Consider the following 55,910-nt stretch of genomic DNA (forward strand, 5'->3'; position numbering starts at 1 on the left):
GATCGGCACTACCAAAACGCCATGATCCAGTTCAGGCAGCCGGTACAGGCTGGCAATACGCTGGGAAATGATGTCCTGGTGCGGCGAAAACAGGTCGTAAGGCAGGGTTTCCCAGTCAGGGAAATGCAGCACGGGCAGTTCGGGGGCGAAAAACCTCAGCTCCTGCTCAAGGCGCTCGGCGCTTTGGCTGTCGGCGGTCAGCAGCAGGGTGAAGCGCTTCGCGGCGCTGGCAGCCTCGGCAATGGCGAGGCTCAGGGCGGCACCGGGCAGGTTGCCCCAGTGCTGTTTACCTGCCGTAGCAGGCAGTTTGGGTAGTCGCAGGACGGGCACGGAAGGTTGAGCTCCAAGCGTTGCGGCAAAGAGGTCGATTGTAGCGGGCCAAAGGGCTGGCTGTCAGTTGCCGTCTGTTGCTGGGGCTTAATTCCAGCATTTGAAGGGCAAAACTCAGTGCCAGAACCTTCATTAAGTCGCTCAAAGGTGGGCGAATCCTCTGTGCTGAGATTTTTTTCGCCTATGAATATGGGGGCTTAATCGTTTCAGTCGGGGCTGTGTGACAGGCGCACATTGCCCATGATCTGGCGCAGCGGCATAATGTAGCCCCTTTTTTCAGCCCCTACATGTGGAAGGTTCCCGTGACTCAGAAGCCCGACCAGTGTCTTGGTGAATGGATCGACCGTGAAGCACTCGCAGAAGCGATGATTCCGCTGATTGGTCAGCTCTACCGCAATAACAACGTGGTGAGTTCGATCTATGGCCGCAGCCTGATCAACCGTTCAGTCATTGCGATTCTCAAAGCTCACCGCTTTGCGCGTCATCGCCAGAGCGATGACATTGAATTGTCCGTGCACGAAACTTTCCCACTGCTCAAAGCGATGAGCGAACTCAAGCTTGGGGCTGCTTCGGTAGACCTGGGCAAATTGGCCGTCAAGTTCAAAGCCCACGGCAATGGCCGTACGGCCGAGCAGTTTGTGCGCGAAGAGCTGGCCGAGGTGGTGGGTCAGCAAAACGCTGGCGCCCGTAAAGGTACAGACGTTGTGCTGTACGGCTTCGGTCGTATTGGCCGCCTGCTGGCGCGCATCCTGATCGAAAAAACCGGTGGCGGCGACGGTCTGCGTCTGCGTGCCATCGTGGTGCGTAAAGGCGCCGACAACGACCTGGTCAAACGCGCAAGCTTGCTGCGTCGTGACTCGGTGCACGGTCCGTTCGACGGCACCATTGTGGTTGATGAAGAAAACAACACCATCACCGCCAACGGCAACCTGATTCAGGTGATCTACGCGAAGAACCCGACTGAGGTGGATTACACCCAGTACGGCATTCAAAACGCATTGCTGGTGGACAACACCGGGGTGTGGCGTGACGCTGAAGGCCTGGGCCAGCACTTGCAGTGCCCTGGGATTGACCGCGTGGTATTGACCGCGCCGGGTAAAGGCAAGCTGAAGAACATCGTTCATGGCATCAACCACGGCGAAATCACCGCGGATGACAAGATCGTTTCGGCGGCATCCTGCACCACCAACGCCATCGTGCCGGTGCTCAAGGCAGTCAACGACAAGTTCGGCATCGTCAACGGTCACGTAGAAACGGTTCACTCGTACACCAACGACCAGAACCTGATCGACAACTTCCACAAGGGCGATCGCCGTGGCCGTTCGGCTGCGCTGAACATGGTCATCACCGAGACCGGTGCTGCTACCGCTGCGGCCAAGGCACTGCCTGAGCTGGCGGGCAAGCTGACCGGTAACGCGATCCGTGTACCTACGCCGAACGTGTCAATGGCCATCCTCAACCTGAACCTTGAGAAGCCAGCGACTCGTGAAGAAATGAACGAGTACCTGCGCCACATGGCGCTGCACTCCGATCTGCACAAGCAAATCGACTTCGTGAGCTCGCAGGAAGTGGTGTCCACTGACTTCGTAGGTTCGCGTCACGCCGGTGTGGTCGATGCTGAAGCCACCATCTGCAATGACAACCGCGTTGTGCTGTACGTGTGGTACGACAACGAGTTCGGTTATAGCTGCCAGGTTGTGCGCGTCATGGAAGACATGGCCGGGGTCAACCCGCCTGCGTTCCCGCGCTAAGCAACGCTTGCCACTGAAAACGCCCCGACTGGTTCGGGGCGTTTTTGTGTGTGCGTCGAACGTCAGGCGTTGCTCGCCACCGCCGACCGCGCGGTGCGCAACTGGTGGCTGTTGCCGCGAAACAATACTACCGTCGCAATCAGGCCCAATACCGCTGCACCGGTCAGCCACAGGCCAGGCGCTGCCTTGTTGTCCAGTGCGTGGATCAAGTAGGTGCACGCCGCCGGGGTAAAGCCGCCGAACGTCGCTGTAGCAAGGCTGTAAGCCAGCGAAAAGCCAGTGGTGCGGACTTCAATCGGCATGATTTCAGTCAGCGCAACAACCATCGCGCCGTTGTACGAGCCGTACAGGAACGACAGCCACAACTCGACAATCAGCAAATGGCTGAAGCTGGGGTTGGCCACCAGCCATGACAGTGCAGGATAGGCAGTCAGAATCGCCAGAATGGTTGCGCCCAACAGCAGGGGTTTGCGACCGATCTTGTCAGACAGGGCGCCCATGACCGGCAGCCAGAAAAAGTTCGACAGCCCGATGCACACGGTGACGAGCAGTGCTTGCAAGTCGGTGAGGTTCAGCTCTGCTTTACCGAAGGTCGGGGTGTAGGCCGTGATCAGGTAAAACGACACCGTGGTCATGACCACCAGTGCCATGCCGCCCACTACCAAGCCAAAGTTCTGGCTGATGGAGCGCACAATTTCACGCAGGGTAGGGTGATGTTTGCGCGCTTCAAACTCGGGGGTTTCTTCCATCGATTTACGAATGACGAAGATCACCGGCACGATCATGCAGCCAATCAGAAACGGAATTCGCCAGCCCCAATCGCCCATGTCTTGCGGGCTGAGCCAATGGTTAAGGCCCACACCCAACAGCCCGGCAAATACCACCGCTGCTTGCTGGCTCGCAGACTGCCAACTGACGAAAAAGCCCTTGCGGCCGGGTGTGGCAATTTCTGCCAAATACACCGATACGCCGCCTAGCTCCACACCCGCGGAAAAACCTTGCAGCAAGCGGCCCAGCAAAACCAGCAGCGGCGCCGCTACGCCCAAGGTGGCGTAGCCGGGTACGCAGGCAATCAGCACGGTGCCCATCGCCATCAGGGCCAGGGTGATGATCAACCCTTTACGGCGGCCGTGACGGTCAATATAAGCGCCGAGAAAGATCGCACCCAGTGGGCGCATTAGAAAGCCGGCACCAAAGGTGGCCAGCGCGAGCATCAAGGAGGCGAAAGCGCTATCGCTTGGGAAGAAGGTTTTGGCAATGGCCGTGGCGTAAAAACCAAAGACCATGAAGTCGAACATCTCTAAGAAGTTACCGCTGACAACGCGAAAAATCGCTTTGCCGTTACCTGCACTCGAGGCCATCAGAAATCACCCGCTGTTATCTATTCTTATGCGTAATCCATGTTTTTACTCGTCCGCACTGCCAGCTAGAGACCTTCGGGCCTACTGCAAACAGTTTTGTAACCATATGTGTAACTGAAAATGTAGGCAACAATTGTTGTAACTACCCAATGCTCAGGGCGTTTGTGCCATCAGCGTCTGGCGCAGCTTTTCTGGTAAGCCGTCGGGCGCGAGCCAAATACCGAGATAGACCTTTGCCAGTTCGGGGTCGGGGCTGTTGAAGATGACCTTGCCGTTGCGTTCCAGATTCAGACCGCGCGTCGGGTCGTAGTCCAGTGCATAACGATCACCGCGCTTGATGTCTGAAAAGCTCGCTTGCAGCTTTTTCAGCGGGCCGTCGATGGCGCTCAGGGTGGCCGCTGATTGTTGGCGTTTGAGGATGGCGGCTGATGCCTGGGTGATGTCGCTGTGAGCCAGGTCGCGCAAATAAAACAGCTCAAGACGCAGGTCGCGCTGCTGATCAAACGCCTGCTGCGCGCTGATATGGGGTGGCGTGAACAGGGCGGCGGCGTAAATGTCGGCCCATAGGTAGGTCAGCACGATCTGGCCTTTGCGCTGTAGCGTTTGAGCTCCGTCTTGCCATTGCACGGGGAAACTGGCGGCCTTGATCGGCAAGTTTTCATCGGCGAGGCTGGCGGTGCTGTACATCAACAACAGGGCAATCACTGTTCGGCGCATGAGGATGAACTCTGATCGATGCGTGCTGGGGGCGTGATCTCGTGGTTACTTGGCGCAGGTCACGCGTAGCGGTCGTTGAATCATTCGCTCGGATGCTTGTGGCATAGCACTTTGAGCGCGGGTGTGATGCAGCAGATACAAAAATAGCTTACGTCGAGACCAAGGGTTAATGTTCGCAGCGTTCAGGCTTCTATAGACTGTGCCCCACGTTTTGATCCTTCATGGCGCTGGCCGCGTCATGATTTAGCCGCAGGCGCCTAAAAATGCGCCGCGGCCCGTTCTGAGGAGTACGCATGGCTGTCTACAACTACGACGTAGTGGTACTGGGTTCTGGCCCGGCAGGAGAAGGTGCGGCAATGAACGCCGCAAAAGCAGGGCGCAAGGTGGCAATGGTTGACAGCCGGCGCCAGGTTGGCGGCAACTGCACGCACTTGGGCACTATCCCGTCCAAAGCCTTGCGTCACTCGGTTCGGCAGATCATGCAGTTCAACACCAACCCGATGTTTCGGGCCATTGGTGAGCCGCGCTGGTTTTCGTTCCCGGACGTGCTGAAAAGCGCTGAAAAAGTGATCTCCAAACAGGTGACGTCACGCACTGGCTACTATGCCCGCAACCGCGTTGATCTGTTCTTTGGCACCGGCAGCTTCACCGATGAGCAAACCATTGAAGTGGTGTGTGCCAACGGTGTGGTCGAAACGCTGATGGCCAAGCAGGTCATCATCGCCACCGGCTCGCGCCCTTATCGCCCGGCCGATATCGATTTCACCCACTCGCGTATCTACGATAGCGACACCATCCTTAGTCTGGGTCACACCCCGCGCAAGCTGATCGTTTATGGTGCTGGCGTGATTGGTTGTGAGTACGCCTCGATCTTCAGCGGTCTGGGGGTGCTGGTTGAGCTGGTGGATAACCGTGAGCAACTGCTCAGCTTCCTTGACTCCGAGATCTCGCAGGCGCTGAGCTATCACTTCAGCAACAACAACATCACCGTGCGTCACAACGAAGAGTACGAGCGCGTTGAAGGGGTTGAAAACGGTGTGATCCTGCACCTTAAGTCGGGCAAGAAGATCAAGGCCGATGCCTTGCTCTGGTGCAACGGCCGTACCGGCAACACCGATCAGTTGGGCTTGGAAAACATCGGCATCAAGGCCAATGGCCGTGGCCAGATCAGTGTCGATGAAAACTACCGCACCACGGTGCCGAACATCTTCGCCGCAGGTGATGTGATTGGCTGGCCAAGCCTGGCCAGTGCCGCGCACGACCAAGGTCGCTCGGCAGCGGGCAGCATCGTCGACAACGGCAGTTGGCGCTTCGTGAATGATGTGCCAACCGGCATTTACACCATTCCCGAGATCAGCTCGATCGGCAAGAACGAGCAAGAGCTGACTCAGGCCAAAGTGCCGTACGAAGTGGGCAAGGCGTTTTTCAAAGGCATGGCGCGTGCGCAGATTGCCGGTGAACCGCAAGGCATGCTGAAAATCCTGTTCCACCGCGAAACCCTGCAAGTGCTTGGCGTGCATTGCTTCGGCTATCAGGCATCGGAGATCGTGCACATCGGTCAGGCGATCATGAATCAGCCGGGTGAGCTCAATACCCTCAAGTATTTCGTCAACACCACGTTCAACTACCCGACCATGGCCGAAGCCTATCGGGTAGCCGCTTACGACGGCCTTAACCGGCTTTTTTGAGCGGCTCCGGCCGGTGGCCTGAGCCGGCCGGGGAGACCGATTTCAGCCATTCCCAAGGGTGGCAGTGGCCAAACCGGGAAAGTCTGTAATCAGGCTGTCTACGCCGAAATCAGCGAGTCTGCGCATCAGCGCAGGCTCGTTGACTGTCCATACCGACACATGCAAGCCCTGGCGCTGGGCTTTTTCCAGGCGCTCGGGGGTGCACAGCGTCCAGTTCAACGCGAGCATGTCGCAGCCATAGCTTTGTGCGACCTTCAGCGGATCAAGCCAAGCGTATTCGGCAACCAGCCCGCGGGATAAATCCGGCGTCAACTCGATGGCCGCCTTGAGCACTTCGCGCGAGCTTGAGGTGACGGTGACTTTGTCCATCAGGCCATGGCGCTGGGCCATTTCGCGAATCGCCAGCACCGTAGTGGCTGCGCGGGTACGCGAGGCGCTTTTAACTTCAAGCTGCCAATGCTCGAAGTTGCATTTTTCGAACAGCTCTTCAAGCCGTGGAATCGGGCATGGATGCACCCAGCCCGGGCCGCCTTTGCGTGCGTCGTAGGTCGCGAGATCGGCGGCCGTATGCTCGATCACCTTGCCGCGTCGGTCGGTGGTGCGCTTGAGGGTTGGGTCGTGGATGACCATCAACTCGCCATCTTTGGACAAGTGCAGGTCGAGTTCGCAGCGACGAACGCCGTGCTTGAGGCATTGCTCAAAGCTGGCAAGGGTGTTTTCGGGTGCTTCGCCTTTGGCGCCGCGATGGCCATAAATCAGGGTCACAATTGCTCCTTCCTACAAGTCGCAGCGTTGAGAGGTGTTTACTCTTCTTCGCCGGTTTCGTTTTGTTCGAGGGCCAGGCGGCGTGCCTGCGCTTGTTTTTGCAAAATGTAGCGCGCCAATAGCTGGCGTTGCGCATCGGTGATGGCTTCGAATTCCGTGCCGATTTCGTAATGGCCGTCGCGCGCGTCGCAGTGAGTGACTTTAGCCCGTAGCAGCAACCCTAGCGCTTGAGGCATGAGCACCATCTTGATCGAAAGATGGCTGCCCACCGGGCAGGCTTTGGCGTGGCGCAATTCGATGCCGCCTTCGGACAGCTTGACCGGTTGCAGTTCTCCGATTTTGCCCAGCACGGTTTGCGCAACGACCTGGCTGAGCAGGTCGATGCGTTTGTTCAGGGTTTTGAGGTAGCTGGAGATCGTACGGTCGCGCTCGCTGATCTGGCGCAGCAGGTGCTGGGCCTCGAATTCACTCAGGTGCAACTCGCTGAGTAAATTGAATAAAGGCGAAGCATCTTGCAACACTTCATCGCTCGCGGCTTCGGGGGCCGACAGCGGGGTTATTTCCAGTGCGATCACATCATCGATACGGTAGTATTCGCGGCGATCTGCTTCATCTAATGTCGACATGGCGAACCCATGGTGGCGGCTGTGGTCTGAGTGTAAAGCTGCTTATCAGGCCCCGCCACAAGGACGTCTTCTTTTCCCTCGAACAAGCCCCGACATGTTCAGACCTCTCTTCGTATTTATCGGCACGCGTTATACCCGTGCAAAGCGTCGCAATCATTTTGTGTCGTTCATTTCTCTGACTTCAATGATCGGACTCGCCCTCGGCGTGGTCGTGATGATCGTTGTGCTCTCGGTGATGAACGGCTTCGATCATGAGATGCGCACCCGCGTGCTGGGCATGGTGCCCCACGCGACCATCGTCGGTGATCAACCGATCAGCGACTGGCAATCATTGGCCGCTAAGGTCGAGCAGAACCCGAAGGTGGCGGCGGTTGCGCCGTACACCCAGATGCAGGGCCTGCTGACCCATGACGGCAATGTGCAAAAAGTGCTGCTCAATGCCATCGATCCCGCGCAAGAGCGCAAGGTGTCGATCATTGACCAGTTCATGTTGCACGGTCAGCTCGACGCCCTGACGCCCGGCAGTTTCGGCATTGTCATTGGCGACAAGGCCGCCAAAAAGCTCGGCGTGGCCATTGGCGACAAGCTGACGTTCGTGGCGCCGGAAGTCACGGTGACCCCGGCGGGCATGTTTCCGCGCATGAAGCGCTTCACCGTGCAGGGCATTTTTCATGTCGGCGCCGGTGAGATCGACGGCTATCTGGGTATCACCAACTTGCAGGATCTGGCGCGCTTGCAGCGCTGGAAGCCCGATCAGGTCCAGGGCTTGCGCCTCAAGTTCGACGATCTGTTCCAGGCCCCGCGTGCCGCATGGGACATCGCCCAGCAGTTGGGCGAAGACCGCTACTACGCCCGCGACTGGACCCGTACCCACGGCAATCTGTATCAAGCGATCCGCATGGAAAAAGCCATGATCGGTCTGCTGTTGCTGCTGATTGTGGCCGTGGCCGCGTTCAACATCATTTCCACGCTGGTGATGGTGGTGAATGACAAAAAGGGCGATATCGCGATTTTGCGCACATTAGGCGCCACTCCCGGCACGATCATGGCGATTTTCATGGTGCAGGGCACGGTGATTGGCGTGGTCGGCACGGCCATCGGCGCGGTGCTGGGCATGCTGGCGGCGCTCAATGTGAGCGCGGCGATTTCGGGCCTTGAAGGCCTGATCGGGCACAAGTTTCTCAACGCCGACGTGTACTTCATCGACTACTTGCCGTCGCAATTGCAGGCACAAGACGTGTTGATGGTGTGCGGTGCGGCATTGGTTCTGAGTTTCCTCGCGACCTTGTACCCGGCCTGGCGTGCTGCACGCACCCAGCCTGCGCAGGCGCTTCGTTATGAGTGAGTTGGGCATGAAAGAACAAGCAGTGTTGAGTTGCCGCGACCTGAGCAAGTCTTACGACGAAGGCCCGGAGTCGGTGGTGGTGTTGTCGGGCTTGCAGCTTGAACTGCACCCCGGCGAGCGCGTGGCCATTGTCGGTACATCGGGTTCGGGCAAAAGTACGTTGCTCAATATGCTCGGTGGCCTCGACACACCTTCCAGCGGCAGTGTCTGGTTGGCGGGTGAAGAACTGTCGGCGCTGGGCGAAAAGGCCCGTGGTCAGTTACGCAATCGTTCGTTGGGCTTTGTGTATCAATTTCACCATCTGTTGCCCGAGTTCACCGCGCTGGAAAACGTGTGCATGCCGCTGTTGATCGGCAAAACATCGATTCCCGAGGCGCGTGAGCGGGCGACAGCCCTGCTGACCCGCGTGGGCCTGGGCCACCGTCTGGAGCATAAACCGGCCGAACTCTCCGGTGGTGAGCGCCAACGCGTGGCCATCGCCCGTGCGCTGGTCAACAATCCGGGGCTGGTGATGCTCGACGAGCCGACGGGCAACCTCGATTCGCACACCGCGCAGGGCATTCAGGACCTGATGCTGGAACTCAGCACCTCTATGCGCACGGCATTTTTGGTGGTGACCCATGACATGAACCTGGCCCGCCAGATGGATCGCGTGTTGCACCTTCAAGAAGGTCGCTTGACCACGATTTAATCGGCCCCCACCCTGCGCCTTGACCGGCGTCGGGTCTTTTATTTTTATACGGTGCCCGCGAATGTTCAGACCGTTATCGATTTTTATCGGCACGCGCTATACCCGCGCCAAGCGCCGCAATCGTTTTGTGTCGTTTATTTCCATGACCTCGATGATCGGTCTCGCCTTGGGCGTTTTGGCCATGATCGTGGTGTTGTCGGTGATGAACGGCTTCCAGCGTGAAATGAGTAACCGCATCCTCGGCATGGTGCCGCACGCCACCATCGTAGGCGTAAAGCCGATCGATGACTGGCGGCCGGTGGCTGAAGCGGCGATGAAAAACCCTGAAGTGACGGCGGCGGTGCCGTTCACCGAAATGGAAGGGATGCTGTCCTACAAAGGCTCGATGCAGCCGATCCAGATCAGCGGTGTCGATCCGGCGCTCGAAGGTGAGGTGTCCATCGTGACCCGGCACATCGTGCAAGGTCGCCTGGAAGACCTTAAACCCGGTGAATATGGCGTGGTGCTCGGCGACATCACTGCGCGGCGCTTTCGTCTGGGGGTGGGCGACAAAATCACCTTGATCGTGCCCGAGGCCAGCACCGCACCGGGCGGCATTACCCCACGCTTGCAGCGCTTGAACGTGGTGGGCATCTTCAAGGTCGGCGCTGAGCTGGATGGCTCCATGGGCCTGATCCATGTCGCAGACGCCGCCGCCATGCAGCGCTGGGCGCCGAACCAGGTGCAAAGCGTGCGCCTGGCAGTCAAAGATTTGTACGCTGCGCCCAAAGTCTCGGCCGATGTGGCCGCAGGTCTGGGTGAGGGCTACCGGGCTGATGACTGGACCCACACCCAGGGCAGCCTGTTCAGCGCCATGAAAATGGAAAAAACCATGATTGGTTTGCTGCTGCTGATGATCGTTGCCGTGGCTGCGTTCAACATCATCGCCACGCTGATCATGGTGGTGAACGACAAGGGTGCCGACATCGCGATCCTGCGTACCATCGGCGCTACGCCGCGCCAGATCATGGCGATTTTCATGGTTCAGGGCACGGTGATTGGCATTGTCGGTACGTTGATCGGTGGCGTGCTGGGGGTGATTGCTGCGTTGAATGTCAGCGAGCTGGTGGGCTGGATGGAGCGCGTGTCAGGGCAGCACATCTTCAGTTCTGACGTGTACTTCGTCAGTAACCTGCCGTCTGAGCTGCAAGGCGGTGACGTGGCGCTGATCTGCACGGCGGGGTTTGTGTTGAGTTTTTTGGCGACGCTGTACCCGGCGTATCGGGCCGCCAAAATCCAGCCGGCGCATGCTTTGCGTTATTCCTGATACCTGAAGCGCAAAAGCCCCTCACCCTAACCCTCTCCCAGAGGGGGAGGCGACTAAAAGCAAAGGCAGGTCTGTGTTACCACGCGATTTGAAGCCCTCTCTCGGCAGGAGAAGGGGCTAAAGCAAAAGCAGGTCTGCGTTACAGCCTAGATCAGCTCCCTCTCCCGGAGGGAGAGGGTTGGGGTGAGGGCAGCTTTGCTGGCAGCTCTACCACAAACCGCGTCAATCCTTCCTGCGAATCACAGCGAATCTGCCCACCATGGGCGCGAATGATCGATTGGGTAATTGCCAGTCCCAACCCGGCATGTTCACTGCTGCCTTCGCGCCGCGCCGGGTCTGCCCGATAAAATCGGTCGAACAAGCGTGGCACCTGCTCAGCGGGGATGCCTGGCCCTGTATTTTCAATCGTGATGCTGACACTGGACGCTGATCCGCTGATCAATACCTTGATCGCGCCGCCCGCCGGTGTGTAGCGCAAAGCGTTATCCAGCAGGTTGGACAGGGCGCGACGCAGCATGCTGCGGTCGCCTGCTATTTGACCGTTGCCTGTGTGGCTCAACTGAATGTGCGAATCCTCGGCCAACAGCGCGTAGAACTCCAACAGCGCGTCAACTTCATGGGCCACGTCCAGCGGCTCGTGTTTGGGGGTGAGTAAGCCATGGTCCGCTTTGGCCAGATACAGCATGTCGTTGACCAGTTGCGCCATCCATTGCAGCTCTTCGAGGTTGCTGTGCAGCGCTTCGCGGTAGGCATCTCTGTCGCGCGGGCGGGTGAGGGTGACTTGGGTGTGTGTCAGCAAGTTTGAGAGCGGGGTGCGCAGTTCGTGGGCAATGTCGGCTGAAAAGGCCGAGAGCCGCTGAAATGAAGCGTCCAGTCGACTGAGCATGGCGTTGAAGGCATTGGCCAGTTCGGCCAGTTCGGCGGGCATCTGTGCTTGCGGTAGGCGTGCGTTGAGTGAGTCAGCCGAGACGCTGGCGGCAATCGCGCTCATGCGGCGCAAAGGGCGCAAGCCGCTACGGGCTGCCCAGGCGCCCAGAATCGCGGTGGCGAGCGCCGAGAGGCTGACGGTCATCCAGATCAGGCGTTGCATGCGCTGCAAGAAATGCTGGTGGTGGGTGATGTCCAGCAGCAAGGTCAGACGGGGTGCGCCGGGAGAGTCAGGCGCCGGGTTAAGGACGCGGTAATCGGTGCCACTGATTTGCAGGCTGACCAGCCCCGGTGTTGTCGGCAGTTCGGCAGGCAGTTGCGTTGAGCTGTCGAACCACACGTGGCCGTCGGGGCCGCGCACCCGAACGCTCAAGTCGGGTTGATGGCTGAGATCCTGCAACAACAGGGGCAGGCGTTGGGTGAATTGTTCCAGGGTGCTGGCGCCGTGCAGGGTACTGCGCAGCCCTGCCAGGCGGCTTTCCATCAGTTGCTGGTCCAGTTCTACGAAATGCACTTCGCTGGCGCGCCCGAACAGTACGCCAGCAAACAGTGAAACCACGGCTGTGCAGCCTGCAAACAGCAAGGCCAGACGGCTGCTCAGTGACAGGCGACGCATCAATCGGGACGCTCTTCAAGTACGTAGCCCATGCCGCGCACGGTGTGGATAAGCTTCTGTTCGTGGCTGTCGTCGATTTTCAGGCGCAGACGGCGAATAGCCACTTCGATGACATTGGTATCGCTGTCGAAATTCATGTCCCACACCTGTGAGGCAATCAACGATTTGGGCAGCACCTCGCCTTGACGCCTGAGCAGCAACTCCAGCAACGAAAACTCCTTGGCGGTGAGGTCGATGCGCTGGCCATTACGTTCGACGCGGCGACGGATCAGGTCCAGCCGCAAATCTGCCAGTTGCAGGCTGGTTTCCTGCGTCGTGCTGCTGCCGCGGCGCAACAGGCTGCGCACCCGCGCTAACAGTTCAGAGAAGGCGAACGGTTTGACCAGGTAATCATCGGCGCCCAGTTCAAGGCCATGTACGCGGTCTTCAACGGCGTCGCGCGCGGTCAAAAACAGCACCGGGATGTCCAGCCCCGCGCTGCGCACCGCTTGCAGGATTTGCCAGCCATCACGTCCAGGCAACATCACATCGAGGATCAGCAGCGAATAATCACCGGTCAGGGCCAGGTGCTGGCCGGTGATGCCATCGGTGGCGAGTTCGGTGCTAAAGCCTGCTTCACTTAGGCCCTGACGCAGGTATTGGCCGGTTTTGGGCTGGTCTTCGACAATCAGCAGTTTCATGGGCGACCCATCAGCAATTAACTTCAGCCTTATACAGTGGCCCTTAGGGTGCAGGGCTAAACTGACAAAGTTGTAATCTTACGGTCAGTTGGCTGCCAGCGCCGTGCTTTAAAGTCAGGCAACGTTTGAATAGTAGCTTTCAGGAGTTCGCATGACCCTACGAAATCGTTTAGCTCTCGCGGGTGGTTTACTGGTGCTGAGTGTTTCGGCTCTTGCCTCACCCGCTGGCACTTACACGTTTGGCCAGCCTGCGTCGGCGGCAAGTGCTACGCGCACGGTAGAAGTTGACATGACGGATATCGCCTTCACGCCCAAGGCCCTGCAAGTCAAGGCCGGTGAGACGGTGCGCTTTGTGCTGGTGAATAAAGGCCAATTGCTGCACGAATTCAACCTGGGCGATGCCGCGATGCATGCCGCGCACCAGAAAGAAATGCTCAAGATGCAGCAGAGCGCAGCAATGACGCCTACTGGCATGAGCCACGATGGGATGGATCACAGCGCGATGGGCATGGCCGGTATGAAACATGACGACCCGAACAGCGTGCTGGTCGAACCGGGTAAAACCGCTGAGCTGACGTGGACGTTCAGCCGGGCAGACAACCTTGAATTTGCCTGCAATATCCCCGGCCACTATCAGGCAGGCATGGTGGGCACGCTTAAAGTTGACCCTTAAATCGGGAAGTTCGTCTACGGGCGCTGAAAGCGGGGCGTAAACCCGATAGAATTGCCGGGTTTTTCTAGCCAGGTTTTTGTCATGCATCCCGCAGCCGAACATTCGCCGCTGGGCAAGTCCAGTGAATACATCAGTACCTACACCCCGTCCTTGCTGTTCCCGATCCCGCGTGCGGCGAAATGGGCAGAGCTGGGGCTAAGCGCCGAAACGTTGCCTTATGTCGGGGTCGATTATTGGACCTGCTTTGAGCTGTCGTGGCTGCTGCCCTCGGGCAAGCCGGTGGTGGCCATTGGTGAGTTCTGCTTTGCTGCCGACTCGCCCAATATCGTTGAGTCCAAATCGTTCAAGCTGTACCTGAACTCGTTGAACCAGAGCGTGTTTGCCGACACGCCAAGCCTTGTCGCCACGTTGCAGGCCGACTTGTCAGTCGCTTCTGGCAAACCGGTCAGCGTGCGAGTGCGCAGCCTGGATGACGTGCAGGCCGATGGCGTAGGTGTTTTGCCGGGTGTGTGCATTGATGATCTGGACATCACGGTCAGCGACTATGCGCAGCCGCGTCCTGAGCTGTTGGCGTGTGACGCTTCGCGGATTGTCGAAGAAAGCGTCTACAGCCACTTGCTCAAATCCAACTGCCCGGTCACGAGCCAGCCCGATTGGGGCACCGTGGTGGTCGAGTACCGTGGCGCGGCGCTGGACCCTGCCAGTTTGTTGGCGTACCTGGTGAGCTTTCGCCAGCACTCGGACTTCCATGAGCAATGTGTGGAGCGCATCTTTCTTGACCTGCAACGCCTGCTCAAGCCCGAAAAACTGACTGTGTACGCACGTTACGTGCGTCGCGGCGGGCTGGACATCAACCCGTACCGCTCAACCGAAACCGTGGCGTTCAAAAACGTGCGACTGGTGCGTCAGTAAAGGCAAAGCCCTCACCCTAACCCTCTGCGCAGGGTTAGGGTAAAGCGCCTCAACCGTTATTCAGCGCCTTGGCCTGCTCCAGCACGGCTTCAACATGCCCTGGCACTTTCACGCCGCGCCACGCGTGACGCAATACACCGTCCTTGTCGATCAAGAACGTGCTGCGATCCACGCCCAGGTACTCTTTGCCGTACAGCTTTTTCAGCTTGATCACCTCAAAAAGCTGGCACAGGGCTTCATCCTTGTCGCTCAGCAACTCGAACGGGAAACCGTGCTTGGCCTTGAAGTTCTCATGGGACTTGAGGCTGTCACGCGACACGCCAAACACCTCAGTGTTGGCGGCCTGAAACTGCGCGTAATGGTCGCGAAAGCCTTGGCCTTCGGTGGTGCAACCCGGCGTGCTGTCTTTTGGGTAGAAGTAAATCACCACCTGCTTGCCCTTGAGGTCCGACAGCGCGACGGTTTTGTCGCTGGTGGCCGGGATCTGGAAGTCGCTTACGGGTTGGTCAATTGCAACGGCCATGAGGTGGTTTCCTTACATTGGGTTCTGCGGACGCCACGGTTCGATCAGTGCGTCCAGGTTCAGCGCATCGGCGAAATCGAGGAACTGATCGCGCAACCAGCTGATTTGCACGCCTGCCGGCAGCGTCACGGTGAACGTGGCATTGAGCATGGTGCCGCCGGTTTGTGGGGCCTGGTAGGTGTCGCAGGTCAGGTTTTCGAGCTCGACGTTGTGGTCGATGAAGAACTGGCACAGCTCATTAATGATGTCAGGGCGGTAAGCCGAGCTGACATAGGCTACGTAGGGCAGAGCTTGCGGGCGGGTTTCCAGCGCGGCGCTGCGCACCACATTGACGGTGAAAGCGTGTTTTTTAGCCAGTGCTGGCAAGCCAGCCTCAAGGCGCGCCAGCGCATCCCAGCTACCTGTGACTTCCAGGACCAGTGCACTGCACTCGCCGTGGCGAGTCAGGCGTGAGGTCACGACGGCGCAGCGATTTTCATGGCTGGCACGGCACAGGACGTTAGTCAGCTCCATGGGGTTGGCGCCAAGGGCACTGATGACAAGGAATTGTTCGCGAACTGAGGGGGTGGACATTCAGCCTTCCTAAAACGATGAGTGGTCGGTACGTGCGGTGCAGGGGTGGCCTGGCCCGGGTAGTTGTGACTCGCCCAGTGTCCACAAAAGGCCGTCACCTACGGTTTGCACTGGCTGCAAACCACGCGTGGTGGCGCTTGGGCGGGGCTTTGGGCGCGTTACAAGGATCAGGGAAACAGGCTCATGCACACATCAGTACCCATCAAAGGCTGAAGGGTAGCGAAAAGCAGCGCGAAGGGGAATGCTCATCGGGCGCGCTGTTGCTTGTGCAAGGGTCAAGGCGCCAGTACCATTACGGCTCTCTTTTTCCGGCAGGAGCGGTTGCATGATTGCGGGCAGTATGGTGGCACTGGTCACACCTATGGATGCACAAGGTCGCCTGGATTGGGACGCTCTGAGCAAACTGGTGGACTTTCACCTGCAAGAGGGCACCAACGCCATTGTTGCCGTTGGCACTACAGGTGAATCGGCAACGCTGGATGTGAACGAACACATCGAAGTGATTCGTCACGTTGTCAAACAAGTCGCAGGACGTATTCCGGTGATCGCCGGTACGGGCGCCAACTCGACGCGTGAAGCGATCGAGCTGACCACGAACGCGAAGGCGGCCGGCGCTGATGCGTGCCTGCTGGTCACGCCGTATTACAACAAGCCGACCCAGGAAGGCTTGTATCAGCACTTCAAGACCATCGCTGAAGCGGTCGACATTCCACAGATCCTGTACAACGTGCCCGGCCGTACGGCGTGCGACATGTTGCCTGCCACGGTCGTGCGCCTGTCGACCGTGCCAAACATCATCGGTATCAAGGAAGCCACCGGCGACCTGCAACGCGCCAAGGACATCCTGGCCAGTGTCAGCAGCGACTTTCTGGTGTACTCGGGCGATGATGCCACCGCGGTTGAGCTGATCCTGCTCGGCGGCAAGGGCAACATCTCGGTCACCGCCAACGTTGCGCCGCGTGCCATGAGTGACCTGTGTGCGGCGGCAATGGCCGGCGACGCAGTCAAAGCCCGTGAAATCCACGAAAAGCTGATGCCGCTCAATAAAACCCTGTTTATCGAATCCAACCCTATCCCCGTGAAGTGGGCGCTGCATGAGATGGGCTTGATGCCGGACGGTATCCGTCTGCCGCTCACCTGGCTCAGCGAAGCCTGCCACGAACCGCTGCGTCAGGCCCTGCGCCAATGCGGCGTATTGGTTTAATTGAGGAAGCACTACGCATGAAGCGATTGGCCGGACTTTCCGCACTAGCCGTGATTATTTCAAGCACCAGCGGCTGCGGTTGGCTGTGGGGTCCAGAGGGTTACTTCCGGGACCGTGGCAGTGATTACCTGGAAGCGCAACAAACAGCGCCCATGCAGTTGCCGCCGGGTGTCCAGACTGACAAGCGCCTGGTGCCACTGTTGCCGATCCCGAGCAACGTGCCCAATGACAACATCAAGGGTGAGTTTGAAGTGCCACGCCCGCAACCTTTGGTGGCGACTTCCAGTGCCAGCGATTTCAGCCTGCAAAAAAGCGGCGACAGCCGTTGGCTGATGGCGCAGCGTGCGCCGTCCGAGGTGTGGCCTCTGGCATTGCAATTCTTCCAGGACAATGGCTTTCGCATTGACGAGCAGCGCCCGCAAACCGGCGAGTTCACGACGATCTGGCAGGGCGCGAGCGAGTTGTCTGCACCGATGGCGCGCCACTTGGGCAGCAGCGGTCTGGCCGCCGACAGCGAAACCCGTCTTCGGGTGCGCATCGAGCCAGGCGTGCAGCGCAACACCAGCGAAGTGTATGTGGTCAGTGCCAACCGTCCTGCGGGCAGCACGGCCAATGTCGACTTCACCAACCGCTCGGTTAACACCGGTCTGGACGCGGCACTGGTCGACGAAATGCTGATCAGCATGAGCCGCAGCGCGGACAAGGGCGGCACTGTGTCGCTGCTGGCGGCACGAGACTTCGATACCCCGACACGCGTCACCTTGAGCGAAGACGGCAGCGGCAACCCGGTGTTGACCCTCAACGAAGACCTGGACCGTGCCTGGTCCAGTGTTGGCCGCGCGCTTGAGCAAGGCGAATGGCGCGTTGAAGACATCAACCGCACCTTGGGCCTTTACTACATCAACCTGGCCGAAAAAGCCCAGAAGAAAGACGAGAAGCCTGGCTTCTTCGCCGGACTTTTTGGCAGCAAACCGGACAAGGAAGAAGTTGAAGCCCGAGCTCAGCGTTATCAGGTTCGCCTGAGCAAGGTTGGCGATGCGGTACAGGTGACGGTCGAAGAAAACATCAACACCGTTGCCTCGCCAGAAATGGCGCGCAAAGTGTTGGGCGTGATCCAAGACAACCTGGGCTGACCTTATGCGTTTTGCCGTTCTCGGCAGTGGTAGCCAAGGGAATGGCACGCTGATAGCCAGCGACAGCACGTATGTACTGGTCGATTGCGGTTTCTCCTTGCGAGAAACCGAGCGCCGTCTGGTTCGGTTGGGGGTTAGCCCACACCAACTGAGCGCGATTCTGGTAACCCACGAACATGCCGATCACGTGCATGGCGTGGGTTTACTGTCTCGGCGTTACAATTTGCCGGTGTACATGAGCCGTGGCACCCAGCGCGGGATGCGCAAACCGCTTGAGCCTGCAGGCTTCGTGGCAGGCGGCGAGATGCTGCAGATAGGCGCGTTGAGCATCAGCGTCACCCGGGTTGCGCATGATGCCCAAGAACCCACGCAATACGTCTTCAGTGATGGTCAGCGACGCTTTGGCTTGTTGACTGATCTGGGGTCGTACTGTGACGGGGTACTGGACAGTTACCGTGGTCTGGATGCGTTGATGATCGAAGCCAACCATTGTCGCGACATGCTTGCCCGTGGTCACTACCCGTATTTTTTAAAACAGCGGGTAGGCGGCCAGGAAGGACATTTGAACAACCATCAGGCTGCAAGCCTGGTGGCCGAGCTGGGCTGGCAAGACCTGCAACACTTGGTACTGGCTCACCTCAGCAGCAAGAACAACCTGCCGCAGCTGGCCCGGCAATGTTTTGTCGACACCCTGGGGTGCGACCCGGACTGGCTGCAATTGGCCGATCAAGATTCAGGGCTCGACTGGCGCACAATCGCCTAGCCCACCTACTTAGCATGCGGAGCCCATCATGGAAAAACGTGAAGAACTCTATCGCGGTAAAGCGAAATCGGTTTACAAGACCGATGACGAAAACCGCCTGATCCTGCTGTTTCGCAACGACACCTCGGCGTTCGACGGCAAGCGTATTGAGCAGCTTGATCGCAAAGGTATGGTGAACAACAAGTTCAACGCCTTCATCATGCGCAAACTCGAAGAAGCCGGCGTACCGACTCAATTCGACAAACTGCTGGGCGACAACGAATGCCTGGTCAAAAAACTCGACATGATCCCCGTCGAGTGCGTTGTGCGTAACTACGCGGCAGGTAGCCTGGTCAAGCGCCTGGGCGTGGAAGAGGGCATGAAGCTCAACCCCTACACCTTCGAACTGTTCCTTAAAGACGACGCCAAGGGCGACCCGTTCATCAACGAATCCCACGTCGTGGCGTTTGGTTGGGGCACGGCCGAGCAACTGGTTCGCATGAAAGAACTCTCGCTCAAGGTTAACGACGTACTTAACAAGCTGTTCGATGAGGCTGGCCTGATGCTGGTCGACTTCAAACTGGAGTTTGGTGTTTTCCACGATGGTTCCATCGTGCTGGGCGACGAATTCAGCCCGGACGGCTGCCGCCTGTGGGACAAGGCCACCGGCAAGAAAATGGACAAAGACCGCTTCCGCCAGGGTCTGGGCGGCGTGATCGAAGCTTACGAAGAAGTTGCACAGCGTCTGGGTGTACCGCTTTAAACCGTAAAAAACGCGCAAGCATCTGATAGCACGCAGTTTTTTTGAAAAATAAGGTTTGCCTAAATCAAAACAACTGTTATGATGCGCGCCGTTGGAGAGATGCCAGAGTGGCCGAATGGGACGGATTCGAAATCCGTTGTACTGGCGACAGTACCTAGGGTTCGAATCCCTATCTCTCCGCCATTATTGAATACGACTAAGCCCCTGAAATGGTTAAACATTTCAGGGGCTTTTTCGTTTGGGGGCAATTTGGGGGAGTGGGGGAGCGTGATATTCCCCCAGGGATTCGATTTGATCCCCTAAATGGCCTATTACGAAAAACGCGGTGATGCTTGGCGAGCCCAGATTCGCCGCAAAGGATACCCAGCACTTTCAGCGACCTTTGATACCAAGGCAGAAGCCCAGCGGTGGGCTGCCGAAGTGGAAGGCGACATGTCGCGTGCCCGTATTGTGGATATACGAGAAGCTGAGAGCACAACGCTCAAGGACGCTTTAACGCGATATCAGAACGACAGGGACAAGGTTCTATTTCACCGTACCTGAACCCCACAATGTTTCTAAGCTCAAGGCCTCAGTCGTTTGTATCGGCTGTCGATCAGTAGGCAAATCTTCAGCGTGCTTACTGGCTCGCGCAGATTTCGCCTCAACTAATCGCAGGGTACTCCGCCACCTGGTCAGGCCACGGGCTGAGCAGTTCAAACCCGTCGTCCGTTACGGCGACCATGTGTTCCCACTGGGCTGACAGCGATTGGTCTTTGGTGACGACCGTCCAGTGATCCGTCAGGGTTTTTACGTGGCGCTTGCCAGCGTTGAGCATGGGTTCGATGGTGAAGATCATGCCGGTCTTGAGTTTCATGCCTTGGCCCGGATAACCGTAATGCAGCACTTGCGGCTCGTCGTGGTACACCTTGCCGATGCCGTGGCCGCAGTATTCACGTACCACACTGAAGCCTTCTTTTTCGGCAAGGCTTTGAATGGCGTGGCCAATGTCGCCCAACGTAGCGCCGGGACGCACCACGCGGATGCCTGCGCACATGGCATCGTAGGTGGTTTTGACCAAGTGACGCGCTTCGGGGCTTGGCTCACCCACGAAATACATGCGGCTGGTGTCGCCATACCAGCCATCTTTGACCACGGCGATGTCGATATTGATGATGTCGCCGTCTTTTAACGGGCTGGCAGAGGGAATGCCGTGGCAGACCACGTCGTTGACGGAGGTGCACACGGTTTTCGGGAAACCGTGATAGCCCACGTTGCCCGGTATGGCTTTTTGCACATTGACGATGTAGTCGTGGCAGATCTGGTCCAGTTGGTCGGTGGTAACCCCCGGCTTCACATGGTCCGCGATCATCGCTAATACTTCTGCGGCCAGTTTTCCGGCAACTTTGGATTGGGCAATTTGAGCCGGGGTATTGATTGTGACGTGGGTTTTCATTGGTCGGCCTGCGAAGCGATTTCGATAACGTTTGCGTCTTGAACCAGTCCGCTCAACTGCTTGAGATCCAGACCGCCAGCCACTTCGGCGCGGATCAGCAAACGGCAGATTTGGTTGTGGTCCAGGTTGGGGTGCAGCTCAGTCAGCATGCCGATGCGCATCCAGTGTTCGGCTTGAGCGTTGATTGAGCGGCTCAGCGCATCGCTGGCGAGTCGCAGATTTTCGTGCATGTGGTCAGAGATTTTTACGATGCCCATCGGTACGTCCAATATGAAATGCATATGAAACGTATATTAGTCGATGCTGAGGGGTAAGCGAAAGGGCGGGCCAATGACCGCATGTGACGGGCCAGCCCTTGCAGCCAATAAGTGAATGCGCTGCAAGGGAAGGTTTACCTTATGTTTTTGACAGGTGAACGCGAGTCACACGGCGTTCTTCGACCTCAGTGACGGTCAAGTCCCAGCCTTGCCACTCAACCCGATCGCCCTTCATCGGCAAACGGTCCAGCAGACTCATGACCATGCCGGCCAGCGTGTGGTAATCGTCCGTACCTTGTGCAGGAAACCCCGTACGCTCGCGCACCTGGTTCAGGTTCACGGCACCGCTGACCAGGTAGCCGTCACCGAGCACCTCAATGCCCGGGCCGTCTATTTCACTGGCGTCCGGCAGTTCACCGGCAATCGACTCCAAAATGTCGGTCATGGTCAGAATGCCGAGGAAATCCCCGAACTCGTTTACTACGAACGCAATGTGCGTCGACTCTTTGCGCATTTGCTCCAAAGCATTGAGGATCGTGAAGCTGTCTAGCAAGTTGATGGTTTTTCGTGCCATGGCCTCAAGGTTGGGTTGATTGCCCGCGAGCAGCTCCTTGAGCAGTTCTTTCTTATGAATAAATCCCAGCGGTTCATCGATACGGCCTTCGCGAATTAGCGGCAGTCGGGAGTACGACGAATGCATCAGCGTTGTACGAATAGTTTCTGCTGAATCGGCCAGGTCGATATGGTCGATGTCGCTACGCGGGGTCATGACACTGCGTATTGGGCGCTCGGCCAGTTGCAGCACACCGCTGATCATGATCCGCTCACGTCGATGAAACACGTGTTTGGTCTGGCCACCGTCGAGCATGTCCGCAATCTCGTCGTCCACCTCATCGGCTTGCAGTGTGCGGCCGCTCAACAGGCGCATCACCGCGTGCGCCGTGCGCTCACGCATGGGGCGCATGCCGTGCAGGCTTTTTTTGCGTCGGGCGCGGGCGATCTGGTTGAACAGCTCGATCACAATCGAGAAGCCAATGGCCGCATACAGATAACCCTTCGGAATGTGGAAACCCAACCCTTCGGCCGTGAGGCTGAAGCCGATCATCATCAAAAAGCCCAGGCACAGCATGATCACGGTGGGGTGGCTGTTGACGAAACGGGTGAGTGGTTTGCTGGCCAGCATCATCAAGCCGATGGAGAACACGACCGCGATCATCATCACCGACAAGTGTTCGACCATGCCTACAGCGGTGATCACCGCATCGAGCGAGAAAACCGCGTCCAATACCACGATTTGCGCCACGATCGGCCAGAACATGGCGTAGGTCGTGTTTGATGTGCGTTCGGCGACATGGCCTTCGAGACGCTCATGCAACTCCATCGTGGCCTTGAACAACAGGAACAGGCCGCCGAACAGCATGATCAGGTCACGGCCCGAGAACACCTTGTCGAACACCTCAAACAAAGGTTCGGTGAGGGTCACCATCCACGAAATACTGGCCAGCAGGCCCAGGCGCATCAACAACGCCAACGACAGACCGATGACGCGGGCCCGGTCGCGCTGCTCGGGCGGGAGCTTGTCAGCCAGAATGGCAATAAACACCAGGTTGTCGATACCGAGCACCAGCTCCAGCACGATCAGCGTCAGCAGGCCAAGCCAGGCCGTAGGATCTGCAATCCATTCCATAATGATCAGTCAACCTCGTGCGCAAAATGAGAAACGGATGACCGTGTGGCCACAGCTCTAGCGTCATGCACGCTTAAGCGCGGCATTTTTTTTGGGGGTAAGCAATGGGCTAGAGAACCTGTGATACACAAAGCCACAGCAATGCGGCGTGGGTGCGACAGATTATAGCGCAGCGTTGGAAGGAGGCGCGCAAGGGCGGGTGTTGCAAAGAAGCGACTGGGAGGCTCCAGGAGGGTGTTCATATAGACCTGTTGTGAAATAGGGGAGGCAAGACTACAGCGTTTTTTGGGTTTTTTGATGGGCGCAGTTATTACAAAATTTAACCGGTTGAGGGGCTTGGTGGGGGGGTGAAAAAGAAAATACGGTAAGCACATTAATGAGCCTGAGAGCGGAACTTATAAAGTCGTTAGTACTTTTAGTGTGCGGCTGAAAGGATTCATGTTTGAAAAAGCCCCTGAACATTTCAAAAGTAGGGGGGCTTTAAGAATCGTCTTATTACCCACTTAGTTGGCCTGGGCTACTGTCCGGCACCCGATTTAAACGGGACCTTGAACCCACTCAAGGCACATAAAACTAATCAGTAGTAAGGAAGTACCGTTTTGAAAAAGTTGATGAAGTTTGCAACATTGTCCGTGGCCATTGCACTCTCTGGCGGTTGTGTGAGCTACAACGCAAGCCAGCCATCGTCGCCTATCGACAGCGTGGTCAAAGCTGACCTGAAGGCAGATGTCGCTGTCGGTGAGACCATCACGGGCCAGTCTTCGGTGAACGTTCTGTTCGGCATTTTCAAGTTTGGTGGTGACAGCGAATTTGCCGATGGCGTTGAGTACGGTGGCAGCACGGGCGGTGGTCTGGGCGGCGCTCTCGACCCTGTGAGTGCGGTTAAATCGGCAGCAACCTATAAGGCAGTGAAAAACTCCGGCGCGGACCTGATCATTGCCCCACGCTACGAAGTCAGCGAACAAAGCTATGTCGTGTTCAAAAAAGTGTCTGTGACGGTTAAAGGCAACAAAGGCAATATTCGTAGTATTCGTTAACCTTCAATGCCTCGGTTTGCACAGTGCCGGGGCAGAGAAGTAACAACGCAATGTACGCGCTTTTGCTTCGCGCATCGGAGCAACGGCCAGCGAATAAAACAGTCCACCTGGGTGGGCTGTTTGCGTTTAAGCGCAGCGTGAAACAGTGGCGTCAAATAATAATATTTCGTATTGAGTGGCTGTGTGAAAGGTTGATAGGCGTGGGGGAGGGCAACTTTCATGAATAGGTGAGCAAAGCACTGTAGGATGTTTCATACATTTTTTGTAACAACCTGATTAGTTCAAGGTCGAGATGCCTGCCATTTGGCACGTGTGTGATGCTTGGCGGTCAAGGAGATTTATGTGATATCGCGCAGAACGTTATTGTCCACGGGCGCCACCTTAACGGGTGTCGGCCTTCTCACCTCTTCATGGATCGGTGCGGCTCTGGCACAGCAAGTCAGCCAGGCGGCCACGACGGATGCAGAGCAACTGCTCCAGCTTTCATTGTTCCTCACTGAACGCGAGTCGCTTGATGCAAGCCTTGCGCAACGTGTGCTCACCCGTTGCACCGAAGCTGACCCGGCCTTTGCCGACAAGATGAAATCGCTGTGGGGCCAGATTCAGCAACAAGGCTTGAGCCATGCGGGTCTGCTGCGCAGCAGTCCGATCTATCAAGACCCGGTTCACAAAGACACCGTGCAAAAGATCGTCCGTGCCTGGTACCTGGGTTACACCGGCACCCCTGTCAGCCTAAGAGCGGTAGACGACACCGAGCTGGTGACATTCACTGGTGCGTTGGCCTATACGCCGACGCTGGATGCCACTGTGATTCCGACCTATTCGCGGGGGCATACCAACTATTGGGTTAACCCGCCGTCTACCGTCGCCAACGATTAATACAAGGGGTACCCATGAGTCAGGTCTTTGATGCTGATGTCATTGTTGTTGGGTCCGGAGCCTTGGGCAGCAACGCGGCTTTTGAATTGGCCAAACAGGGCAAGTCGGTGATTATTCTGGAGGCGGGTGAGCACATTCCCCGCTGGAAAATCGTCGAGAACTTTCGTAACTCATCGAACAAAAGCAATTACAACTCGCCGTACCCAAACGAGCCGTGGGCGCGTCATTCCTACGACGAGCAGTACATCGAGAACATAGGTTCGTTCGAGTTTCGCCCCGGCATGTTGAAGCTGGTAGGCGGTACGACCTGGCATTGGGCTGCGGCCTGCTGGCGCTATCTACCTAACGACATGAAGCTCAACAGCCTGTATGGCGTGGGCCGTGATTGGCCAATGGAATACAGCGAGCTGGAACCTTATTACGCCCGGGCTGAAGTGGCGCTGGGTGTTTGTGGCAGTGACACGCAGGACCAGAGTGGCCACAACGGCGGCGCATTCCCGCCGCGGTCCACGCCTTATCCGATGCCGCCTGAGGGCGACACCTACCTGTTCCAGCGGCTGCGCGCACGGTTGGCGCCTGCCGGTTATGTGTTTTTGCATGAGCCCAATGGCCGTGCGACCACGCCTTATGACAGTCGCCCGGCGTGCAGCGGCAATAACAACTGCATGCCGGTGTGCCCCATTGGTGCGATGTACAGCGGCGATGTTCACGCCAAGCATGCTGTGCAAGCAGGTGCCAAGCTGCTGACTGACGCCACGGCGTATCAGTTGGAAAAAGGCGCAGACGGCAAAATTGTCGCGGTGCATTACCGCTCCTCCAATGGCGATGATGTGCGCCTGAGCGCGAAGTATTTCGTGGTGGCCGCCAATGGCCTGGAAACCCCCAAGCTGCTGCTGATTTCGGACGTGGCCAATTCGTCGGATCAAGTAGGACGCAACCTGATGGACCACACCGGCCAGGGGCTGCAATTTCTGGCCGATGAACCCGTGTGGCCGGGGCGTGGTGCCGTGCAGCAGGGCGGTATCTTTAACCGCCGTGATGGCGAGTTCCGCAAAGAGCGGGCATCGGTCAAGCATGCGTTTGCCAACAATGTGCCCAACATGGCCGTGGCCGGGCGTTTGATCGAACAAGGTATCTTCGGAAAGGAACTGGATGAACGTATTCGTCACGACGCTGCTCGCTGGGTAGATGTGTCGACCGTGTATGAAACCCTGCCGCTGGCCAGCAACACCGTGCGTGCGAGCACCACGCGCAAAGATGCACTGGGCATACCGATGTTGGTGGTCAATTACGACGTGGGTGATTACGTCAAAGCCGCCAAGCCTGGGGTCGACGCGGACTACGCCGACTTCGTGAAGCTCATGGGCGGCACGGTCGTCGAAAACAACACGGGCTGGCAGAACCGCGACCACTTGATGGGTACCGTGATCATGGGCAGTGATGCCAAAGATTCGGTGGTTAACCACGAGTGCCGCACCTTCGACCATTCCAACCTGTTTTTGGCCACCACCGGAGTGATTCCGGCCTCGGGCACCATTAACCCGACCCTGACGGGCGTTGCGCTGAGCATACGTCTGGCCGACATCATTGCGCGAGAAGTCTGAGCATGAACCTGAAGACCTTACGTCTGCTGCCGCTTGCCGCTTTTGTGGTGTCGCTGAGCGCGATGGCCAGTGAAGACAACGCCGCGCTGATCAAGCAGGGCGAATATGTGGCGCGTGCGGCTGACTGCGGCGCTTGTCACCGCACAGTGGAGCAGGGTGGTGCGCTATTTTCGGGCGGCTATGCGATTGATTCGCCTATGGGTCGCATCATCAGCAGCAACATCACGCCCTCCAAGACCCACGGCATTGGCGACTATACCGAGCAGCAATTGGCTGACGCGTTGCGCAAAGGCGTCAATGCAAAAGGCCAGCACCTTTACCCGGCCATGCCCTATACCGCGTATCAAGGCATGAGCGATGCGGACATTCACGCCTTGTATGTGTATTTGCAACATGGTGTGAAACCGGTCGACAAGGCGGTGCCCGCTACCGAACTGGCGTTCCCGTTCAATGTGCGCGCGTTAATGTTTGGCTGGAACCTGTTGTTCCTTGATGCGTCGAGTGCGACGTGGCCTGCCGATGCTGACGAGCCGCTCAAGCGCGGGCAATACCTGGTCGACACGCTGGGCCACTGCGGCGCTTGCCACACGCCGCGCAACGCGTTTATGGCAGAAGACAGCAGCCGATATTTGGCAGGTGCCGCGCTGGGCGGTTGGGTAGCGCCCAACATCACCTCCGATCAAGCCTCGGGCATTGGCAGCTGGAGCAATGATGAGCTGGCGGGCTTCCTGAAAAACGGTCATGTCACCAACAAAGCGCAAGCGGCCGGGGGCATGGCGGAAGCGGTAGAAAACAGCCTGCGCTTTTTGAGTGATGGCGATTTGCACGCGATGGCGAGCTACCTGAAAACCGTGCCGGCGATTGCCAGTACACACCCGGTGCTCAATGCTCCACGCACGGTCGTGCCTGTGGACATGACCACACTGGAAGTCGGGCAGGGTGATCAGGCTTCGTTGGCCAATGCCTCTGAAACTGACGGCGCACGCCTGTACAACGCCGCCTGCGCCAGCTGCCACGGCCGTGACGGACAAGGCACAGCGGACGCGTTTTACCCTTCGTTGAGCCAAAACACTGCCCTGACCGGCGGCCAGCCGAACAATCTGGTCATGGCCATCATTGAAGGCATTAGCCGCAAAGGGGCCGACCTTGAGGTCAACATGCCCGCGTTGGGCGGTGATTTGAATGATCAGCAGATTGCGGCGATCGCCAATTACAGCCTGCAACGTTTCGGCAATCCCGCGCTCAACGTCAGCGAACAAGAGGTTGCTCAACTGCGACGTGGCGGCGACGTGCCCTTGTTGGTCAAGGCCATGCCTTATGTGCTGTGGCTGGGCGGTGTGCTGGGCGTGGCAATGGTGTGTTGGCTGGTGCTGGCACGGGTTAAACGCAAGCGCGAGCGTAAAATCCTCGAGAAGAAAAACGCTCTGAATCGGCGCTTTCATTCACGCTAATACAGAGCGCTCAAACCAAACCCTTGGGTCATGACCCAAGGGTTTTTTTATGCGCCAGATACACTCAACGCCACAGATTGACCTTGGCCAGATCGATCAACTCGCGTGCCCGGCCGTCCATCACGGTTTTGAGCATAAACAGGCTGAATCCTTTGGCCTGCTCGAAGGTCTTGGTCGGCGGCATCACCAGTTCCTGGCGCGCACTGATCACGTCCACCAACACCGGGCCGTCGTGGCTGAAAGCTTCGCGCAAGGCGGCTTCCAGTTCAGACGGATGTTCGACGCGTATGCCCTTGACCCCCATCGCCTGAGCCATTGCTGCAAAATTGGGGTTTTTCAGGTCGCAGCCTACGTCAGGGAAACCCGCAGCTTTCATCTCCATCTCGACAAAACCCAGCGTGCCGTTGTTGAGCACAATGACTTTGACCGGCAAGCCCACCTGATTGAGTGTCAGAAAGTCGCCCATCATCATGGTGAAACCGCCATCCCCCGACATGGAAATTACTTGTCGATGAGGGAAGGCCGCTTGTGCGCCAATTGCTTGCAGCATGGCGTTGGCCATTGAGCCGTGGTTGAACGAGCCGACCAGACGGCGTTTGCCGTTCATTTTCAGGTAGCGTGCGGCCCACGCAGTCGGCGTGCCCACGTCACAGGTGAAAATCGCGTCTTCTGCGGCCAGCTCGCTGACCAGTCGATTGAGGTATTGCGGGTGAATGATGTCGCTGTTCGGGCCGCTTTCGGCCAACGCATCGAGGTCCTCGCGGGACTTTTTGTAGTCGTTGAGCGCAGCCTCCAGGTGTTTGCTGTCCGGGTTCTGGGCCACGCCGGGCAGCACCGCCTGCAAGGTCAGCTTCACGTCACCGATCAGTCCCAGTTGTAATGGGCAGCGATTGCCCAAGGCTTCGGCGCGCAAGTCGATTTGCGCAATGTTGCCGTGCTCGGGATAAAACTGGCGATAGGGAAAGTTCGTCCCCAGCATCAACAGCGTGTCGCAATTCATCATGGCTTTATAACCAGATGCAAAGCCGATCAAACCGGTCATGCCCACGTCGTATGGGTTGTCGTATTCGACATGCTCCTTGCCGCGCAGTGCGTGCACGATGGGGGCTTTCAAACGTTCGGCCAGGGCCAGGATTTCGGTGTGCGCCCCGGCGCAGCCGGCGCCGCAGAGCAGGGTGACTTTTTTGCCCGTGTTGAGAAACGCTGCCAGCTGATCGATTTCGGTATCGGCGGGGCGAATCATTGGTGCGGCGGGTTTCAGCCAGTGGGGCACTTTGGCGTCAGTGGCTTGCAGTGCCACATCCCCTGGAATCACCACCACCGCCACGCCGCGTTTGGCGATGGCCATGCGCATGGCGCGCTCAAGAATCTGCGGCAATTGCTCAGGGTGCGAGACCAGCTCAACGTAATGGCTGCACTCTTTAAACAGGCTTTCGGGGTGTGTGGCCTGGAAATAATCAATGCCGATTTCGCTGCTGGGTATATGGGCAGCCAGCGCCAGCACCGGCACGCCGCTGCGATGGGCGTCGAACAGACCGTTGATCAAATGCAGGTTGCCGGGGCCGCAACTGCCGGCGCAGACCGCCAGCTCACCCGTCAGGTGCGCTTCGGCGCCTGCCGCAAACGCCGCGGCTTCTTCGTTGCGCATATGGATCCATTCAATCTGCTCCTGACGGCGCAATGAATCAGTAAAGGCGTTCAACGAGTCCCCCACCACGCCAAACACACGTTTGACGCCAGCTTCTTGCAGGGTTTCGGTGATGAAATCAGCAACCGTTCGGGCCATGGGGAACTCCTCGAAGTAAGAAAACATGCGACTTGAGACAGGTACGTAACCTTTTCCCAAGCAGGATAGACACTGCATCCGACCTTGGCGGTGACGCATCCGTTCGATGAAAAGAGTTTCATCCATAGAGCATTACGACCGCTTCGCGCCCGATCGCAGCCTCGTGCCTCGGCAGCGACTACAAGTGATGGATGCAGGTCCTGTAGGCGTTGACGAGTAACGCGCGGCGACAGAGTCGTCGTGAGGCATTCAACCGCTGTGTGTCAGGGACTGCGCGGTGATCGGGTTTACGACCGCTTCGCGGCCGATCGCAGTCTCGCGCTTCGGCAGCGGCTACAAATCTTGGGGGGCTAATGTTTAGCCGTTGGGCATGCAAAGATTTAAAACGCTGTATTGAACTGCCGCGCCAAGCATGTGAGGCTGCTGGCTCTTTTTCGGCAGTGGTTGCAGGTATGAGGCTTGGCTTTAGCGCTATTGAATGTCAAAGCCTGTCGGGTACTTCAATGCCACTCAACCCCTGCGCATTCTCCTGTGAACGGGCCTTCTGGGCGTTGTATCACTGCCGTCACGCCCGCCCGCCGGATACTCGTCTACCCGTTAAATCGTGATCCTCCGCGCCACGGCGCGCCTGTCTGATACGCATAAACGAGTAAGCCCATGAGTGCCACACCTCTGTTTGCCCCGCTGCAAGATGCCCTGGATTTCCTGCAGTTGAACCCGGATGTCGAGATGTTCGAGCTTTTTATCCTCGACAACAACGGCGTGCCGCGCGGCAAGTTGCTGCATCGCGATGAACTGTTGGCGGTGTACGAGAGCGGGCGACCGTTGCCCAGTACGATTTTGGGTTTGAGCATCAACGGCGATGACGTAGAAAACACCGGGCTGGTCTGGGATGTAGGCGACATCGATTGCCGCGCCTATCCGCTGGCGGGCAGTTTGCAGCGCATGCCGTGGCGTCAGATTCCGATGGCTGCGGTGCAAGTGAGCATGCATCCGCAGCAGGGCATGCCCGCGACTGTCGCCGACCCGCGTCACCTGTTGGTCAAGGTCATTGAAGGGCTAAAGGCTGACGGCTATTACCCGGTGATGGCCGCGGAGCTGGAGTTTTACCTGCTCGACCAGCAGCGGGACAGCCAAGGGCGGCCGCAACCGGCACGCGATGCCGACGGCCAGCGTCCACGAGCCACGCAGGTGTATGGTTTGCGCGAGCTGGAACAAATCGAGCCGTTTTTGGCTGATTTGTACAGTGCCTGCAAATTGCAAGGTATCCCGGCCCGCACGGCTATTTCCGAATACGCGCCGGGCCAGGTGGAAATTACCCTTGAACACCGCAGTGACGCGTTGCAGGCGATGGACGAGGCGGTGCGTTACAAGCGCTTGGTCAAAGGCGTGGCGCACAAACACGGGATGGTGGCCTGCTTCATGGCCAAACCGTTTGATGACTTGGCAGGCACGGGCATGCACATGCACGTGAGCCTGGCCGATGAGCACGGCCATAATCTGTTTGCCAGCGAAGCGCCTGACGGTACGCCGCTGCTCAAGCATGCGGTGGGCGGCATGCTCAGTACCTTGCTCGATTCGCTGCTGATGTTTTGCCCGAACGCGAACTCTTACCGTCGCTTCCAGAGCAACAGTTACGCGCCGCTGGCGCCCACCTGGGGCGTGGACAATCGCACGGTGAGCTTGCGGGTGCCGGGTGGTCCGGCATTTTCACGGCATATCGAGCACCGCATTTGTGGTGCCGATGCCAATCCGTATTTGGCAGCGGCAGCCATTCTTGCCGGTATTCATCGCGGCATTCGTGAGCAGCGTGATCCGGGCGCACCGATTGAAGGCAACGGTTACGCTCAGTCAACACAGAAGCTGCCGACCGACTGGTTGACTACATTGCGTGCGCTTGAGGGCTCGTCATGGGCAAAAGAAGCGTTCGGGCCTGAATTTTTGAAGGTGTACCTGGCGGTGAAAAATGCCGAATACCGGCAGTTCATGGGTGAGGTGGGCGAGCAAGACTGGCGGTGGTATTTGAATCAAGCGTGAGTGGGAGCGGTGCTCAGCCCTGCGCTGCAACTGCATTTTAGGGGGGCACAGGGCTGTAAGCGTTTTCATCTTTTGCTGACAATTTTTTCACTGACGTCCCGTTAACCTCTGTGTCGAATACCATCAAACACAAGAGTTAGCGGGCCATGTCATCGCAACCACCGTCCACCACTGAGCTTGAGTTCGCCGAACGCTATGACCGTGAGCATGCGCAGGTGTGCCAGCAGGTGCGCCCTCAAGGCGTGGTGCGTCGGTGGGCGCAGTGGCGCGAGCGGCGCTTGGTCAGGCGTGCGCTCAAGGTGGCCGGTGAGCCGGGGCTGGTATTGGATCTGGCCTGTGGCTCCGGGCGATTTTGGCCGGTGCTGGCTGAGCGCGACAATCGGGTGATTCTGGCAGCTGACCCATCCCAAGGCATGCTTGATCACGCACAGACCCACCATTCAGCAGCTTTGCTCAAGCGTGTGAAGCGGTTTAAAAGCTCGGTGTTTTCCATCGACATGTCGGAAAACGCGGTGGATTGCATTTTTTGCATGCAACTGTTCCACCATGTGCGCAGCAATGAGCACCGTTTGGCGATTTTGCGTGAGTTGCACCGCGTTAGCCGCGACACGTTAATACTGTCGGTGTGCGTGAGCGGTGCTCAGGGCCAGCAACGCATCTGGGTGAGCCAAGAGGAGGTTGAAGCCCAGTTTTCAGACTCGGGCTTCAGTATTCTCAAGCAATACGCGGTGCTGCCGGGTTTTACGCAGAACAGCATTTATGTGCTGCGCAAAGAGGCTTAGTTCAGTGCCGCTAAAATGGCGTAAGCCAGCTCAACGCGTGCAGCGTTTGGGTAGTTCTTGTTGGCCAATATGACGATGGCCTGTTTTTTGGCCGGGATGAAGGCGATGTAACCACCAAAGCCGTTGGTTGAGCCGGTTTTGTTGATCCACACCTGTTGTTGGGGTGCCTGTGCAGGTTTGAGCGCAACCACTGCATTGGTTTCATACGCCATCGTGTTTGAGTTGCCATCGAGCAGCGCCTTGAGCTCAACGGGGTAAGGGTATTGCTCCCATACCAGATCCTGAGTCATCGGCCCCACCCGGTAATACCCCACGTGGGTATCCGCCAGCGCACGTCGCACCGTCTCGCTTGTGTGCCCCAGCCCCATGTTCAACTGCGCGAAGTGGATGAGGTCGCGGGCAGTGGTTTTTACTCCGTAGGCTTCATCCGCCAAGACACCTGCCCCCAACCTGACGGGTTCATCCTGCTTGTTATAGCCCTGGGCGTATAACGGCATTTCAGTGGCCGGGATGTTCAGGTAGCTGTGTTTGAGGCCCAGTGCCGGGAACAACTGGCCTTGCAGCGCCTGGGCATAGGGCATGTTCATGCGCTTGGCGGTGATCAGCCCCAGCATGCCGATGCTCGGGTTGGCGTAGCTTCTCTTGCTGCCCGCGACGTACTCCGGCTTCCAGGCTTTGAGATAGCCCATCAGTTGTGCATCGTTTTGCACCGCATCGGGTACTTGCAACGGGAAGCCGCCAGCGGTGTGAGTGGCCAAATGCATGAGGGGCACATGGCCGAAGGGGGTGTTTTGGAACTCAGGCAGGTAGGTGCTGACCGGTTCGTTGAGTGACAGTTGGCCGTTGGCGTGCGCGTAAGTGGCCAGGGTAGCGGTAAACACTTTGCTGATGGAGCCCACTTCAAACAGCGTATCGGAGGTGACGGGAGCTTGAGTGGCCTTTGAGGCGAGACCTAGGTTGTAGAAATGTGTTTTGCCATTAACGCTGACCGCAATGGCCAGTCCAGGCACGTTGTATTGCTGCATGACCTGCGCGGCGTTCTTATGTACGACGGCATCGATTTTTGCGGCGAAGTCTTCTGCTCTCGCCACGTTTGCACCTGTACTCAGGCCCGTTATCAGGAGCGCAACGGTAAAAAAATCAAACGGCTTACGCATACGGCGCATCCTCGTGTTCTGTGAGTGGTGGAGGGGGGTGAGTCGAAGGCGGGCAGCCTTGTCACCTCATGTTTCATTCTGGCAGGCGTGTGATGTCGCCAGCGAGCGTCTTCATGATGAGTTCGGGGGGTTCTGACGCATGTGCGCGGGCAAACTACACAATAAAAGCCAAAAAGTTATGAAAGTTATCGCTCGAAATTGCGTAGGTAATTTCGTCGACAAGTTTGTGCGCCAATCGCCGGAAATCCCCGATGCCGATATATACTGCGCGCCATTCTTCAAGGGAGAGCCGTGTGGCCATCGATATTCACTGGATTCGCGACAACGATAGCCTCGGCCAACATTGCGCCCAATGGCAACATTTGCCGTTCGTCGCCCTCGACACCGAATTTATGCGGGTCGACACTTTTTACCCCATTGCCGGCCTGATTCAGATTGGCGACGGCACGCGGGCGTACCTGATTGACCCGCTGACCATCGACAATTGGCAGCCGTTGGCCGCCTTGCTGGAAAACCCGGCCGTGGTCAAGGTGTTGCACGCATGCAGCGAAGACCTTGAGGTCTTGTTACGCCTGACCGGCAGTTTGCCCGCGCCGCTGTTTGATACCCAACTGGCCGCCGCGTACCTGAACCTGGGTTTCTCCATGGGTTACTCGCGCTTGGTCAAAGAAGTGCTCGACCTCGACCTGCCCAAGGGCGAGACCCGTTCGGACTGGCTGCAACGCCCGTTGTCCGAAACCCAGATCAGCTACGCCGCCGAAGATGCGCTGCACCTGGCTGAGGTTTACGTGCTGTTGCGCCCGCGCCTGTCGGATGAAAAATACGCCTGGGTGTTGGAAGACGGCGCTGAACTGGTGGCCAACTTGCGCCGCGAAGTGGACCCGTACGAGGTTTACCGTGACGCCAAGCTGGCGTGGAAACTGTCGCGCGATCAGTTGGCCGTGTTGCGTGAAATCTGTGCCTGGCGCGAGCGTGAAGCCCGTGCTCGCGATCTGCCGCGTAACCGCATTGTGCGTGAGCATGCGTTATGGCCATTGGCCAAAACCCAGCCCGACAATCTGGTGTCGCTGGCGCGGATTGAAGACATGCACCCGCGCACCGTGCGCCAGGATGGCGAGTTCTTGCTGGACTTGATCAAACGTGCGGGCAGCGTACCGCCCGAGCAATGGCCCGCCGCAGTCCCTGAACCGTTACCGGTGGAAGCGGCGGCATTGATCAAGCGCCTGCGTGCAATCGGTCAGGTCTACGCCGAGCAACTGAACATGGCCCCCGAGCTCATGCTGCGCAAGAAAACCCTGGAAGCGCTGGTTAAAAGCGGCTTCCCCAATGGGCCTTATCAATTACCCGACTCACTGCGCGGCTGGCGCCGTGAGCTGATGGGTCAGGCATTGCTCGATAGCCTGGCCACCGCTGGAGAACCGTCTTGAAACGTATTTGCTCTATCTATCGCAGCACCAAGCGCGACGGCATGTATTTGTACGTCCTTAAGGCCGATGCCCTTGAGCGCGTGCCTGAGCCGTTGATGGCCGCGTTTGGCAAAGCCATTCACGCGTTTGACCTGGTGCTCACCCCTGAGCGCACGTTGTCGCGCGAAGACATCGTCGTGGTACTGGAAAACCTGGATACACAGGGTTATCACCTGCAAATGCCACCCGCTGAAGACGAATACATCGAGCACTTGCCCGAAGAGTTGTTGCGCCGCAACGACCCGATGTAAGTGCGCCATCAGGTGCCCGGCATTGGGCACCTGCTCTGAATGGACTCAAATTGATTGGCGGTGGCCGAATTCGACGAGTGAAACCTCGACGGCGGACGCTGGCAGCGTTTTAAAAGGTTAAGAACATGCGCGTTCTGATTGCCGAACACGACCACCCGCTGTACACCCGACTTCTGCAACACGCAGCGCCTGATCTGGAGGTGCTCAGCAGTGGCGACTCTGCGCACTTGTCGCGTCTGGCTGCCGATTGCCCGGTGTGGCTGGGTCAACCTGATCTGTTGGCCACGCTGATGCGTCAGGGGCATCGGCCGCAGTGGTTGCAATCGACCTGGGCGGGCATTACCCCGCTGCTGGCCAACGGTTTGCAACGTGATTACCGCCTGACCCGCGCCGTGGGCATTTTCGGTCAGGTCATGGCCGAATATGTGCTCACCTACATGCTGGGCCATGAGCGCGAAGTCATGGCGCGGCTGGTCAGCCAGGTTGAGCGCAAGTGGGACAACCGCATGGGTCAGAGCCTGGTCGCACGCAAGGTGCTGATCGTCGGCGCCGGTGACATTGGCCAGACCGTGGCGCAATTTCTGCAACCGTTTGGCGTGGAGCTGTATGCCATTGCCAGTACGGCCCGTGAACAAGCGCCGTTCAAGGAAGTCGGGGTTCTGAGCGACTTGCCGCGTTTGGTCGGGGGCATGGATTACGTGGTGAACCTGCTGCCCAACACGGCGGACACCCATGACCTGTACGATGCCGAGCTGTTTGCGCAGTTCAACCCGAACGGGGTGTTTATCAACGTCGGCCGTGGCGTGGCGGTGGTGGATGCGGACTTGGTCGAGGCGTTGCGCGTGGGCCACTTGGCGGCGGCGGTGATTGACGTCTGCCGTCAGGAGCCGTTGCCGGCCAAACACCCGTTCTGGACAGCCTGGGGGTTGTTGCTGACCGGTCACAGCTCGGCGCCCACCTCGCCGCCGATGATGGTGCAACTGTTTGTCGATAATCTGCGGGCGTTTCAAACGGGGCAGCCGATGCGTGGCGAAGTGGATTTCGACCGCGGCTATTAACGGTAGTCACTGCCCAGCTACGCGAGGCTGCGATGGGCGTGATACGTCGCAAAGCTATTGACCCGGTGCGTCAGGCGCACCGAGTTCGCTTGGCGTCTTATCGCCGCCTCGCGTAGCTGGGCGGCGACGACACGCTTTGCTTGGCTTACAGGCTGAAATCGCCTTCGGCCACCAACGTGCTCAGCGGTGCACGCTGGCTCGGTACTTCTTTGGCTTGCAGGTAATCGACCAGCGTCGCTTTATCGCCCAGCTTGCCAATTGCCACCATCGCTTGCACGGCATAGCCTTCCGGGATTTTCAGTTCCTGGCGGGCGCGCTCGTAATCCAGACCGCTCATGCCGTGGGTGTGCCAGCCGCTCAAGTGAGCTTGCAACGCCAAATGGCCCCAGGCCGCGCCCGTGTCGAACGCATTGGTCGGCGAGGGTTTTTCTTCGGTGGTGCCCGGCGCGGCAAACGTTGTTTTCGACACAATCACCACCAGGGCGGCGGCATGTTTGGCCCAACCCTGGTTGAACTCGACCAGCAGGCTCAGGTAGCGGTCAAAGTCCGCGGTGCCACGCAAGGCAAACAGAAAGCGCCACGGCTGCGAGTTATAGGCCGAAGGTGCCCAGCGAGCGGCTTCAAAGAAGCTCATCAACGTGGGTTTGTCGAGGGTGGCATCGGTGAAGGCGCGGGGCGACCAACGCTGGGTAAATTGCTCATGAATGGCGTGATCGGCAATGCGGGTATTAGCAGTCATTCTCGTTACCTGAGTTGTTTTCGCGATTGAGCGTAGGCGTAAAGCTACTGTTATGCCATCTGTGTGACAAGTCTGACGACAAGCCCTTGGCCCGCGGGGCCTTGGGCACTAGACTGGCGGCCTTTTCCACTGCCCGATGTTGATGTTTGAGCCATGGCCGCAAAAGTTGAACCGTTCTGGATCCGCAAAACCCTCGATCAACTTGATCAAGAGGAATGGGAGTCGCTGTGCGACGGCTGCGGCCTGTGCTGCTTGCAAAAGCTCGAAGATGAAGACGACAACAGCGTCTACTACACGCGTATTGCCTGCAAACTGCTCGATCTGAAAACCTGCCAGTGCACCGATTACCCCAAGCGCCGTGATTCGGTCCCGGACTGCATTCAACTGTCGCCGGGCCAGGCTGAAGAGTTCAAGTGGTTGCCGCCTACCTGCGGCTACCGACTCGTTAGCGAGCGCAAGGATTTGCCGCTGTGGCACCACTTGGTCTGTGGTGACCGGGATGCGGTGCATCACGAGCGCATCTCGCAATCGGGGCGCATGCTCGCCGAGGGCAGCGTGCCGGAAGACGATTGGGAAGATCACCTGATTTTTCGCGCCGGTTAAATGCCGGAGCGGTCGCAAGGAGTGTGTATGCCGCTGCGTTACCGATTGCCCCTGGGGCTGCTGATTGCACTGCTCGGCACGCCGTCGTGGGCTGCCAAAAAAGTGGACCTGGATTATCACGTGCAATTTGAGCCTGACACCGGTCAGGCTCAGGTGCGGCTGACCCTGGCGGACGGTTCAGCCGTGCGCAGCCTGGATTTCGACCTGGGTGCGCCGGGCAGCTACAGCGATTTCAAGGCCGACGGGCAGTGGCGGCTCACCCCTGACGCGCAGCACAGTCGCGGGGTGTGGCATCCCGCGTCAGGCCCCTCCAGCTTGACCTACCGTGTGCGCCTGAGCCACCCGTTCAAGAACGGCAGTTTCGACACCGACATCACGCCCAAGTGGGCGTTGTTTCGGGGCGAGCAATTGGTGCCGCCGGCCAGTCTCGATCAACAGGACGGCACCGAGTTGGTGTCACGCCTTGAATTCGAGTTGCCCAAGGGCTGGAAAAGTGTCGAAACCGCCTGGCCGCGGATTGGCAAAAACCGCTTCCGTATTGATGATGTGTCGCGCCTGTTTGACCGCCCCACTGGCTGGATGCTGGCCGGTACGCTGGGGAGCCGTCGCACCACGCTGGGAGAAACCGAAGTCACCGTTGCCGCGCCGCAAGGGCAGGGGATGCGGCGCATGGATGTGCTCACCTTGCTGACCTTTGTCTGGCCGCAGGTGCAAGCGGTGTTCCCGCGTAATCCGCCCAAATTACTGATCGTCGGCGCAGGCAGCCCGATGTGGAAGGGCGCCAGCGCCGATCGTCATTCGATTTACCTGAGCAGTGCCGTGCCGATGGTCAGCGAGTCAGGCACCAGCCCGCTGTTACGCGAAGTGGTGCAACTGTTCAGCGGGCTCAATGCTGAGGCCGGTCATGCCTGGCTCAGTGAAGGACTGAACGAATACTACGCCATCGAACTGATGCGCCGTGCGGGTGGCATGAGTGATGAGCGCTATCAAACCTTGCAGCACAAGCTCAATGCGGCGGGTAAAAGCGTGACGCGTCTGCGCGGCCCGCAAACCAGCCCGGCCACCGTGGCGCGCGCGGTTACGCTGTTGCAGGCGCTGGACCGTGAAATCCGGGTGCACACCCACAGCAAGCGTTCGCTCGATGATGTGAGCCAGGCGTTGATGCGCATGGACACGGTCAACACGGCGTCATTTATTCAGTTGAGCGAAAGCGTACTCGGCGGTGCCAGCGACGTGCTCGATACGCCTTTGTTGCGTTGATGTAGCCCATTACCCGTAGCCGCTGGCGTAGGCGGCGTCCGATGGCGGCTACGGTCTGCAGCTGTTTCTTTACGCCTTCTTTACGCCCGCGCTTGCCCCTCGATCTCGATCCTTTACACCCTTGAACCCCACACTTTCCCCCTACGCGGCAATCGCCGTTTTGGGGAGAGTTTGCATGGGCGTTCTCGATGGGGTGTCGCTGCTGTTGGCGGTGGGGTTGTTCGTTTATCTGCTGGTTGCGCTGTTGCGCGCAGATCGGAACTAGGAGCGGGTATGCACAGTTATGACTATGGGCTGATTCTGGCTTTTTTTGCGCTGGTGTTGCTCCCGGCCCCGTGGCTGGGACGCTTTTATTACAAGGTCATGGAAGGCCAGCGTACCTGGCTTACGCCGGTGTTGGGGCCGGTAGAGAAGGTCTGTTATCGCCTCGCCGGGGTTGAGCCGGGTGTTGAGCAAAGCTGGCAGAAATACACCTTGGCCCTGTTGGCGTTCAACCTCGCAGGCTTTGTGCTGCTGTTCACCATTTTGCTGTTTCAGCAGTATTTGCCGCTCAACCCGCAGCAGTTGCCGGGTCAGGAGTGGACACAGGCATTTAACACCGCGGTGAGTTTTGTCACCAACACCAACTGGCAGAGCTACAGCGGTGAAGCGAGCCTCAGTTATTTCAGCCAGATGGCCGGGCTGACGGTGCAGAACTTCGTCAGCGCCGCCACCGGTTTGGCGGTGTTGGTCGCGTTATGCCGGGGTATCAGTCGTCGCTCGGCGCAGACGCTGGGCAACTTCTGGGTGGACATGACCCGTGCCACGCTCTACGGCCTGTTGCCACTGTGCCTGGTGCTGGCGCTGTTGCTGGTGTGGCAGGGCGTACCGCAAACCCTCGCCCATTATGTGCATGCCGTGACGATGCAGGGCGTGGACCAAGTGATCCCGCTGGGCCCGGCTGCCAGCCAGATTGCGATCAAGCAATTGGGCACCAACGGGGGGGGCTTCTTCGGGGTGAACTCGGCGCATCCGTTCGAGAACCCGACCGCCTGGAGCAACCTGTTTGAAGTGGCGTCGATCATTTTGATCCCGGTGGCGCTGGTGTTTACCTTCGGCCATTACGTCAAGGATCTGCGTCAAAGCCGCGCGATCATCGCCTGCATGCTGGCGTTGTTTTTGATCGGCGGCGGCACTGCGCTGTATGCCGAAAATCAACCCAACCCGGCGCTGAACAGTCCGCTGGTTGAGCGCACTGCGCCGCTGGAAGGCAAAGAAGTGCGTTTTGGCACCACCGCCACGGTGTTGTGGACCGAAACCACCACCGCGGCCTCCAACGGCTCGGTGAATGGCATGCATGACAGCCTCAACCCGCTGAGCGGCATGGTGGCGCTGGTCAACATGATGGTCGGCGAGGTGATCTTTGGCGGGGTGGGTGCAGGCCTCTACGGCATGTTGCTCAACGTGCTGATCGCGGTGTTTCTGGCGGGCCTGATGATTGGCCGCACGCCCGAATACCTGGGCAAAAAGTTGCAGGCCAAAGAGGTGCAATTGCTGGTGGTCACGTTGCTGGTGATGCCAGTGGGTGTGTTGGTGATGGCCGCGATTGCGACCAGTGTGCCAAGTGCGGTGGCGTCGGTGAGCAACCCCGGCCCTCATGGCTTCAGTCAGGTGCTGTACGCCTTCACCTCGGCCAGCGCCAACAACGGCTCAGCCTTCGCCGGGTTGAACGCCAACACACCGTTTTACAACCTGATGCTGGGGTTGGGCATGTTGATTGGGCGCTTCGGTTACATCCTGCCGGTGCTGGCGCTGGCGGGCAGTCTGGCGATGAAAAAAACCGCCCCCGTGGGTCAGGACAGCTTCCCCACGCACGGCCCGCTGTTTGTGGTGTTACTGACCATGACCATTTTGCTGGTGGGCGGCTTGACCTTTTTACCGACGCTGGCCCTGGGCCCTGTCGCTGAACAACTGACACTGGGCTTGTGAGGAAACGATGATGAACCTGCCTGCTCCTGTTAAACAGCTGACGCCAGCGCCTGATACCCAGGCGCCGAAATCACCTAAAACCGCGTTTGCTGACCTGTGGCGCCCTGCGTTACTGCAAGCGTTCGTCAAGCTCGACCCGCGTCAGCTCAAGCGCTCGCCGGTGATGCTGGTGGTCGAACTGACCGCCGTGTTCACCACGATTTTGTGCTTGCTGCCGGACCCGGCCGTACCCACCGGCGTGGCGTTGCAAATCGCCGTGTGGCTGTGGTTCACCGTGTTGTTCGCCAACTTCGCCGAAGCCTTGGCCGAAGGCCGGGGCAAAGCCCGCGCCGACAGTTTGAAGGCGGGCAGTGTGGGCTTGAGTGCGCGCCGTCGCACTGCCAATGGCAGCTATGAAGTGGTGCCCGCCACCCGCTTGCGCAAAGGGGACGTGGTGCGGGTCGAAGCGGGGGAGATGATCCCCGGTGACGGTGAAGTCATCGAAGGCATTGCCGCGGTCAACGAAGCGGCTATCACCGGTGAATCGGCGCCAGTGATTCGTGAATCGGGCGGTGATCGTTCGGCGGTCACGGGTAACACTCGCCTGGTCTCGGACTGGCTGCTGGTACGCATCAGTGCCAACCCCGGCGAGTCGACACTGGACCGCATGATCGCACTGGTGGAGGGCGCCAAGCGCCAGAAAACCCCTAACGAAGTGGCGCTGGATATCTTGCTGATCGGTTTGACCCTGATCTTTCTGATTGTGGTCGTGACCCTGCAGCCCTTTGCCTACTTTGCCGGTGGCAGCCTGCCGCTGGTGTTTCTGGTGGCGCTGCTGGTGACCCTGATCCCGACCACCATTGGTGGCTTGCTTTCGGCCATCGGCATCGCCGGTATGGACCGCCTGGTACGTCTGAACGTGATTGCCAAGTCCGGGCGTGCCGTTGAGGCCGCAGGTGACGTGCATGTGCTGATGCTGGACAAGACCGGCACCATCACCTTCGGCAACCGGCGCTGCACCGCGCTTTACGCCGCCCCCGGCGTGACGGCGATTGAACTGGCGCAGGGCGCACTGCTGGCCTCGCTGGCGGACGACACCGCGGAAGGTAAATCCATCGTCGAGTTTATCCGTGGTCTCCATGCGCTGCCCGAACCCGATGCCCGCGACATTACAGCGGTGCCGTTTACCGCTGAGACACGCTTGTCGGGGGTTGACTGCAACGCTCAGGTGTATCGCAAAGGTGCGGTGGATTCGGTGCTGGCATTTGTCGGCCTCAAGCGCGGCGAAGTGTTGCCCGCCCTGTCGCGGGAAATCGACAAGATCGCCCAGAGCGGCGGCACCCCGTTGCTGGTGTGCGTGCAAGGCAAACTGCTGGGCGCGATTCATCTCAAAGACGTGGTCAAACCCGGCATTCGCGAGCGTTTCGCCGAGCTGCGCAAACTGGGGATTCGCACGGTGATGGTGACCGGCGATAACCCGCTGACGGCCGCAGCGATTGCCGCTGAAGCCGGTGTGGACGACGTGTTGGCCGAAGCCACGCCCGAGAAAAAACTGGCGCGCATTCGTCAGGAGCAAAACGACGGTCGACTGGTGGCCATGTGCGGTGACGGTGCCAACGACGCCCCGGCCCTGGCGCAAGCCGACGTCGGCATGGCGATGAATGACGGCACCCAGGCCGCGCGCGAGGCGGCAAACATGGTCGACCTCGACAGCGATCCGACAAAACTGCTGGACGTGGTGCAGATCGGTAAAGAGTTGTTGGTGACACGGGGCGCGCTGACCACGTTTTCCATCGCCAACGATGTGGCCAAATACTTCGCAATACTGCCCGCGCTCTTTGCCACGATTTACCCGCAGTTGGGCGTACTCAACGTGATGCACCTCAACAGCCCGCAGAGCGCGATTCTGTCGGCGATTGTGTTCAACGCGCTGATCATCGTGGTGCTCATTCCGTTGGCCTTGCGCGGCGTACGGGTGCAGGCGGCCAGTGCAGCGCAATTGCTGCGACGCAACCTGCTGATCTATGGCCTGGGTGGTCTGGTGGTGCCGTTTGTGGGCATCAAACTGATCGACATGCTGCTCACCGCGCTGCATTTGGTTTAACCCGTGGAGGAACGTGTCATGGCTACTCTTTTACGTCCGGCCCTGAGCCTGATGGTGTTGATGATTGCAATTACGGGCGTGATCTACCCACTGACCGTGACCGGGATTGCGCAACTGACCTTTCCCGAGCAGGCCAACGGCAGCCTGGTGCGCGATGCAGAGGGTAACGTTCGCGGTTCCGGGCTGATCGCGCAGGCGTTCACCGGCGACGCATGGTTTCACTCGCGCCCTTCGGCCGGGGCATATGCCACGGTGTCGAGTGCGGCGAGTAACCTGGCACCGAGCAACCCGGCGCTGGCGACGCGGATCAAGGACAGTGCCGCCGAGTTGGCAGTGCCCGAACAAGGCCCGGTGCCATTGGCGATGCTCACCACGTCGGCCAGTGGTTTGGACCCGCACTTGCCACCCGCCGCAATACGCTATCAACTGGCTCGTGTGGCGGCGGCCCGTGGCTTGCCCGTGCAAACGGTGGAGCAACTGTTGCAGGCGCATATCGAGCAGCCGCTGGTAGGGCCGCCAGTGGTCAACGTACTGAACCTGAACCTGGCGCTGGCGCAGCTGAAACACTGAAACACCCAACCCGCAGGCTGCGAGCTTTTAAGATCGAAAGCTCGCAGCCTGCGAGGCTCTTCATTTGAATAGGTATAGACATGACAGATTCCGGTCGCGCCGATGCGTTGTTAGCTGATTTGCCACGAGCGGGACGTGGTCGGCTCAAGGTGTTTTTGGGCGCGGCCCCCGGCGTGGGTAAAACCTACGCCATGCTGCAAGCGGCGCACATGCAACTGCGCCAAGGGGTCAAAGTGCTCGCCGGGGTGGTCGAAACCCACGGCCGCGCCGAAACCCAGGCGCTGCTCAACGGCCTGCCACAACAACCGCTGGTGCGTTCCGAGTACCGTGGCGTGCAGCTCGAAGAGATGGACCTCGATGGTTTGCTGGCGGCCCAACCCTCCTTGGTGCTGGTGGACGAGCTGGCCCACAGCAATGCCCCCGGCAGCCGCCACGCCAAACGCTGGCAAGACGTACAAGAGTTATTGGCCGCCGGGATTGACGTGTACACCACGGTCAACGTCCAGCATCTGGAAAGCCTCAATGATCAGGTGCGCGGTATCACCGGGGTGCAGGTGCGCGAAACCCTGCCCGACTGGATCGTGCAGGAAGCCTACGAACTGTTGCTGATCGACCTGCCGCCCCGCGAACTGCTGGAGCGGCTGCGCGACGGCAAGGTGTACGTGCCCGAGCAAGCGCGCGCGGCCATTGACGCCTTTTTCACCCAGACCAACCTCAACGCCCTGCGCGAACTGGCGATGCAGACCGCGGCGGTGTACGTCGATGATGAGCTGGACAAAGGCTATCGCCAACTGGGCCAGGCTGCCCCGGCCTTGCGTGGGCGTTTGTTGGTGGGCATCGATGGCGATGTGCAGGCCGAACGGTTGGTGCGTCACGCCAGCCGGGTCGCGGAACGCCGTCATCTGCCGTGGAGCCTGGTGCACGTCGACAATGGCAGCGCCCGTGATGAGCAATCGCGCCTGCGTCTGCAAAGTGCGCAGCAGTTGGCCGAGCGTCTGGGCGGAGAAGTGGTGTTATTGCGCGCCGGTGAAGTGGCCAAAACCCTGATCCAGCACGCGGGCGAACGGCGTGCGAGTTTGCTGCTGGTGGGGCAGTCGCGGCCGTCCTGGCGGCGCAAGCTGTTTGGCGGCGGTTTGGCCTCACGCTTGCTGCGCGATGCCCACGGCCTTGAAATCAACGTGCTCGACAACGAGCCAACCCCGGACACCGCCTCCCGACGGCGTACCTACTCATGGGCGTGGTTTGATTATGGGCTGGCGCTGCTGGCCACGGTATTGGCCAGTGCGTTGGCCTGGGGCGTATCCAGCGTATTGGCGTTGCCGAACATCTCGATGGTGTTTTTGGCGGCTGTGCTGCTGGTGGCCGTGCGCAGTAGCCTGGGCCCGGCGCTGGCGTGTGCGGCGCTGTCTTTTCTGGCGTATGACTTCTTGTTTATCCCGCCCAACTTTTCGCTCAGCATCCAGCGCGAAGAGGATGTGCTGACGCTGGTGTTCTTCCTGTTGATGGCGGCCTTGACCGGGAACCTGGCGGCTCGCCAGCGGCGCCAGTTGCAGGCGTTGCGCGAGACGCAACAAGAGACCACAGAGTTGCTCGACCTGTCACGCAAACTGACGGCAGCCACCGACCGCAAGGCGGTGGTTAGCGCCGCGGCCCAGCACTTGAGCGGCTGGCAAGCACTCAACCTGTGCTTGCTCAATCGCGATGGCAATGGCGGCTGGACGGTCGAAACCGGCGGCCCTCTGACCTTTAATGAAGCCGAGCGCGCTGCCGCAGACTGGGCCTGGACCCACGAACAGCCAGCTGGCAACGGCACCGGCACGTTACCGATGGGCCGCTGGTGGTGGTGGCCGTTGACTGTCGATGATGGCCCGCTGGCCTTGTTGGGTGTCAGCCCCAAAGAAGGCCAGACGCTGAGTGGTCAACGTCGGCGTTTGCTGATGGCGCTCAGCCAACCGCTGGCGCAGGCACTGGCACGTGCGCAATTGGCTGAGGATCTGGAGGCGGCGCGTCTGCACGGTGAAACCGAACAGTTGCGCAGTGCGTTGCTGGCGTCGGTGTCCCATGATTTGCGCACGCCGCTGACCACCATGCGCGGCAGCATCGACACCTTGCTGGCGCTGGGCGAAGTAATTGCGCTGGCGGATCGGCGCGAGTTGCTTGAAGGCACCCGCGACGAGGCCGAGCGGCTGGACCGCTACATCCAGAACCTGCTGGACATGACCCGTCTGGGCCACGGTGCCTTGAAGCTGGCCCGCGACTGGGTGTCGCCGGCAGACATCGTTGGCAGTGCTCTGAATCGTCTGCGCGCCGTGCTGGCGCCGTTGCAGGTGCAGGTTGATGTGGCAGCGAACCTGCCGTTGCTGCATATCCACGCCGCATTGATCGAGCAGGCGCTGGTCAATGTGCTGGAAAACGCGGCACGCTTCTCGCCTCCGTACGGGGTGCTGCAATTGGTGGCCGGGGCTGATGAGCGGGAATTGTGGTTTGCGGTAAGCGATCAGGGGCCGGGCATTCCGGAAGAAGACCGGGCGAAAATTTTCGATATGTTTTACACCGCCGCCCGTGGGGATCGGGGCGGGCAGGGCACGGGGCTTGGGCTGGCGATTTGTCAGGGCATGGTGGGCGCCCACGGCGGACGCATCAGCGTGGCTGAGGGTATCGAGGGTCGCGGCACTTGCATCACGTTGCATTTGCCGCTGCCTGAACAGCCGCAGCCAGAACGCGAAGAGGCCCGCGGTGAACACTGATATTCTTCGCCTCTCTTTGCACGGTGATCAACTGCCATGAGCCAGCCCACGACTGTTTTGGTGATCGACGACGAACCGCAGATCCGCAAGTTCTTGCGCATCAGCCTGGTGTCTCAGGGGTATCAGGTGCTGGAAGCAGCCACCGGTGCCGAGGGCTTGAGCCAGGCCGCATTGCACCAGCCAGACCTGCTGGTGCTGGACCTGGGTTTGCCCGACATGGACGGCCAGCAGGTATTGCACGAGGTGCGCGAGTGGTCGGCGGTGCCGGTGTTGGTGCTGTCGGTGCGGGCCAGCGAAGCGCAAAAGGTCGAGGCGCTCGATGGCGGGGCCAATGATTACGTGACCAAGCCCTTCGGGATTCAGGAGTTCCTGGCACGGGTGCGGGCGTTGCTGCGTCAGGCGCCCAGTGGCGAGGTGCAAGAGGCTGGCGTGGTGGTCGGGCCTTTGACGGTAGACCTGGCCTTTCGCCGGGTGTTGCTGGAGGGCGTGGAAGTTGCGCTGACCCGCAAGGAATACGCGGTACTGGCGCAATTGGCGCGCCATCCTGGGCGCGTGATCACCCAACAGCAATTGCTCAAGGACATTTGGGGGCCGACCCACGTCGAAAACAGCCATTACCTGCGCATCGTCGTGGGCCATCTGCGACAAAAGCTGATGGACGATCCGACCTGCCCGCGGTTTATCGTGACCGAAGCCGGCGTGGGTTATCGCCTGCTGGACACTTAGTGTTCCTCGCTTTCGTAACGGTCCAGGGTGTCTCGGGCAATTTCACGGCCCAAAGCGATCAGCTCCGGGGCTTTGTAGAACTCGAAAAAGCGGCACACACGCTTGGGGACGTTTATCAAAATATCGGGCGGGTAACCGGCGATCTTGTACTGCGCCAGCGACGTCTGCATCACCTCGAAACTCTGGTTGATCAAGTCCAACAGTGACGCAGGCCCTACGTTGTCGATGATAAAAGAGCCGGACGCGGACTTGGGCGCACCTTCTTGAGTGGGCGCAGCCGCCGGTTGTTGCGCTCCGGGGCGGGTTGATTCAACCCACGGGTTGGGCGCGCTGTCGGGCAGCGGCTTGAGCATGACCTGCTCCAGCTCCAGCAGGTCACTGGCATGTTTGTTGCGAAACGGCATGTGCGAACCGAGTGAATTCATCAGGGTGTCAAAGCGGCTTTTGAAGGCGGGTGGGCGTTGAATCACCGGCAGTTGGTAGCTGTTTTGGTTGGTTGAGTTCAAGTTGACGGCGATGATCAGGTCGCAATGGCTGGACACCACCGGCACGATGGGCAGCGGGTTGAGCAGGCCGCCGTCGACCAGCATGCGATTGCCCTGCATGACCGGGGTAAACAGGCTCGGGATGGCGGCTGAGGCGCGCATGGCCTGATGCAGACAGCCTTCCTGAAACCAGATTTCTTGCTGGTGCGTCAGGTCGGTGGCCACAGCGGTGTAGGGAATGCGCAAATCTTCGATGTTGATTTCGCCCACGATATTGCGAATTTGCCCGAACACTTTTTCGCCGCGAATGGCACCGAGTCGAAAACTCACGTCTACCAGCCGTAACACATCGAGATAGTCCAGGCTTTGAATCCAGTCGCGGTACAGGTCAAGCTTGCCGGCCGCGTAAATGCCGCCTACCACGGCCCCCATCGAGCACCCGGCAATGCAGGCAATGTCGTAACCACGGCGTTCGAGTTCTTCAATGACGCCAATGTGCGCGTAACCCCTGGCACCGCCAGAGCCGAGCACTAATGCAATGCGTTTTTTCATGACACGATCCTTCGTCAGACAGGCGTTAACAATGCAGTGCCTTTTCCCTAATCAGCAAGCTAGTCTTGCACAGACGCGTTTGCGGACCGGGCACTTTTCCCACGCTTTTGCGTCTCAGCCTCTAATTAACATTAATTGTTTGAGGATATGTGCATGAAAGCCCTTATTTGTGTGCCGTTGATGGCCTTGGTACTCGCCGGTTGTGCCGGTAAAACAGCCTATCGCGACACCTGCGCCACCCAGTTGGACAGCGCCTGGCATGAGCTGGACCTGGCCAAGGCAGAAGGTTTCGCGGGCACCATCAGTTATTCCAAGGCCCTTTCATTGCTGACCGGGGCTAAAACACAACAACAGTTCGAAGCGTTTGAAGGCTGCTCCAAAAAAGCCGAGAAAGCGCGTTTCTATATTCGTGAGTCGCGCGCAGGGCGTTAAGCCTGCGTATGACCGGGAGGGGCAGGATGGCGCAATTGGTAGACCGGATCGTGGCGAATATTGTGCGTCTGCAGGTCAGGTTGTGGGCGTGTCAGGCGCGGTTGCAGGCGCACACCGACCCTGAGGCGCTGCACGACTTGCGCACCACGGTGCGTCGTTTGCGCAGCCTGTTACGGCCCTTGCGCGGTTTGCCGGGCGTGGTGCAGCTGGAGATGGCGGCGTCACAGGTGGGCGCCTTGACCACGCCGTTGCGTGACCTTGAAGTGCTGGCCGCGCATTTGCAGCAACACGGGCATGCCGCCTTGGCAGAAAGCAGGCTGGAGCAGCTGTCGGGCAGTTATGCGGCGGTGGCCGACAGCGCGCAGTTGGCGCAATTGCTGATGATCCTCGATGTGTTTCCGCGTTTTGTACGTGCCGCCGAGCGTGAAGGTTTGCTGCGTGGCTTACGCCAGCGCATCGAGCGTGTACTGGCAAAACAGTGGAAGACCCTTGAAACCGACCTGAATGATCCGGGGCATGACCGTCATCGTGTGCGGTTACTGATCAAGCGGGTGCGTTACGGGGCCGAGGCGTATCCCGAGCTTGAACGTCTACCGGCCCTGGTAGCGGCTCGTCTCAACGCCGCTCAAAAAGCCCTGGGCGATTGGCATGACGCGTGGCAATGGCTGTTGCAGGCCGAACAACAGACCGACTTGCAGCCGTGTGTCGCGCAATGGCGCGAAACACTGGCGCGTGGCGAGAAGCAGGCCGATCGGGCACTGATCAAATTGAGCGCGGCCTGTTTTCGCTCATGATTTGGCCGATATAAGCGCTGTGCAGCGTAAGGCGCGTGGGTAGTATTGGCGCTTATTCATCGGTTTCGAGGTGCTCATGCAGTTTTGTGAATTGGTTGCGGCCGTGCGTAACGACCCGTCTGCGGTGACGATCCCGGCGGATTGGGGTCAGGGACGCGCCACCTTTGGTGGCTTGATGGTGGCCTTGCAGTATGAGGCCATGCGCGCACAGATCAGCCCTGAGCGCGCCTTGCGTTCTTTATCGGTGAGTTTTGTCGGCCCGGCCGAGCCTGATGTGCCGATTAGTTTTGAGGTCCAGGTGCTGCGTGAAGGCAAGGCGGTCAGCCAGGTGCTGGGGCGTGCGCTGCAAAACGGTCAAGTGGTGACGCTGGTTCAGGGCAGCTTCGGCGCGCCGCGTGAGTCCGCGGTCAAGATGCACAGCGTGCCAGCACCCGATATGAAACCGGTCGACCAGTGCCCTCTGCTGCCTTACATCAAAGGTATTACCCCTGAGTTCATGCGCCATCTGGCGATGGGGTGGGCAGTGGGCGCGCTGCCATTTACCGGCAAGGGCGGGCGTGAAATGGGCGGCTGGGTGCGTTTGGCGGGAGAGGTCAAGGATGAACCGCTGACTGAAACCCATTTATTGGCGCTGGTCGATGCCTGGCCGCCGGCATTGCTGGCGCTGCTCGACAAGCCGGCCGCTGGCAGCACGTTGACCTGGACCGTCGAGTTTGTGCAGCCCTTGGCGCAGCTCAGCACCCTTGAATGGTGCAAGTACCTGGCGGTGATCGAGCATGCGCAAGACGGTTATGGTCATGTGGCGGCTAACCTGTGGTCGCCCGCAGGCGAGTTAATTGCGATCAGCCGCCAAACAGTTGCGGTGTTTGGTTAATCAAAACGCTTGGCTATGTGGCTCGTTTTGAACCTTGTGCCCTTGATGCTGCAAGCTCATTGCTGCAAACAGGGTGACCAGGGCAATCACGGCGCTTGAAGCGTTGCCACTGAAAATGCCAGAAGCCAGCAGCAAGAAAGCCACCACCATCAAGGCGACGGCGATCAGATCAATTGCCTGGCGGGACGCGCCCTGACGGCTCTGTGGGTTCGAGCGCCATTGCCAGGCTGGCAGGTTGGGATGACGTTTGCCCATGAGTGCACTCCTTTGTTCAGTTCAGAGGTTCAGCGTGTGCTGAACCGGATGAACAAAGGATAGGCCGGGGCCACCGACGAGACGAATCAAGAATGGCTATTGGCCTTATAGCTTCAACTGGCCAATGGCCCTGTTCAATTCACCGGCCAGGGTCGCCAGTTGATTGCTGGTGGTGGCCGAGTCGACGGTTTGTTGCACGGTGTTTTCGGTCACGTCGCGAATACTGACCACCGCGCGGTTCATTTCTTCAGCCACCTGGCTTTGTTGTTCGGCGGCGACCGCGATCTGCGTGTTGCTCTCGCGCATCTGCGCCACGGCACTGGTGATTTCTGCCAGGGCTGCGCCGGCCTCTTGGGCTTGCTGCACGCAATCGTCAGCTTTGAACGAGCTTTCCTGCATGAAGTCCACGGCGTCGCGGGTGCCCGCTTGCAAGGCCGAGACCATGGTGGTGATTTCGTCGGTCGAGCTTTGCACGCGCTTGGCGAGGTTGCGCACCTCATCAGCCACCACCGCAAAGCCGCGTCCCATCTCGCCTGCGCGGGCCGCTTCAATGGCGGCGTTCAAGGCCAGCAGGTTGGTTTGCTCGGCAATGCTGTGAATCACGCTGACCACGCCGTTGATTTTTTGACTGTCTTGAGCCAGTTGCTGAATCATTTCGGCGGTTTGCTGCACGCCGTTGGACAGGCTGGCGATGGAGTCCTGCACTCGAATGACCACTTGTTGCCCGCTGCCTGCGAGGATGTCGGCGGTTTGTGACAGGTCGCGGGTGGCGCCTGCATGCTGGGCAATGTGATAGACCGTGGCGGTCATTTCGTTGATGGCTGTGGCGGCCTGGTCGGTCTCACTTTGCTGGCCGAGCATGCCGTGGCGCACCTCGTCCATGCTGCTGGCCAGCCGCGCGGCGCCTTCATCCAATTGCGCGGCAGTGGCGGCGACGGTCTGCACGATACGTTGATAACCGGCCTGCATGGCGTTGAACGCGCCTGCCATTTGCCCGACTTCATCGGTGCAGGCCAACGGCACACGAGCCGACAGGTCGCCGGTTTTTTCAACGTGCAGCATTACGTCTTTTAATTTGTTGAGTTGACTGAGCAAAAACTGAATCAGCACTTGGGAGGCGCACAGCATGGCCAGCATCAGAACAAACACTGCCACGGCGTAGTTGGCCAGGCGTTCCACAAACACTTGTGCCAGGCTCGGCGCCCAAGCGAGCACGGCCACGCGCTGGCCATCGGCGCGGGTGACGACATCGGCGCCCAGCAGCGGGTCTTGGCCGAAGAACGGCATGTGATTGATCGATACCCAGCCGGTGGCTTCACTCAGCTGCGGCAGGGGTTGCTCGTTGAGGGCGGGGACGTGGCTGGCGGTGACCGGCAACAAAAAATCCGCCTGTGGCAGGGGTTGCCCCACCGGCCAGGCAGCGAGAAGCTGCGCCTGGGCGCGGGCGTTGGCCTGCGCGGCGTCGCTACGCGATTGCTGTTCGAGTTGCACGGCGTAGAGCACCAGCAACAGTGTGGTGACAAAGGCCACTGCGTTGACGGCCCAGAATTTGTATTTGAGCGAGATGTTGCTAAGCCAGGCACCCATGGAAGGTCTTCTCTGATTTGGCGGAAACAATATTGGCAAGGTGCCATCATTGTGCCGTCAGTCGATGACGTTCGTGTTGATATGGGTCAAGGGCGTGGGATGGGCTTGCCTTGTGTAACCGCGGGTGCAGCCTGCGCCAGCGGTTACCAGACACGGTTAAATCGGTGTAGGCAAACCAAAAAACGCACGGGCGCAAGCCGTGCTGTGTTCGGCCAGTTCGGCTTCACTTTCAGCGCGATGCAACGCCACTTCACGCAGCACCTCAGGCAAATAAGCGGGCTCGTTGCGGCCATTTTTGGGTTTTGGGCGCAAGGTGCGCGGGAGCAGATACGGCGCATCGCTTTCGAGCATCAGGCGACCCCGCGGGATATCGCGTACCAAGGGGTGTAAATGCGTGCCACGGCGCTCGTCACAAATCCAGCCGGTCATGCCGATGTGTAAATCGAGATCGAGGTAGCTGAACAGCGCGCGCTTCTCACCGGTGAAGCAATGCACGACAGCGGCGGGCAGGCGGTCTCGATAGTCGCGCAGTATTTCCAGCAAACGCTGATTGGCGTCGCGCTCATGTAAAAACACCGGCAGTTGCAAGTCCACGGCCAGCGCCAGATGTTCTTCCAGGACCTTTTCTTGTTGTGCGCGGGGTGAGAAGTCGCGGTTGAAGTCCAGCCCGCATTCGCCGACGGCGCGCACTCGCGGCTCTTTGAGCAATGCGTTTAAACGCGCGGCGCTGTCGGCGTTCCAGTCGCTGGCTGAATGCGGGTGAATGCCCGCCGTACAGAACAGCCGCTGAGCGCTTTCATCCAGTTCGTGGCACAACTGAAGTGCCTGTTCACTGCCCTCGACGCTGGTGCCGGTGAGCACTAATTGGCTCACGCCAGCTGCGTAGGCACGGTCCAGCACCGCCTGGTGTTTACCGTCAAAGCTTGGGTTGGTCAGGTTGACGCCGATATCGATGAGTTGCATGGTGCTACCTCAGGCCACAGGCCGCGAAGCATATCAGAGCTGTAGATTTAATAAGAAAAACCAAGAACTACAGACAGTTATGGTTGTCTTTGAATGCCGCAATTGTGCAATGCCCGGTCTTTGAACGGTGGCATTCGCGCATTTGCACACAACTGGCAGCGCTGCAAAAGCCTCATAAAGGCGACCGGTTGTCGGGTAACCCGACAGGCTGGCGGGCTGTATTGTTTGCGGAGAACGGATGACGAGAGCGACGCTATTGATTGCGCTGTGGCTGATGCTGTTGCCTTTTACGGCCACGGCACGTTTGGCAGGCCCGCTACAAGCCGGGCAGCCAAGTCAGGTGCGCGATTTGGCGCAAATTCGCAGCAGTCAGGTGCTGCGGGTGCTGGTCAATCAAAGTCGCAACAGTTCGGGGCAAGTGCAGGGCGAGTCGGTTGGTGTTGAATATCACCGGCTGCGGGCTTTTGAGCGCTACCTCAACGGGCATGCCCGCGACGGTCAGGAAATCACCCTTAAAATCATTCCCAAGGCCAAAGATCAATTGCTTGGCGCATTGTTGCGCGGGGAAGGCGATTTGATGGCGCCCGGCGAACTGCTGGACGTCAAGCCAACGCACGCAGTCACCCCCAGTGATCCGATTATCGAACGCGTGCCGCTGATGCTGGTCGGGGTCAAGGGCGAACGCCGTTATACGCGTCTGGAGCAGTTGTCGGGTCGCACGGTCGCGCTCACGACGGGCAGCGCGGCAGGGGAGGCGCTGAACGTGATCAATCAAAAGCTGGCGCTGCGCAAATTGCCGCCAGTGAACATCGAATGGGTTGACCCCACGTTGGCCGTGGAAGATGTGCTGGAGATGGTGCAGGCGGGTATTTATCACCTCACCTTGGTCGAGCAACCGATTGCCGAGCGCTGGGCGAAATTGATGCCCAAGTTGCGTTTTGATCGCAAGGTACTGGTGAGCGAGCCGGGTGCTATGCGCTGGTATGTGCGGCGTGATGCGTCAATGTTACGCGCCAGTGTTGATCGTTTTTTGACCACTTACACCGTCCCAGCAGATCAAAACGTGGCGTTTGAGCGGGTCTATCGGCGCTTGTATCGCGTGCACTATCCCCTCGCGCGCGCTGATCGGCAGAAGCTTGAAAAGCTGCGCCCGGTGTTGCAAAAACATGCGCAGCAACAGGGGATGGACTGGTTGAACCTTGCCGCCCTGGCCTTCAAGGAGTCCACGCTCAATCCCAATGCCAAAGGGTCGGGAGGCGCGACCGGGCTACTGCAAATCACGCCTTCGGCCGCACAGCGGGTGGGCGTCAATAACATTCAAAATGTTGAGGGCAATGTGCAGGCCGGGGCCAAGTACCTGGCAATGATCCGGCGCAAATTCTTTGCCAGCCCGCGATTGAACGAGCGTGAACGCATGGCGTTTGTGCTGGCGGCCTACAACATGGGGCCGGAGCGGGTGCAGGCCATGCGCGCAGAAGCCAGGCGCCGGGGGCTGAACCCCAATCAGTGGTTCTTTCAGGTCGAACGCATTGCCATGGAGCAGGTGGGAATGGGAGCGGTCAGCTATGTTAATAGTGTGAACAAATACTATTTAGCTTTTGACCGGGAGCGCGACTCGCTGGAGCCAGCTCAAGCCAAGCTGGCCTCTCGCAAATAATCGAATAAGTTGATTCTTATGTCGCGTTTATTCGGCTTTTTATATGATAAAAACCGATTAGTATGGCGTTCATTCCCAGCCTGATTAACGAAAGGACTGCACCATGAGCAAATTGACCCAATCTGTTTTAGGGACTCACGCGGGTTACGGCCTGACAGTGTTACGCATTTTTGTCGGCATCATCTTTGCGGCCCACGGCTCACAAAAACTCTTTGGCTGGTTCGGCGGCGGAGGGCTGGCGGGTACGGCGCAATGGATGGAAAGCATAGGCCTGGCGCCGGGTACGTTGATGGCACTGCTCTCGGGCGGCACTGAATTCTTTGGTGGTCTGGCGCTGATCATTGGTTTGCTGGCGCGCCCCGCTGCGTTGGGTTTGTCGTTCACGTTACTGGTTGCGATCTTCACGGTGCATATCAGCCATGGTCTGTTTATGGCCAATAACGGTTATGAATTTGCTCTGGCATTGCTGGGTGGCACCCTTGCGGTGTTGATTGAAGGCGCGGGCAAGGCCTCGCTCGACGGTGCGATTGCCCGCCGATAATGCGCAACAACCCTCAACATTGTGGGTGAGGCATTCGACGGGGCACCTCAGGTAAAGACTGCAACGGTCGGGTTTACCAGCGCTGCGCACTCGATCGCAGCCTCGTACCTCGTCAGCGACTACAAATGATGGACACACCATCCGTAGGCTCTGACGAGTAATGCGAGGCTGTGCAGCCGTCGCAAACCATTCAATTGAGTACGACCTGCGCACTCGATCGTACCTCGTCTGCTCAAAGCTCCCAGGGACTGTGGCAGGCATCAATCGGTGTCCACATTGATATTGCGCAAATACTTGGATACGTGATTCTTGACAGCTGCAAGCCGGTTTATCTAGGATGTTTTCTTGCGCCGATTTAAACAGCTACTTGCGGGGCGCCAGGTGTTCGTCAGACCACCTAAGAGGCTTGAAGCAGGCCTCGAAATACCGCTAAAGCGCTGGTTCGGTGTTGCCTCTCACCTGCCACGCAGAATCCTGAGGCGGAGAACCGATAGATGAGTCAGCCACGTCCCTTTGTACGTCTTGCGCCGATCACGGCGAATCAAACCTTTCGCAATCCAAAAATCCTTCTGGGCGGCAAGCATCAGCCAACGCTGTTGCGTTATCTGGACGGCTGGCCGCGTCGCAAGGGCCGGGCTTCTGCGTTTTTGATCCAGTTTGTCGAAGCGGGTGACACCCTCGCGCGGTTTGCCAACGACAGCTTTGATCTGGCGGTGATCCAGTCTCCCGGCGCTTTTCAGGCCGAAACGGTGATTCGCCATCTCGTACGCGTATCGCGTCAGGGATTGATTACCTTGCGCTGAAGCGCTTACGGGTAGTCAATCGCTACGATGTACACCCACTGTTCGCCGGTAGGCGTCT

54 protein-coding genes, 1 tRNA gene and 1 pseudogene (2 of these 56 only partly in view) are annotated in these 55,910 nt (G+C 58.9%); 36 read left to right on the forward strand and 20 right to left on the reverse strand.

Going from position 1 to position 55,910, the window contains the following annotated elements; all coding sequences use genetic code 11:
* On the reverse strand, positions 1–330 hold the 5' end (the start) of the coding sequence (mfd, locus tag TU86_RS15275; RefSeq protein WP_048365168.1) for a transcription-repair coupling factor. It extends 3,120 nt beyond the left edge of the window; the window shows 330 of its 3,450 coding nt (coding positions 1–330); the start codon lies at positions 328–330; its stop codon lies off the left edge, out of view.
* A 287-nt stretch (positions 331–617) separates the two neighbouring features.
* On the opposite strand from mfd, the gene TU86_RS15280 reads away from it, so the two are divergent.
* Entirely contained in the window at positions 618–2,081 is a 1,464-nt protein-coding gene (locus tag TU86_RS15280) for a glyceraldehyde-3-phosphate dehydrogenase (RefSeq protein ID WP_048365169.1), read from the forward strand.
* A gap of 62 nt (positions 2,082–2,143) precedes the next feature.
* Here the strand turns inward: TU86_RS15280 and tcuC are convergent, their stop codons facing one another.
* Both tcuC and TU86_RS15290 read right to left on the reverse strand, forming a co-directional pair.
* On the reverse strand, positions 2,144–3,442 hold the full coding sequence (gene tcuC, locus TU86_RS15285; RefSeq protein ID WP_048365170.1) for an MFS transporter: 1,299 nt from the start codon (positions 3,440–3,442) through the stop codon (positions 2,144–2,146).
* Between the two features lie 153 nt (positions 3,443–3,595).
* Positions 3,596–4,159 (reverse strand): chalcone isomerase family protein, encoded by a 564-nt coding sequence (locus TU86_RS15290; protein ID WP_048365171.1) that lies wholly within the window; start codon positions 4,157–4,159, stop codon positions 3,596–3,598.
* A gap of 293 nt (positions 4,160–4,452) precedes the next feature.
* Here TU86_RS15290 and sthA point away from each other — a divergent pair, with 293 nt between their 5' ends.
* The gene (gene sthA / locus TU86_RS15295) at positions 4,453–5,847 is read left to right on the forward strand and encodes a Si-specific NAD(P)(+) transhydrogenase (RefSeq protein ID WP_048365172.1); all 1,395 of its coding nucleotides are present in this window, start codon (positions 4,453–4,455) and stop codon (positions 5,845–5,847) included.
* Between the two features lie 42 nt (positions 5,848–5,889).
* Here sthA and TU86_RS15300 read toward each other — a convergent pair whose 3' ends face one another.
* Both TU86_RS15300 and TU86_RS15305 read right to left on the reverse strand, forming a co-directional pair.
* Positions 5,890–6,612 (reverse strand): glycerophosphodiester phosphodiesterase, encoded by a 723-nt coding sequence (locus TU86_RS15300; protein ID WP_048365173.1) that lies wholly within the window; start codon positions 6,610–6,612, stop codon positions 5,890–5,892.
* Positions 6,613–6,650: 38 nt separating this feature from the next.
* On the reverse strand, positions 6,651–7,238 hold the full coding sequence (locus TU86_RS15305) for a PilZ domain-containing protein (RefSeq protein ID WP_048365174.1): 588 nt from the start codon (positions 7,236–7,238) through the stop codon (positions 6,651–6,653).
* A gap of 94 nt (positions 7,239–7,332) precedes the next feature.
* Here TU86_RS15305 and TU86_RS15310 point away from each other — a divergent pair, with 94 nt between their 5' ends.
* From TU86_RS15310 to TU86_RS15320, 3 genes are all read left to right on the forward strand, one after another.
* Positions 7,333–8,583 carry a lipoprotein-releasing ABC transporter permease subunit gene (locus TU86_RS15310; RefSeq protein ID WP_048365175.1) on the forward strand — a complete coding sequence of 417 codons (1,251 nt, stop codon included), beginning with the start codon at positions 7,333–7,335 and terminating at the stop codon, positions 8,581–8,583.
* 7 nt (positions 8,584–8,590) lie between these two features.
* Complete coding sequence (gene lolD, locus TU86_RS15315; protein WP_162207807.1) at positions 8,591–9,274, forward strand: lipoprotein-releasing ABC transporter ATP-binding protein LolD; 684 nt, start codon at positions 8,591–8,593, stop codon at positions 9,272–9,274.
* A 61-nt stretch (positions 9,275–9,335) separates the two neighbouring features.
* Positions 9,336–10,580 (forward strand): lipoprotein-releasing ABC transporter permease subunit, encoded by a 1,245-nt coding sequence (locus TU86_RS15320; protein ID WP_048365177.1) that lies wholly within the window; start codon positions 9,336–9,338, stop codon positions 10,578–10,580.
* 151 nt (positions 10,581–10,731) lie between these two features.
* On the opposite strand, the gene TU86_RS15325 is transcribed toward TU86_RS15320, so the two are convergent.
* The gene (locus tag TU86_RS15325; RefSeq protein WP_048365178.1) at positions 10,732–12,123 is read right to left on the reverse strand and encodes a heavy metal sensor histidine kinase; all 1,392 of its coding nucleotides are present in this window, start codon (positions 12,121–12,123) and stop codon (positions 10,732–10,734) included.
* On the reverse strand, positions 12,123–12,803 hold the full coding sequence (locus TU86_RS15330) for a heavy metal response regulator transcription factor (protein ID WP_048365179.1): 681 nt from the start codon (positions 12,801–12,803) through the stop codon (positions 12,123–12,125). Before TU86_RS15330 ends, TU86_RS15325 begins: the two co-directional genes overlap by 1 nt.
* Positions 12,804–12,954: 151 nt before the next feature.
* On the opposite strand from TU86_RS15330, the gene copI reads away from it, so the two are divergent.
* Positions 12,955–13,476 (forward strand): copper-resistant cuproprotein CopI, encoded by a 522-nt coding sequence (copI, locus tag TU86_RS15335; protein ID WP_048365180.1) that lies wholly within the window; start codon positions 12,955–12,957, stop codon positions 13,474–13,476.
* A gap of 81 nt (positions 13,477–13,557) precedes the next feature.
* The gene (queF, locus tag TU86_RS15340; protein WP_048365181.1) at positions 13,558–14,388 is read left to right on the forward strand and encodes an NADPH-dependent 7-cyano-7-deazaguanine reductase QueF; all 831 of its coding nucleotides are present in this window, start codon (positions 13,558–13,560) and stop codon (positions 14,386–14,388) included.
* 49 nt (positions 14,389–14,437) lie between these two features.
* Here the strand turns inward: queF and TU86_RS15345 are convergent, their stop codons facing one another.
* Both TU86_RS15345 and TU86_RS15350 read right to left on the reverse strand, forming a co-directional pair.
* Positions 14,438–14,911: a peroxiredoxin gene (locus TU86_RS15345; RefSeq protein ID WP_048365182.1), complete on the reverse strand. Its 474-nt coding sequence runs from the start codon at positions 14,909–14,911 to the stop codon at positions 14,438–14,440.
* A gap of 12 nt (positions 14,912–14,923) precedes the next feature.
* Positions 14,924–15,484 carry a glycine cleavage system transcriptional repressor gene (locus TU86_RS15350; RefSeq protein ID WP_048365183.1) on the reverse strand — a complete coding sequence of 187 codons (561 nt, stop codon included), beginning with the start codon at positions 15,482–15,484 and terminating at the stop codon, positions 14,924–14,926.
* A gap of 325 nt (positions 15,485–15,809) precedes the next feature.
* Between TU86_RS15350 and dapA the strand changes: the two genes are divergently transcribed.
* The 6 genes and pseudogenes from dapA to TU86_RS15380 form a co-directional block, all read left to right on the forward strand.
* A complete protein-coding gene (dapA, locus tag TU86_RS15355) occupies positions 15,810–16,688 on the forward strand; it encodes a 4-hydroxy-tetrahydrodipicolinate synthase (protein ID WP_048365184.1) in 879 nt (292 codons plus the stop codon).
* 17 nt (positions 16,689–16,705) lie between these two features.
* The gene (gene bamC, locus TU86_RS15360; RefSeq protein ID WP_048365185.1) at positions 16,706–17,821 is read left to right on the forward strand and encodes an outer membrane protein assembly factor BamC; all 1,116 of its coding nucleotides are present in this window, start codon (positions 16,706–16,708) and stop codon (positions 17,819–17,821) included.
* Between the two features lie 4 nt (positions 17,822–17,825).
* Positions 17,826–18,584: an MBL fold metallo-hydrolase gene (locus TU86_RS15365; RefSeq protein WP_048365186.1), complete on the forward strand. Its 759-nt coding sequence runs from the start codon at positions 17,826–17,828 to the stop codon at positions 18,582–18,584.
* A gap of 28 nt (positions 18,585–18,612) precedes the next feature.
* Positions 18,613–19,326 (forward strand): phosphoribosylaminoimidazolesuccinocarboxamide synthase, encoded by a 714-nt coding sequence (gene purC, locus TU86_RS15370; protein WP_048365187.1) that lies wholly within the window; start codon positions 18,613–18,615, stop codon positions 19,324–19,326.
* A gap of 93 nt (positions 19,327–19,419) precedes the next feature.
* Positions 19,420–19,509 (forward strand) — tRNA-Ser (locus TU86_RS15375).
* Positions 19,510–19,629: 120 nt separating this feature from the next.
* Positions 19,630–19,839 (forward strand): annotated as a pseudogene (locus TU86_RS15380) (site-specific integrase); the annotation flags it as partial.
* 130 nt (positions 19,840–19,969) lie between these two features.
* Here TU86_RS15380 and map read toward each other — a convergent pair.
* The 3 genes from map to TU86_RS15395 form a co-directional block, all read right to left on the reverse strand.
* Positions 19,970–20,761: a type I methionyl aminopeptidase gene (map, locus tag TU86_RS15385; protein ID WP_048365189.1), complete on the reverse strand. Its 792-nt coding sequence runs from the start codon at positions 20,759–20,761 to the stop codon at positions 19,970–19,972.
* Entirely contained in the window at positions 20,758–21,018 is a 261-nt protein-coding gene (locus TU86_RS15390) for a ParD-like family protein (RefSeq protein ID WP_048365190.1), read from the reverse strand. The genes map and TU86_RS15390 overlap by 4 nt, the downstream gene beginning before the upstream one ends.
* Positions 21,019–21,157: 139 nt before the next feature.
* Positions 21,158–22,705 carry a TerC family protein gene (locus TU86_RS15395; RefSeq protein WP_048365191.1) on the reverse strand — a complete coding sequence of 516 codons (1,548 nt, stop codon included), beginning with the start codon at positions 22,703–22,705 and terminating at the stop codon, positions 21,158–21,160.
* Positions 22,706–23,304: 599 nt separating this feature from the next.
* Here TU86_RS15395 and TU86_RS15400 point away from each other — a divergent pair.
* The 4 genes from TU86_RS15400 to TU86_RS15415 all read left to right on the forward strand — a co-directional run bounded on the left by TU86_RS15400 (position 23,305) and on the right by TU86_RS15415 (position 27,676).
* On the forward strand, positions 23,305–23,742 hold the full coding sequence (locus tag TU86_RS15400; protein WP_048365192.1) for a hypothetical protein: 438 nt from the start codon (positions 23,305–23,307) through the stop codon (positions 23,740–23,742).
* Between the two features lie 342 nt (positions 23,743–24,084).
* Positions 24,085–24,621: a sugar dehydrogenase complex small subunit gene (locus TU86_RS15405; RefSeq protein WP_082149303.1), complete on the forward strand. Its 537-nt coding sequence runs from the start codon at positions 24,085–24,087 to the stop codon at positions 24,619–24,621.
* A 14-nt stretch (positions 24,622–24,635) separates the two neighbouring features.
* Positions 24,636–26,225 (forward strand): GMC family oxidoreductase, encoded by a 1,590-nt coding sequence (locus TU86_RS15410; RefSeq protein WP_048365194.1) that lies wholly within the window; start codon positions 24,636–24,638, stop codon positions 26,223–26,225.
* A gap of 2 nt (positions 26,226–26,227) precedes the next feature.
* Positions 26,228–27,676: a c-type cytochrome gene (locus tag TU86_RS15415; RefSeq protein ID WP_048365195.1), complete on the forward strand. Its 1,449-nt coding sequence runs from the start codon at positions 26,228–26,230 to the stop codon at positions 27,674–27,676.
* A gap of 64 nt (positions 27,677–27,740) precedes the next feature.
* On the opposite strand, the gene poxB is transcribed toward TU86_RS15415, so the two are convergent.
* On the reverse strand, positions 27,741–29,462 hold the full coding sequence (gene poxB, locus TU86_RS15420; RefSeq protein ID WP_048365196.1) for a ubiquinone-dependent pyruvate dehydrogenase: 1,722 nt from the start codon (positions 29,460–29,462) through the stop codon (positions 27,741–27,743).
* Positions 29,463–30,191: 729 nt separating this feature from the next.
* Between poxB and TU86_RS15425 the strand changes: the two genes are divergently transcribed.
* Both TU86_RS15425 and TU86_RS15430 read left to right on the forward strand, forming a co-directional pair.
* Positions 30,192–31,499 (forward strand): glutamine synthetase family protein, encoded by a 1,308-nt coding sequence (locus TU86_RS15425; protein WP_420876377.1) that lies wholly within the window; start codon positions 30,192–30,194, stop codon positions 31,497–31,499.
* Between the two features lie 146 nt (positions 31,500–31,645).
* Positions 31,646–32,281 carry a class I SAM-dependent methyltransferase gene (locus TU86_RS15430; protein WP_048365198.1) on the forward strand — a complete coding sequence of 212 codons (636 nt, stop codon included), beginning with the start codon at positions 31,646–31,648 and terminating at the stop codon, positions 32,279–32,281.
* On the opposite strand, the gene ampC is transcribed toward TU86_RS15430, so the two are convergent.
* Positions 32,278–33,438 carry a class C beta-lactamase gene (gene ampC, locus TU86_RS15435; RefSeq protein ID WP_048365199.1) on the reverse strand — a complete coding sequence of 387 codons (1,161 nt, stop codon included), beginning with the start codon at positions 33,436–33,438 and terminating at the stop codon, positions 32,278–32,280. The two genes, TU86_RS15430 and ampC, sit on opposite strands and share 4 nt — an antisense overlap.
* Positions 33,439–33,731: 293 nt before the next feature.
* Between ampC and rnd the strand changes: the two genes are divergently transcribed.
* From rnd to TU86_RS15450, 3 genes are all read left to right on the forward strand, one after another.
* Entirely contained in the window at positions 33,732–34,865 is a 1,134-nt protein-coding gene (rnd, locus tag TU86_RS15440; RefSeq protein ID WP_048365200.1) for a ribonuclease D, read from the forward strand.
* Positions 34,862–35,155, forward strand: coding sequence for a YcgL domain-containing protein (locus TU86_RS15445; RefSeq protein WP_048365201.1), 294 nt, complete (start codon positions 34,862–34,864; stop codon positions 35,153–35,155). Before rnd ends, TU86_RS15445 begins: the two co-directional genes overlap by 4 nt.
* A 125-nt stretch (positions 35,156–35,280) precedes the next feature.
* On the forward strand, positions 35,281–36,213 hold the full coding sequence (locus TU86_RS15450) for a D-2-hydroxyacid dehydrogenase (protein ID WP_048365202.1): 933 nt from the start codon (positions 35,281–35,283) through the stop codon (positions 36,211–36,213).
* 145 nt (positions 36,214–36,358) lie between these two features.
* Here TU86_RS15450 and TU86_RS15455 read toward each other — a convergent pair whose 3' ends face one another.
* Positions 36,359–36,952 (reverse strand): nitroreductase family protein, encoded by a 594-nt coding sequence (locus TU86_RS15455; protein ID WP_048365203.1) that lies wholly within the window; start codon positions 36,950–36,952, stop codon positions 36,359–36,361.
* Positions 36,953–37,105: 153 nt separating this feature from the next.
* Between TU86_RS15455 and TU86_RS15460 the strand changes: the two genes are divergently transcribed.
* The 8 genes from TU86_RS15460 to TU86_RS15495 all read left to right on the forward strand — a co-directional run bounded on the left by TU86_RS15460 (position 37,106) and on the right by TU86_RS15495 (position 46,909).
* Positions 37,106–37,555 (forward strand): YcgN family cysteine cluster protein, encoded by a 450-nt coding sequence (locus TU86_RS15460; protein ID WP_048365204.1) that lies wholly within the window; start codon positions 37,106–37,108, stop codon positions 37,553–37,555.
* Between the two features lie 27 nt (positions 37,556–37,582).
* Positions 37,583–38,815: a hypothetical protein gene (locus tag TU86_RS15465; protein WP_048365205.1), complete on the forward strand. Its 1,233-nt coding sequence runs from the start codon at positions 37,583–37,585 to the stop codon at positions 38,813–38,815.
* Positions 38,816–38,990: 175 nt separating this feature from the next.
* Positions 38,991–39,080, forward strand: coding sequence for a K(+)-transporting ATPase subunit F (kdpF, locus tag TU86_RS15470; RefSeq protein ID WP_003446770.1), 90 nt, complete (start codon positions 38,991–38,993; stop codon positions 39,078–39,080).
* Positions 39,081–39,088: 8 nt separating this feature from the next.
* Entirely contained in the window at positions 39,089–40,783 is a 1,695-nt protein-coding gene (kdpA, locus tag TU86_RS15475; protein ID WP_048365206.1) for a potassium-transporting ATPase subunit KdpA, read from the forward strand.
* 10 nt (positions 40,784–40,793) lie between these two features.
* On the forward strand, positions 40,794–42,866 hold the full coding sequence (kdpB, locus tag TU86_RS15480; protein ID WP_048365207.1) for a potassium-transporting ATPase subunit KdpB: 2,073 nt from the start codon (positions 40,794–40,796) through the stop codon (positions 42,864–42,866).
* 18 nt (positions 42,867–42,884) lie between these two features.
* A complete protein-coding gene (gene kdpC / locus TU86_RS15485; RefSeq protein WP_048365208.1) occupies positions 42,885–43,436 on the forward strand; it encodes a potassium-transporting ATPase subunit KdpC in 552 nt (183 codons plus the stop codon).
* A gap of 80 nt (positions 43,437–43,516) precedes the next feature.
* Complete coding sequence (locus TU86_RS15490) at positions 43,517–46,183, forward strand: sensor histidine kinase (protein ID WP_048365209.1); 2,667 nt, start codon at positions 43,517–43,519, stop codon at positions 46,181–46,183.
* A gap of 36 nt (positions 46,184–46,219) precedes the next feature.
* Positions 46,220–46,909 (forward strand): response regulator, encoded by a 690-nt coding sequence (locus tag TU86_RS15495; RefSeq protein WP_048365210.1) that lies wholly within the window; start codon positions 46,220–46,222, stop codon positions 46,907–46,909.
* On the opposite strand, the gene TU86_RS15500 is transcribed toward TU86_RS15495, so the two are convergent.
* Positions 46,906–47,946 (reverse strand): patatin-like phospholipase family protein, encoded by a 1,041-nt coding sequence (locus TU86_RS15500; protein ID WP_048365211.1) that lies wholly within the window; start codon positions 47,944–47,946, stop codon positions 46,906–46,908. The two genes, TU86_RS15495 and TU86_RS15500, sit on opposite strands and share 4 nt — an antisense overlap.
* A gap of 153 nt (positions 47,947–48,099) precedes the next feature.
* On the opposite strand from TU86_RS15500, the gene TU86_RS15505 reads away from it, so the two are divergent.
* The 3 genes from TU86_RS15505 to TU86_RS15515 all read left to right on the forward strand — a co-directional run bounded on the left by TU86_RS15505 (position 48,100) and on the right by TU86_RS15515 (position 50,046).
* Positions 48,100–48,378: a hypothetical protein gene (locus tag TU86_RS15505; RefSeq protein ID WP_048365212.1), complete on the forward strand. Its 279-nt coding sequence runs from the start codon at positions 48,100–48,102 to the stop codon at positions 48,376–48,378.
* A gap of 26 nt (positions 48,379–48,404) precedes the next feature.
* The gene (locus tag TU86_RS15510) at positions 48,405–49,172 is read left to right on the forward strand and encodes a CHAD domain-containing protein (protein WP_048365213.1); all 768 of its coding nucleotides are present in this window, start codon (positions 48,405–48,407) and stop codon (positions 49,170–49,172) included.
* A 76-nt stretch (positions 49,173–49,248) separates the two neighbouring features.
* Positions 49,249–50,046 carry an acyl-CoA thioesterase gene (locus TU86_RS15515; protein WP_048365214.1) on the forward strand — a complete coding sequence of 266 codons (798 nt, stop codon included), beginning with the start codon at positions 49,249–49,251 and terminating at the stop codon, positions 50,044–50,046.
* On the opposite strand, the gene TU86_RS15520 is transcribed toward TU86_RS15515, so the two are convergent.
* The 3 genes from TU86_RS15520 to TU86_RS15530 all read right to left on the reverse strand — a co-directional run bounded on the left by TU86_RS15520 (position 50,047) and on the right by TU86_RS15530 (position 52,851).
* Positions 50,047–50,301 (reverse strand): hypothetical protein, encoded by a 255-nt coding sequence (locus TU86_RS15520; RefSeq protein ID WP_048365341.1) that lies wholly within the window; start codon positions 50,299–50,301, stop codon positions 50,047–50,049. It abuts the gene before it with no gap.
* Between the two features lie 105 nt (positions 50,302–50,406).
* Positions 50,407–51,888, reverse strand: a complete 1,482-nt coding sequence (locus tag TU86_RS15525; RefSeq protein ID WP_048365215.1) for a methyl-accepting chemotaxis protein — start codon at positions 51,886–51,888, stop codon at positions 50,407–50,409.
* A 156-nt stretch (positions 51,889–52,044) separates the two neighbouring features.
* Positions 52,045–52,851, reverse strand: coding sequence for a TatD family hydrolase (locus tag TU86_RS15530; RefSeq protein WP_048365216.1), 807 nt, complete (start codon positions 52,849–52,851; stop codon positions 52,045–52,047).
* Between the two features lie 238 nt (positions 52,852–53,089).
* On the opposite strand from TU86_RS15530, the gene TU86_RS15535 reads away from it, so the two are divergent.
* The 3 genes from TU86_RS15535 (at position 53,090) to TU86_RS15545 (ending at position 55,852) form a co-directional block, all read left to right on the forward strand.
* Positions 53,090–54,508: an MltF family protein gene (locus TU86_RS15535; RefSeq protein WP_048365217.1), complete on the forward strand. Its 1,419-nt coding sequence runs from the start codon at positions 53,090–53,092 to the stop codon at positions 54,506–54,508.
* A gap of 103 nt (positions 54,509–54,611) precedes the next feature.
* Positions 54,612–55,049: a DoxX family protein gene (locus TU86_RS15540; protein WP_048365218.1), complete on the forward strand. Its 438-nt coding sequence runs from the start codon at positions 54,612–54,614 to the stop codon at positions 55,047–55,049.
* Between the two features lie 494 nt (positions 55,050–55,543).
* On the forward strand, positions 55,544–55,852 hold the full coding sequence (locus tag TU86_RS15545; protein ID WP_048365219.1) for a hypothetical protein: 309 nt from the start codon (positions 55,544–55,546) through the stop codon (positions 55,850–55,852).
* Positions 55,853–55,857: 5 nt separating this feature from the next.
* Here the strand turns inward: TU86_RS15545 and greB are convergent, their stop codons facing one another.
* On the reverse strand, positions 55,858–55,910 hold the end of the coding sequence (greB, locus tag TU86_RS15550) for a transcription elongation factor GreB (protein ID WP_048365220.1). 445 nt of this gene lie beyond the right edge of the window; 53 of the gene's 498 nt are visible here — the last part of the coding sequence; its start codon lies off the right edge, out of view; its stop codon occupies positions 55,858–55,860.

The sequence above is a fragment of the Pseudomonas weihenstephanensis genome (assembly GCF_001043055.1).
Taxonomy (GTDB): domain Bacteria; phylum Pseudomonadota; class Gammaproteobacteria; order Pseudomonadales; family Pseudomonadaceae; genus Aquipseudomonas; species Aquipseudomonas weihenstephanensis.

Excerpts from the sequence above, each read along its gene's own strand:
- TU86_RS15280 (WP_048365169.1), top strand. The coding sequence starts at position 618 with ATGTGGAAGGTTCCCGTGACTCAGAAGCCCGACCAGTGTCTTGGTGAA.
- tcuC (WP_048365170.1), bottom strand. The coding sequence starts at position 3,442 with ATGGCCTCGAGTGCAGGTAACGGCAAAGCGATTTTTCGCGTTGTCAGC.
- TU86_RS15290 (WP_048365171.1), bottom strand. The coding sequence starts at position 4,159 with ATGCGCCGAACAGTGATTGCCCTGTTGTTGATGTACAGCACCGCCAGC.
- sthA (WP_048365172.1), top strand. The coding sequence starts at position 4,453 with ATGGCTGTCTACAACTACGACGTAGTGGTACTGGGTTCTGGCCCGGCA.
- TU86_RS15305 (WP_048365174.1), bottom strand. The coding sequence starts at position 7,238 with ATGTCGACATTAGATGAAGCAGATCGCCGCGAATACTACCGTATCGAT.
- TU86_RS15310 (WP_048365175.1), top strand. The coding sequence starts at position 7,333 with ATGTTCAGACCTCTCTTCGTATTTATCGGCACGCGTTATACCCGTGCA.
- lolD (WP_162207807.1), top strand. The coding sequence starts at position 8,591 with ATGAAAGAACAAGCAGTGTTGAGTTGCCGCGACCTGAGCAAGTCTTAC.
- TU86_RS15320 (WP_048365177.1), top strand. The coding sequence starts at position 9,336 with ATGTTCAGACCGTTATCGATTTTTATCGGCACGCGCTATACCCGCGCC.
- TU86_RS15325 (WP_048365178.1), bottom strand. The coding sequence starts at position 12,123 with ATGCGTCGCCTGTCACTGAGCAGCCGTCTGGCCTTGCTGTTTGCAGGC.
- TU86_RS15330 (WP_048365179.1), bottom strand. The coding sequence starts at position 12,803 with ATGAAACTGCTGATTGTCGAAGACCAGCCCAAAACCGGCCAATACCTG.
- copI (WP_048365180.1), top strand. The coding sequence starts at position 12,955 with ATGACCCTACGAAATCGTTTAGCTCTCGCGGGTGGTTTACTGGTGCTG.
- queF (WP_048365181.1), top strand. The coding sequence starts at position 13,558 with ATGCATCCCGCAGCCGAACATTCGCCGCTGGGCAAGTCCAGTGAATAC.
- TU86_RS15345 (WP_048365182.1), bottom strand. The coding sequence starts at position 14,911 with ATGGCCGTTGCAATTGACCAACCCGTAAGCGACTTCCAGATCCCGGCC.
- TU86_RS15350 (WP_048365183.1), bottom strand. The coding sequence starts at position 15,484 with ATGTCCACCCCCTCAGTTCGCGAACAATTCCTTGTCATCAGTGCCCTT.
- dapA (WP_048365184.1), top strand. The coding sequence starts at position 15,810 with ATGATTGCGGGCAGTATGGTGGCACTGGTCACACCTATGGATGCACAA.
- bamC (WP_048365185.1), top strand. The coding sequence starts at position 16,706 with ATGAAGCGATTGGCCGGACTTTCCGCACTAGCCGTGATTATTTCAAGC.
- TU86_RS15365 (WP_048365186.1), top strand. The coding sequence starts at position 17,826 with ATGCGTTTTGCCGTTCTCGGCAGTGGTAGCCAAGGGAATGGCACGCTG.
- purC (WP_048365187.1), top strand. The coding sequence starts at position 18,613 with ATGGAAAAACGTGAAGAACTCTATCGCGGTAAAGCGAAATCGGTTTAC.
- map (WP_048365189.1), bottom strand. The coding sequence starts at position 20,761 with ATGAAAACCCACGTCACAATCAATACCCCGGCTCAAATTGCCCAATCC.
- TU86_RS15390 (WP_048365190.1), bottom strand. The coding sequence starts at position 21,018 with ATGGGCATCGTAAAAATCTCTGACCACATGCACGAAAATCTGCGACTC.
- TU86_RS15395 (WP_048365191.1), bottom strand. The coding sequence starts at position 22,705 with ATGGAATGGATTGCAGATCCTACGGCCTGGCTTGGCCTGCTGACGCTG.
- TU86_RS15410 (WP_048365194.1), top strand. The coding sequence starts at position 24,636 with ATGAGTCAGGTCTTTGATGCTGATGTCATTGTTGTTGGGTCCGGAGCC.
- TU86_RS15415 (WP_048365195.1), top strand. The coding sequence starts at position 26,228 with ATGAACCTGAAGACCTTACGTCTGCTGCCGCTTGCCGCTTTTGTGGTG.
- poxB (WP_048365196.1), bottom strand. The coding sequence starts at position 29,462 with ATGGCCCGAACGGTTGCTGATTTCATCACCGAAACCCTGCAAGAAGCT.
- TU86_RS15425 (WP_420876377.1), top strand. The coding sequence starts at position 30,192 with ATGTTCGAGCTTTTTATCCTCGACAACAACGGCGTGCCGCGCGGCAAG.
- TU86_RS15430 (WP_048365198.1), top strand. The coding sequence starts at position 31,646 with ATGTCATCGCAACCACCGTCCACCACTGAGCTTGAGTTCGCCGAACGC.
- ampC (WP_048365199.1), bottom strand. The coding sequence starts at position 33,438 with ATGCGTAAGCCGTTTGATTTTTTTACCGTTGCGCTCCTGATAACGGGC.
- TU86_RS15450 (WP_048365202.1), top strand. The coding sequence starts at position 35,281 with ATGCGCGTTCTGATTGCCGAACACGACCACCCGCTGTACACCCGACTT.
- TU86_RS15455 (WP_048365203.1), bottom strand. The coding sequence starts at position 36,952 with ATGACTGCTAATACCCGCATTGCCGATCACGCCATTCATGAGCAATTT.
- TU86_RS15460 (WP_048365204.1), top strand. The coding sequence starts at position 37,106 with ATGGCCGCAAAAGTTGAACCGTTCTGGATCCGCAAAACCCTCGATCAA.
- TU86_RS15465 (WP_048365205.1), top strand. The coding sequence starts at position 37,583 with ATGCCGCTGCGTTACCGATTGCCCCTGGGGCTGCTGATTGCACTGCTC.
- kdpF (WP_003446770.1), top strand. The coding sequence starts at position 38,991 with ATGGGCGTTCTCGATGGGGTGTCGCTGCTGTTGGCGGTGGGGTTGTTC.
- kdpA (WP_048365206.1), top strand. The coding sequence starts at position 39,089 with ATGCACAGTTATGACTATGGGCTGATTCTGGCTTTTTTTGCGCTGGTG.
- kdpB (WP_048365207.1), top strand. The coding sequence starts at position 40,794 with ATGAACCTGCCTGCTCCTGTTAAACAGCTGACGCCAGCGCCTGATACC.
- kdpC (WP_048365208.1), top strand. The coding sequence starts at position 42,885 with ATGGCTACTCTTTTACGTCCGGCCCTGAGCCTGATGGTGTTGATGATT.
- TU86_RS15490 (WP_048365209.1), top strand. The coding sequence starts at position 43,517 with ATGACAGATTCCGGTCGCGCCGATGCGTTGTTAGCTGATTTGCCACGA.
- TU86_RS15495 (WP_048365210.1), top strand. The coding sequence starts at position 46,220 with ATGAGCCAGCCCACGACTGTTTTGGTGATCGACGACGAACCGCAGATC.
- TU86_RS15500 (WP_048365211.1), bottom strand. The coding sequence starts at position 47,946 with ATGAAAAAACGCATTGCATTAGTGCTCGGCTCTGGCGGTGCCAGGGGT.
- TU86_RS15505 (WP_048365212.1), top strand. The coding sequence starts at position 48,100 with ATGAAAGCCCTTATTTGTGTGCCGTTGATGGCCTTGGTACTCGCCGGT.
- TU86_RS15510 (WP_048365213.1), top strand. The coding sequence starts at position 48,405 with ATGGCGCAATTGGTAGACCGGATCGTGGCGAATATTGTGCGTCTGCAG.
- TU86_RS15515 (WP_048365214.1), top strand. The coding sequence starts at position 49,249 with ATGCAGTTTTGTGAATTGGTTGCGGCCGTGCGTAACGACCCGTCTGCG.
- TU86_RS15520 (WP_048365341.1), bottom strand. The coding sequence starts at position 50,301 with ATGGGCAAACGTCATCCCAACCTGCCAGCCTGGCAATGGCGCTCGAAC.
- TU86_RS15525 (WP_048365215.1), bottom strand. The coding sequence starts at position 51,888 with ATGGGTGCCTGGCTTAGCAACATCTCGCTCAAATACAAATTCTGGGCC.
- TU86_RS15530 (WP_048365216.1), bottom strand. The coding sequence starts at position 52,851 with ATGCAACTCATCGATATCGGCGTCAACCTGACCAACCCAAGCTTTGAC.
- TU86_RS15535 (WP_048365217.1), top strand. The coding sequence starts at position 53,090 with ATGACGAGAGCGACGCTATTGATTGCGCTGTGGCTGATGCTGTTGCCT.
- TU86_RS15540 (WP_048365218.1), top strand. The coding sequence starts at position 54,612 with ATGAGCAAATTGACCCAATCTGTTTTAGGGACTCACGCGGGTTACGGC.
- TU86_RS15545 (WP_048365219.1), top strand. The coding sequence starts at position 55,544 with ATGAGTCAGCCACGTCCCTTTGTACGTCTTGCGCCGATCACGGCGAAT.